The sequence below is a fragment of the Fibrobacter sp. UWB3 genome, from assembly GCF_002210405.1.
In the GTDB taxonomy this organism is placed as follows: Bacteria; Fibrobacterota; Fibrobacteria; order Fibrobacterales; family Fibrobacteraceae; genus Fibrobacter.
This window is the reverse complement of the sequence record NZ_MWQJ01000001.1, coordinates 576,713-622,390: the sequence shown is the minus strand read 5'-3', so window position 1 is coordinate 622,390 and position 45,678 is coordinate 576,713. Positions and strand designations below refer to the sequence as shown.

42 protein-coding genes and 1 tRNA gene (1 of these 43 running past the window's edge) are annotated in these 45,678 nt (G+C 50.2%); 36 read left to right on the top strand and 7 right to left on the bottom strand.

Annotated features, from left to right (window positions below; all coding sequences use genetic code 11):
• Positions 1–208 (bottom strand): hypothetical protein (locus B7991_RS14955; protein ID WP_217898031.1); only part of this gene is annotated, 208 nt, incomplete at its 3' end.
• On the opposite strand from B7991_RS14955, the gene B7991_RS14620 reads away from it, so the two are divergent.
• The 18 genes from B7991_RS14620 to B7991_RS02480 all read left to right on the top strand — a co-directional run bounded on the left by B7991_RS14620 (position 195) and on the right by B7991_RS02480 (position 17,037).
• Positions 195–389 carry a hypothetical protein gene (locus B7991_RS14620; RefSeq protein WP_141099829.1) on the top strand — a complete coding sequence of 65 codons (195 nt, stop codon included), beginning with the start codon at positions 195–197 and terminating at the stop codon, positions 387–389. The genes B7991_RS14955 and B7991_RS14620 overlap by 14 nt on opposite strands.
• 320 nt (positions 390–709) lie before the next feature.
• Positions 710–1,579 (top strand): TIGR02147 family protein, encoded by an 870-nt coding sequence (locus tag B7991_RS02550; RefSeq protein WP_088629439.1) that lies wholly within the window; start codon positions 710–712, stop codon positions 1,577–1,579.
• Positions 1,566–2,972, top strand: coding sequence for a hypothetical protein (locus B7991_RS02545; RefSeq protein ID WP_088629438.1), 1,407 nt, complete (start codon positions 1,566–1,568; stop codon positions 2,970–2,972). The genes B7991_RS02550 and B7991_RS02545 overlap by 14 nt, the downstream gene beginning before the upstream one ends.
• 56 nt (positions 2,973–3,028) lie before the next feature.
• Positions 3,029–3,099: transfer RNA gene (locus B7991_RS02540), tRNA-Gln, on the top strand.
• A gap of 364 nt (positions 3,100–3,463) precedes the next feature.
• Positions 3,464–4,222: an RNA methyltransferase gene (locus tag B7991_RS02535; RefSeq protein ID WP_088629437.1), complete on the top strand. Its 759-nt coding sequence runs from the start codon at positions 3,464–3,466 to the stop codon at positions 4,220–4,222.
• 78 nt (positions 4,223–4,300) lie between these two features.
• Positions 4,301–4,624: a thioredoxin gene (trxA, locus tag B7991_RS02530; protein ID WP_088629436.1), complete on the top strand. Its 324-nt coding sequence runs from the start codon at positions 4,301–4,303 to the stop codon at positions 4,622–4,624.
• Positions 4,625–4,714: 90 nt separating this feature from the next.
• Entirely contained in the window at positions 4,715–5,506 is a 792-nt protein-coding gene (gene hisF / locus B7991_RS02525; RefSeq protein ID WP_088629435.1) for an imidazole glycerol phosphate synthase subunit HisF, read from the top strand.
• Position 5,507: 1 nt separating this feature from the next.
• Positions 5,508–6,908 (top strand): TldD/PmbA family protein, encoded by a 1,401-nt coding sequence (locus tag B7991_RS02520; protein ID WP_088629434.1) that lies wholly within the window; start codon positions 5,508–5,510, stop codon positions 6,906–6,908.
• A complete protein-coding gene (locus B7991_RS15060; protein WP_254917818.1) occupies positions 6,898–7,026 on the top strand; it encodes a hypothetical protein in 129 nt (42 codons plus the stop codon). Before B7991_RS02520 ends, B7991_RS15060 begins: the two co-directional genes overlap by 11 nt.
• 456 nt (positions 7,027–7,482) lie before the next feature.
• Entirely contained in the window at positions 7,483–8,616 is a 1,134-nt protein-coding gene (locus tag B7991_RS02515; protein WP_088629433.1) for a nucleotidyltransferase family protein, read from the top strand.
• A 156-nt stretch (positions 8,617–8,772) separates the two neighbouring features.
• The gene (locus tag B7991_RS02510; protein WP_141099828.1) at positions 8,773–9,609 is read left to right on the top strand and encodes a hypothetical protein; all 837 of its coding nucleotides are present in this window, start codon (positions 8,773–8,775) and stop codon (positions 9,607–9,609) included.
• 17 nt (positions 9,610–9,626) lie between these two features.
• Positions 9,627–9,782 carry a hypothetical protein gene (locus B7991_RS14760; RefSeq protein ID WP_176421742.1) on the top strand — a complete coding sequence of 52 codons (156 nt, stop codon included), beginning with the start codon at positions 9,627–9,629 and terminating at the stop codon, positions 9,780–9,782.
• Positions 9,783–9,785: 3 nt separating this feature from the next.
• Complete coding sequence (locus tag B7991_RS02505; RefSeq protein WP_141099827.1) at positions 9,786–10,886, top strand: nucleotidyltransferase family protein; 1,101 nt, start codon at positions 9,786–9,788, stop codon at positions 10,884–10,886.
• A 48-nt stretch (positions 10,887–10,934) separates the two neighbouring features.
• Positions 10,935–11,843, top strand: coding sequence for a hypothetical protein (locus B7991_RS02500; protein WP_088629430.1), 909 nt, complete (start codon positions 10,935–10,937; stop codon positions 11,841–11,843).
• Positions 11,840–12,319 carry a S24/S26 family peptidase gene (locus B7991_RS02495; protein WP_217898030.1) on the top strand — a complete coding sequence of 160 codons (480 nt, stop codon included), beginning with the start codon at positions 11,840–11,842 and terminating at the stop codon, positions 12,317–12,319. The genes B7991_RS02500 and B7991_RS02495 overlap by 4 nt, the downstream gene beginning before the upstream one ends.
• Entirely contained in the window at positions 12,316–12,585 is a 270-nt protein-coding gene (locus B7991_RS02490) for a PqqD family protein (RefSeq protein ID WP_088629428.1), read from the top strand. Before B7991_RS02495 ends, B7991_RS02490 begins: the two co-directional genes overlap by 4 nt.
• Entirely contained in the window at positions 12,558–14,228 is a 1,671-nt protein-coding gene (locus B7991_RS02485; protein WP_088629427.1) for an ABC transporter ATP-binding protein, read from the top strand. Before B7991_RS02490 ends, B7991_RS02485 begins: the two co-directional genes overlap by 28 nt.
• Before the next feature lie 241 nt (positions 14,229–14,469).
• Positions 14,470–17,037 carry an ATP-dependent Clp protease ATP-binding subunit gene (locus B7991_RS02480; RefSeq protein WP_088629426.1) on the top strand — a complete coding sequence of 856 codons (2,568 nt, stop codon included), beginning with the start codon at positions 14,470–14,472 and terminating at the stop codon, positions 17,035–17,037.
• A gap of 143 nt (positions 17,038–17,180) precedes the next feature.
• Here the strand turns inward: B7991_RS02480 and B7991_RS02475 are convergent, their stop codons facing one another.
• Positions 17,181–17,879 carry a hypothetical protein gene (locus B7991_RS02475; RefSeq protein ID WP_141099826.1) on the bottom strand — a complete coding sequence of 233 codons (699 nt, stop codon included), beginning with the start codon at positions 17,877–17,879 and terminating at the stop codon, positions 17,181–17,183.
• Between the two features lie 66 nt (positions 17,880–17,945).
• Between B7991_RS02475 and hisC the strand changes: the two genes are divergently transcribed.
• Together hisC and hisN are read left to right on the top strand one after the other, a co-directional pair.
• Entirely contained in the window at positions 17,946–19,031 is a 1,086-nt protein-coding gene (hisC, locus tag B7991_RS02470; protein ID WP_088629424.1) for a histidinol-phosphate transaminase, read from the top strand.
• 9 nt (positions 19,032–19,040) lie between these two features.
• On the top strand, positions 19,041–19,877 hold the full coding sequence (gene hisN / locus B7991_RS02465) for a histidinol-phosphatase (RefSeq protein ID WP_088629423.1): 837 nt from the start codon (positions 19,041–19,043) through the stop codon (positions 19,875–19,877).
• A 195-nt stretch (positions 19,878–20,072) separates the two neighbouring features.
• Here the strand turns inward: hisN and B7991_RS02460 are convergent, their stop codons facing one another.
• Positions 20,073–22,040, bottom strand: coding sequence for a DNA internalization-related competence protein ComEC/Rec2 (locus B7991_RS02460; protein ID WP_254917817.1), 1,968 nt, complete (start codon positions 22,038–22,040; stop codon positions 20,073–20,075).
• A gap of 713 nt (positions 22,041–22,753) precedes the next feature.
• Here B7991_RS02460 and B7991_RS02455 point away from each other — a divergent pair.
• The 4 genes from B7991_RS02455 (at position 22,754) to B7991_RS02440 (ending at position 27,013) form a co-directional block, all read left to right on the top strand.
• On the top strand, positions 22,754–23,854 hold the full coding sequence (locus B7991_RS02455) for a zinc-dependent metalloprotease family protein (protein ID WP_254917816.1): 1,101 nt from the start codon (positions 22,754–22,756) through the stop codon (positions 23,852–23,854).
• A 3-nt stretch (positions 23,855–23,857) separates the two neighbouring features.
• Positions 23,858–24,394: a DUF4416 family protein gene (locus B7991_RS02450; RefSeq protein WP_088629420.1), complete on the top strand. Its 537-nt coding sequence runs from the start codon at positions 23,858–23,860 to the stop codon at positions 24,392–24,394.
• A 283-nt stretch (positions 24,395–24,677) separates the two neighbouring features.
• The gene (locus tag B7991_RS02445) at positions 24,678–25,883 is read left to right on the top strand and encodes a hypothetical protein (protein WP_235002909.1); all 1,206 of its coding nucleotides are present in this window, start codon (positions 24,678–24,680) and stop codon (positions 25,881–25,883) included.
• Positions 25,884–25,891: 8 nt separating this feature from the next.
• Positions 25,892–27,013: a hypothetical protein gene (locus B7991_RS02440; RefSeq protein WP_088629418.1), complete on the top strand. Its 1,122-nt coding sequence runs from the start codon at positions 25,892–25,894 to the stop codon at positions 27,011–27,013.
• A gap of 5 nt (positions 27,014–27,018) precedes the next feature.
• Here B7991_RS02440 and B7991_RS02435 read toward each other — a convergent pair whose 3' ends face one another.
• Complete coding sequence (locus tag B7991_RS02435; protein ID WP_088629417.1) at positions 27,019–27,915, bottom strand: tyrosine-type recombinase/integrase; 897 nt, start codon at positions 27,913–27,915, stop codon at positions 27,019–27,021.
• 108 nt (positions 27,916–28,023) lie between these two features.
• Here B7991_RS02435 and B7991_RS02430 point away from each other — a divergent pair, with 108 nt between their 5' ends.
• The 5 genes from B7991_RS02430 to B7991_RS02410 are packed head-to-tail and all read left to right on the top strand — an operon-like array spanning position 28,024 to position 32,585.
• A complete protein-coding gene (locus B7991_RS02430) occupies positions 28,024–29,232 on the top strand; it encodes a hypothetical protein (RefSeq protein WP_088629416.1) in 1,209 nt (402 codons plus the stop codon).
• Between the two features lie 8 nt (positions 29,233–29,240).
• On the top strand, positions 29,241–29,813 hold the full coding sequence (locus tag B7991_RS02425; RefSeq protein WP_254917815.1) for an STAS domain-containing protein: 573 nt from the start codon (positions 29,241–29,243) through the stop codon (positions 29,811–29,813).
• A gap of 3 nt (positions 29,814–29,816) precedes the next feature.
• Positions 29,817–30,731 carry a peptidase M23 gene (locus B7991_RS02420; protein WP_088629415.1) on the top strand — a complete coding sequence of 305 codons (915 nt, stop codon included), beginning with the start codon at positions 29,817–29,819 and terminating at the stop codon, positions 30,729–30,731.
• A 10-nt stretch (positions 30,732–30,741) separates the two neighbouring features.
• A complete protein-coding gene (locus B7991_RS02415) occupies positions 30,742–31,866 on the top strand; it encodes a hypothetical protein (RefSeq protein WP_088629414.1) in 1,125 nt (374 codons plus the stop codon).
• Entirely contained in the window at positions 31,863–32,585 is a 723-nt protein-coding gene (locus B7991_RS02410) for an NUDIX domain-containing protein (protein WP_088629413.1), read from the top strand. The genes B7991_RS02415 and B7991_RS02410 overlap by 4 nt, the downstream gene beginning before the upstream one ends.
• 14 nt (positions 32,586–32,599) lie before the next feature.
• Here the strand turns inward: B7991_RS02410 and B7991_RS02405 are convergent, their stop codons facing one another.
• Positions 32,600–32,809, bottom strand: coding sequence for a hypothetical protein (locus B7991_RS02405; RefSeq protein WP_088629412.1), 210 nt, complete (start codon positions 32,807–32,809; stop codon positions 32,600–32,602).
• A gap of 94 nt (positions 32,810–32,903) precedes the next feature.
• On the opposite strand from B7991_RS02405, the gene B7991_RS02400 reads away from it, so the two are divergent.
• The 7 genes from B7991_RS02400 (at position 32,904) to ribF (ending at position 42,405) form a co-directional block, all read left to right on the top strand.
• Positions 32,904–34,958 carry a fibro-slime domain-containing protein gene (locus tag B7991_RS02400; RefSeq protein ID WP_088629411.1) on the top strand — a complete coding sequence of 685 codons (2,055 nt, stop codon included), beginning with the start codon at positions 32,904–32,906 and terminating at the stop codon, positions 34,956–34,958.
• Positions 34,959–35,183: 225 nt separating this feature from the next.
• A complete protein-coding gene (gene rimP / locus B7991_RS02395) occupies positions 35,184–35,636 on the top strand; it encodes a ribosome maturation factor RimP (protein ID WP_014546932.1) in 453 nt (150 codons plus the stop codon).
• A gap of 13 nt (positions 35,637–35,649) precedes the next feature.
• Positions 35,650–36,873 carry a transcription termination factor NusA gene (gene nusA / locus B7991_RS02390; protein ID WP_088629410.1) on the top strand — a complete coding sequence of 408 codons (1,224 nt, stop codon included), beginning with the start codon at positions 35,650–35,652 and terminating at the stop codon, positions 36,871–36,873.
• 81 nt (positions 36,874–36,954) lie between these two features.
• Positions 36,955–40,053 carry a translation initiation factor IF-2 gene (gene infB / locus B7991_RS02385; RefSeq protein WP_254917814.1) on the top strand — a complete coding sequence of 1,033 codons (3,099 nt, stop codon included), beginning with the start codon at positions 36,955–36,957 and terminating at the stop codon, positions 40,051–40,053.
• Positions 40,053–40,406, top strand: a complete 354-nt coding sequence (gene rbfA, locus B7991_RS02380; RefSeq protein ID WP_014546935.1) for a 30S ribosome-binding factor RbfA — start codon at positions 40,053–40,055, stop codon at positions 40,404–40,406. Before infB ends, rbfA begins: the two co-directional genes overlap by 1 nt.
• Positions 40,407–41,462 carry a pseudouridine synthase gene (locus tag B7991_RS02375; protein WP_088629408.1) on the top strand — a complete coding sequence of 352 codons (1,056 nt, stop codon included), beginning with the start codon at positions 40,407–40,409 and terminating at the stop codon, positions 41,460–41,462. It begins immediately after the preceding gene.
• A gap of 49 nt (positions 41,463–41,511) precedes the next feature.
• The gene (gene ribF / locus B7991_RS02370) at positions 41,512–42,405 is read left to right on the top strand and encodes a riboflavin biosynthesis protein RibF (protein WP_088629407.1); all 894 of its coding nucleotides are present in this window, start codon (positions 41,512–41,514) and stop codon (positions 42,403–42,405) included.
• Between the two features lie 48 nt (positions 42,406–42,453).
• On the opposite strand, the gene B7991_RS02365 is transcribed toward ribF, so the two are convergent.
• Complete coding sequence (locus B7991_RS02365) at positions 42,454–43,002, bottom strand: pyridoxamine 5'-phosphate oxidase family protein (protein ID WP_088629406.1); 549 nt, start codon at positions 43,000–43,002, stop codon at positions 42,454–42,456.
• 58 nt (positions 43,003–43,060) lie between these two features.
• Positions 43,061–45,678 carry the 3' portion of an SNF2-related protein gene (locus tag B7991_RS02360; protein WP_088629405.1) on the bottom strand. 1,447 nt of this gene lie beyond the right edge of the window, so only the last 2,618 of its 4,065 coding nucleotides appear in the window; its start codon lies beyond the right edge, outside the window; it ends in the stop codon at positions 43,061–43,063.

The following is a 45,678-nucleotide window of genomic DNA, read 5'->3' as shown; positions in this document are numbered from 1 at the left end:
GCTCGTCATCCTCGACTTTGTCATCCTGACGCTGAAAGCGGAAGGATCCAGTAAAGTCTAGTTCTTGAAATATAACTGGATGCTTTGACTGCGCCTCAGCATGACGGGAATCAAGATTGCATGACGTTTTACCGTCATCCTGATGCTCGTCATCCTCGACTTTGTCATCCTGACGCTGAAAGCGGAAGGATCCAGTGATTGTTTGCATCACCGTCATCCTGACGCTGAAAGCGGAAGGATCCAGTGAAGTCTTGGTTATGAAAAATAACTGGATGCTTCGCTGCGCTCAGCATGACGAGAATCGAGAACGCATGACGTTTTGCCGTCATCCTGATGCTCGTCATCCTCGACTTTGTCATCCTGACGCTGAAAGCGGAAGGATCCAGTAAAGTCATGTATATGAAATATAACTGGATGCTTTGGCTGCGCCTCAGCATGACGAGATCCGAGCCGAAGCATTTGGCGTTATACGGCCGTAGGCCTATAACGCAAAAGGACTTCCGGTGGAGTACAACCGGAAGTCCGAGGGATGGGATTGGGTGTTCCTTTAAATTAAGCAATTTTTTTTGAAAGCGTATCACCTAAAAAACAAAAAGTGTTCTCGAAGTGTTCTTTTTTGTCGAATTTAGAATGGAATAGGGCTTTTTTTCGGTACGTTTTCAAAAATAGGTGTTCCCAAAAAATTCAAAAAAAATTAGATTTCTTATTGATGAACGTATATGCCTACTACAATTATCGAAAGTACCTCCAGGACTACTACGAGTACCGTAAGTCCGTGCAGAGGTATTTCTCGTACCGGTCTTTTGCAAAGAAGGCTGGGTATTCCTCGTCCGGTCTCTACCTGGACTTGATCCGCGGCCGCAAGTCGCTCACTCCGCAGATGCTCCCGAAATTTATCGCAGCACTCGGGCTTAACGAAAGGGAAGGTCGTTACTTCACCTTGATGGTGGACTTCACTCATGCGACGACCGCTTCTTCGAAGCAGCAGATCTTCGACCAGATGTCTGCGCTCCTCCCGCGTACGATCAAGAACTTGACCAAGAACCAGCAGGAATACTATAGCAAGTGGTATTACGTGGTTGCGCGCGAAGCTCTTGCCGTGTTGAAAATCAACGACAAGAACATTCAGGAACTCGCACTCTTCTTGAATCCGAAAATTTCTCTCCCGCAGGCAAAACAGACCATCCAGCTTCTTCTGAATTTGGGACTTATAGAGCTTGGCGATGATGGATTCTACCATTCCGTAAACAAGGCAATTACGAATGGCAGTGAAATCGCCCCGCTTTTCGTTCATCAGTTCCAAAAGCAGATGATTGATTTGGGTAAGGATGCGCTAGATCACTACAGTACGGAACGTAGAAATGTATCTTGTATGACGATGAGTGTGTCGGCGCAGGGATTGGAACGAATCATTAGCAAGATTGATCTGTTCCGTAAGGAAATCGTGGATATCGTCCGTTCGGACGATGGTGAATCCATGGTTTGCGAACTGAACATCCAGTTCTTCCCGCTGAGCAAGGAAAAGTTGGCTCTTCCGCCTGAGGTCGATGATGGGGAGGGTGAAGATGAAGTTTGCTAAGTCGTATATAGGATTGCTTGTCGCAGTTTGCGCTTGCATGTTCGCTTGCACGAGCGAAAACGGTCAGTTGACCGGAACTGTTACGGACACGGGTAACACGATTGCGCTTGGTGGCGTGGTGACTCGTACCGATGGTTCTCGTGCTGTATCAGCCATGGTCCGCATTGCGCGTGAACCGTCTGTTGGCGATACTCTTGCAGAAATGGATTATATCGAAACGGTGACGAACGAGCAGGGCATGTTCTCGTTTGATTCTGTAATGTCTGATACGTTCCAGCTTGCCGTAATCGATGCCGAGTACCAAGAAATTTCGTACAAGCCGCGTGCTACCGTGACGAAGGGCAAGAATGGCACAGTGTTGGATAGCATCCAGCTTGAAAAGGCTGCCGTGTTTAGCAGTGTGCTCATGTATGAAAATGTGGTCGAACCGTCTGTGGTAGTCGGGGACCATTTCAAGGTCTACATGCCGGGCACTCCGTTCTCGCAGAGCGTGTTTGCTGGTGATTCGTTCTCGATGCTTATCCCTGCCGGTGAATGGTGGCTTGGGTTCTGCCCGGGCGATCCGCAGATCGTGGCTCGTCTTGCCGATTCCGGTGTTGCCGATACGTTAATTTATCGTACATGGAACATGGATGGCGAAGTAAAGTCTGGCGATACGATTTCTAAGGGCCCGTTCATCTGGAGTACGACGATGGAAGTCGATACTTTGATCAAGCTTGAAGAAAAGAAGAGAGAACGCGCTTACTTGTCTGGTACGGTCTTGTGCGGTGATACGGCTTGCGCAAATGTTCAGGTCCAGATGATTACCGATTTGTACGGCTTTGAATTTGTCGAAGGCGATTCCATTGGCTTTGTGATGCAGACGGTGACGGATGATTCTGGACGCTGGGTGATGCCTGCTCCGGAAAAGGTCCCGCACGACAGCTTGCGCATGGAATACCGCTTGCTCGATGAAGAGGGCGCCGTTGCTCTTGCCGGTGTGAGCCGTTATGTGCTTGCAACGGAATTCAAGAAAAAGGACACGCTCTCGATTGGCGAAACGAACCTCTTGAAGCCTTCTGTGCTGGTGAGCGGTGTCAAGCTTGCCTTTGACGGCACTGATACGACGCTGTCTGATAATTGCATGGCAAACAGTGTGGTTGTTGGTTTGAAGGGTACGAGCCATTTTGTGAGAGAGATGGTCTGCAATATGTTGAAGATTGTCGATCTCCCGGCTGGCGGACATGATATAGTTCTTTATTCTGGTGACCCGAAGGTTTTGAAGGCTCTCCAGAATGCAGGTGTTGCTTTTGACGATTACGTGAGATCGGCTCATGTGCAGCTGCCGAAAAATGATACTCTCGACCAGCAATGGATGACTTTTGAGCCAATAACTTTACAAACTGAAAAATAATTTTCAATAACCCCTTGCAAAAGTGAAAATTATTTTCTAAAATTGGTGCGCACTGATGAGCTATGGTGTAACGGTAGCACAACAGATTCTGACTCTGTTTGTCTAGGTTCGAATCCTGGTAGCTCAACTAAAAACTCTTTGCTCTTACTCCTGAGCAGAGAGTTTTTTGTTTTGTGCGGCGGCAGAATGCCTCGAGATGCCGCCGGATGTGCGAAATTTGGAAAAAGTGCGTTTTTTACGTGAAAAATTAGGGAAAAATGCGGAAATTTACGTAATTTTGTATATAAATTAAGCGAAATTGGATAAAGAGGGTGCTTTTTGCGGGTGTTTTGTAATGTTTTTACTGAAGAAAACACTTGAGTATGGGCTAAATTTGGGAAAAATCAAAAAATATTACAGATAAAGTTGAAAAGTCGGTTTTTAAAGGGCATTTTTATTGAGTTTGGAGCGTCAATGACTAAGAACTATTGACTAATGACTAAATTTGTGTCATGGAATTTTTTGACTACTTTGAAGAGGTTTATGGCGAGCGCTGGCCTGCGTTGCTGGAATCGCTGAAGGGCGAGGGCTGTGCTACAAAGCTCCAGTTTGATGACGCCTTGGAACCGTATTTCTTGGACGAGGCTTCGGTGTTCGCGGCTAAGGCGCTTGCGGTAGAGCCTGGAATGGATGTGCTTGACATGTGCGCTGCTCCGGGCGGCAAATCGCTCGTGATTGCCTCGATGCTCAAGGGCGAAGGTTCGCTCCAGTGCAATGACCGCTCGCCGGATAGGCGTCTCCGCTTGCAGCATGTGCTCGAAAATTCCTTGCCGGAGTCTTGGCGCTCGATTATCAACGTCACGGGCTACGATGGCGTGAAGTTCGGCATGCACAAGAAGGAATGCTACGACCGCATTTTGCTTGATGCGCCGTGCTCTTCGGATAGGCATGTGCTGAATTCGCCTTCACATTTGGAGGTGTGGTCGGTGAAGCGCGTGAAGCGCTTGTCGGTGGAACAGGGCTCGCTCCTTGCATCGGCGGTGGATGCGCTTAGGCCGGGTGGTGAGCTGATTTACGGAACTTGTGCGCTTTCGCCTCTCGAAAACGATGCTGTGGTCGCCAAAATCTTGAAGAAACGCAAGATGATGGAATTTGTTCGAATTGAGGACTTGCCGGAGGGCGCGGACCGCACGGAACTCGGCGTTCATATTTTGCCGGACAAGACCCGTGGCTGCGGACCCATCTATTGCGCGAAGATGAGGAAGAAATAACTGGATTCCTCGTCCTAACGGACTCGGAATGACGTTGTAGTTTGCTATATTTCCTATCGGTATATAGGAGAAATTTTTATGGCAGCTTTGAATCTTACTGCAGAATCCTTTGACAAAGTTATTTCTTCGGGTCAGCTTGTGCTTGTTGACTTCTGGGCAACCTGGTGCCGTCCGTGTATGATGATGGGCCCGGTGGTCGAAGAACTTTCCAACGAATTCGACGGTCGCGCAATCGTTGCAAAGATCAACGTCGATGACGAAGGTGTTTCGGACATTTGCGCTCGTTTTGGCATCACGAACATTCCGAACATGAAGTTGTTCAAAAACGGTGTCGAAGTGGGTAACGTCGTCGGTGCAGTGCCGAAGAATACGCTCAAGAACGCCATCGAAAAGAATCTCTAATCGCTTGGAAAAATGCGTTTGAAAGAGCTCGGTTTGATGTACCGGGCTCTTTGTTGTTGACGGCTTTTGCCAGTTTTCTACATTTGGAATATGCTCACGAAACGTTTAATTGTCTGCTTGGATGTCCGTAACCGCAAGGTCACGAAGGGTGTAAAGTTTAAAGGTAATATCGACATTGGCGACCCTGTAGAAATGGGTGCGCGTTATAGCGATGACGGTGTCGATGAACTCGTTTTTTACGATATCACGGCGAGCGCCGAAAACCGCCCGTGTGACATGGAAATGATCCGTCAGATTGCAAAGCGCGTGTTTATCCCGTTTGCAGTGGGTGGCGGTATCCGCAACTTGGACGACATGCACGAAGCGCTCCTCGCAGGGGCCGAAAAGGTGAGCGTGAACAGCCTTGCTGTGCTGCACCCGGAAATCATTGCCGAAGGCGCAAAGGCGTTTGGACGCCAGTGCATCGTGCTTGGCATGGATGCGAAGTTCGTGGGCGTTTCGGACAAGATTCCGAGCGGTTACGAAGTGTTTATTCGCGGTGGTCGCCAGGCGATGGGCATCGACGCTTTGCAGTGGGCAAAGCGCGCCGAGGAACTCGGCGTTGGCGAAATCTGCTTGAACTCCATTGACACTGATGGCGTCAAGAACGGCTACGAACTCACGATTACCGACATGATTGCAAAGGCTGTGCAAGTGCCTGTGATTGCAAGTGGTGGTGCTGGAACTCCGGCGCACATCGTGGACTTGTTCCGCAAGACGAGTGCCGATGCGGCACTGGTCGCGTCAATGGTGCATTTTGGCGATTATACGGTCCCTGGTATCAAGGGCGAAATGCTTGCTGCCGGAATCCCGGTGCGCAAGAAGATGAACGGCGAGGTGTAAGATGAATCCGGAAGTTGCCGTCAAGATTTTTGAAGCCGGCAAGAGTGCCGGGGCTGACTTTGTTGAAATTTTTGAGGAAGAGACCCGCAGTTCAAGCCTCGGCTTGAAGGATCGCCAGATTGAAACGGCGACCGCGGGTACCGAGTACGGTATCGGCGTTCGCCTTTTGTACGGGACGGAAGTCCTGTACGGGTTCACGAGCGACGACAGCGAAGAAGCTCTCGTGAAGCTTGTGAAGACGCTTGCGTTCGGGCGCATTGCCGCCGCAGCGGGGGCGGAAGGCTCGGCTGCAAGGCCTTTTGAATTTGCTCCTGAAAAGCGCATTTGCGATTTTAACACGGCCGCTTACAAGGATCCGCGCGTGCTCGGCCAGGCCATGAAGCAGGACTTCTTGTTCCGTGCAGACAAGGCGGCCCGTGCGCTCTCGCCGAAGATTGCTCAGGTGGGCGCTAGCGTAACCGACAGCTGCACTTCGATTTCTCTTTTGAATAGCGAAGGCTTGCATCTGGAAATGACTCGTGGCCGCTTGCGTGTAAACGTGAACGTGACGGCAACGGACGGCACGGAACGCTTGACGACGCACGAAGCTCCGGGCGCTCTTGGCGGTTATGAACTTTTAGCAAACTATTCTCCAGAAGCTTTGGCAACGGAATGTGGCGAGCGCGTGCTGCGCATGCTCGATGCCGGCTACATCACAGGCGGCCAGATGCCGGTCGTGATGGGCAATGGCTTTGGCGGCGTGATTTTCCACGAAGCTTGCGGTCATCCGCTGGAGACGGAATCTATCCGTCGCAATGCAAGTCCGTTCTGCGGAAAGCTTGGTGAAGCGATTGGCCAGCCTTGCTTGACTGCCATTGACGATGGTACGATGGACGGCGTGTGGGGAAGTCTCAAGTACGATGACGAAGGAACGCCGACGCAGCGCACGACGCTTATCGAAAACGGTATTTTGAAAACGTACATGAGCGACCGCGTGGGCGCCATGGAAGTAGGTGTTGAACGCACCGGAAGTGCCCGCCGTGAAAGCTACAAGTACGCGCCTGTAAGCCGCATGCGCAATACGTTTATCGCGCCGGGCAAGGATACTCTTGACTCCATGATTGCAAGCGTGGATAACGGCCTCTATGCAGCCCGCATGGCAGGCGGTTCTGTGAACCCGGCAACGGGTGAATTCAACTTTGCCGTCGATGAAGGTTACGTCATTCGTAATGGCAAGATTTGTGAACCGGTCCGTGGCGCAACGCTTATCGGTAAAGGTCACGAGATTATGCCGCGCATTAGCATGGTCGGCTCAGACTTTGAACAGGCCGCAGGCGTTTGTGGAGCCTCTTCGGGACACGTGCCGGTCACTGTCGGCCAGCCCTCCATTAAGGTGGACCAAATCCTCGTCGGTGGACGATAATACAAGACTTGACTGGGTTCTTCGCTGCGCTCAGAACGACGAAATTATAACTTTGACTGGATTCCTCACTTCATTCGGAATGACGGTGAAGCATCGTCATCCTGAACGCGAAGCGTGAAGGATCCAGTTATATCTAGTTTGTAGAACAAGATTTAACTGGGTTCTTCGCTACGCTCAGAACGACGAGATTTTGACTTCGACTGGGTTCTTCGCTGCGCTCAGAACGACGATGAAGTTGTCGGAATGACGGAGTGCATAATGGAAAAGCCCTCGCAAGAGGGCTTTGGAGTATTATGGGTTGTCAATACAAGTAAAGTACAAAACCATTTCGAATAAAACAAGAAAAGCATGTAAAAAAGAAACAACGGCATCTCGTGAGAGGTGCCGTTGTTTTGGTGTATGGGATGTTTGGTTTTGTATCCATAAAATAGTTTAAATTGGAGTATTAGTGGTGTTTTTTGGAACATTTCCGATGTAAAGGTTTACAACACTTACAACGGCCTACAACACTGATTTTTAGGCGGTTTTGGGGTAAAAAACGATGATTTTGCCATATATTTTCTAATTTGAGGCAATGAATTCATTAGAAAAAGAGGCTTTGTACGAGCTTTTGCGGATTGCCGTTGGTGCAAATGACGCTACTCACTGCTTGACGCATACGCTTGACGCGGAACAGTGGCTCGAATTGCATTCTGTGTGCCTGAAGCAGCAGATTGTTGCCGTTGTCTACCATGCGATTTGCCGTTTGCCCAAGGAACAGCAGCCCCCGCTGGATATCGCGTTTCAGTGGGCGAGCGAAGCGGAGACGGTTAGAGGGCATAACCAGCATTTGAATGCCGAAACAGCTCGCTTGACGGCGCTTTTTACCGCGCAGGGGTGTAAGACTGCTGTGCTTAAAGGCCCTGCCAATGCAAGGCTTTACCCCGAACCTGCGATGCGCCATGCCGGCGATATCGACTTGTGGGTCGAGGGCGGCCGCAAAAAGATTCTGGAGCTGTTGCCCAAGATGGGTTTTGCGATTAACCCCAAAGACCTGCTTTCGGAACACCATATCCATTTGAATTGCAAGGATCGTAGTGTCACCGTCGAAATCCACTACAAGCCTTCTTCTGGTAACTTTAATCCGTTCTCGACGAGCCGCCTCCTCCGCTTTTTGGACCGTGAAATCCAGGATGTAGAGCTGGTGCCCGAAGGTTTTTACGTGCCGTCGATGAAATTTGCGCTTACGATGCAGCTTGCGCATATTCAAAAGCATTTTTTGAAAAATGGCATCGGGTTTAAGCAGATTCTCGATTACTATATACTCCTGAAGCATTCCTCCGTGCAAGACCGGCGTGATGTGAATGCGCAGCTGTCTTCTTTAGGGCTGTTGCGGTCTGCGGGCGCCTTGATGTGGGTCTTGGAGCGCGTCTGGGGGCTGGGTGAATCGGAAATGATTTGTGCGCCAGACCGAAAGCGTGGCGAAAGGATGCTCGACGAAATATTCAATGGGGCGAACTTTGGCAAGTACCGCAAATTGGAGCGGCGCGAAGTGCAAGTCCACTTTTTGGTACGGTGGCTAAAACGTAAATCGCGTGATTTTAGTTTGTTCTGGTTTGCTCCGTCCGAAGTCGCCTGGATCTTTTTTGACTACCTGAGGTCTTTTTTACGGTCGGTACCGGTCCGCATCAAAATGCGTAAGCTTTCGCTGTGGGATGTTTTCCATTAGGCTTTTTTGAAATATGACTGGAACTTTTTGTTCCGTTTTGTGGGTTTGAAGAAAAAAAACTTACAAAAAGAATACGTAATTACGTGTTTTATATTGCAAGTAAGAATATTTTAAACTATTTTTCTTGCTAGAATTTCAAAAGAAGGACGAAAAACTATGAAAAAAATACATCTGACACGTTTTGCCGCTATGGCAACAGTCGCTTTGTTGGGTTCAACCGCAGCCTGGGCTGTAGATTGTGTCTCTGCTTCAGGTTCCACGTTGACGTTGCAGTCGAACGCATCGTGTAATAAAGTCTCGATTGCAGATGGTGTTTCCTCGGGGATAAATAAAATTGTAGTTGAACGTGGTACTGAATCCGCCCTGTATTCCACTCTTATGCTTCCGGTAACGGTCAAACCTTCTGAAAGTGAGAACATCTTAGCCGCTTATTACCCGACGGGCTATAATCCGAGCACAACTACGCTTGATATGCAAAGCACTGATGAAATTAAAGCAAACAAGCCCTATCTTGTAGAGGTTTTGGGTTCTCCAAAAACGTTTACTTTTAACAAAGCTTCGGGCTATACAGTAGAGAAAACAGGCGATGACGAGCATTCCGTTACGTTGGAAAAATCTTGCTGGGAATTCACTGGCACATACGCTTACAAACATTGGGATAGTGCAGATAACCTTTATGGTTATGACTCTGAAGACGGTGTATTTGTAAAAGCACTCAGTGCGACAATTTATCCAATGCGTGCTTACTTGACCTGTACAGGCAGTGGATATAGCAACAATAGTTTGCGCAAGTCCGCAGTAGAAGAACTTCCTGAAGTTATCAATGTCCGTTTCTTAGACAAAAATGGTGGTACATTGTCTATCGGCAAGATGAACACCAGAACCGGCGACATCCAGATGCAGGACCGTTACTATGACCTCAAGGGCCGCAAGCTGAACGGCAAGCCCCAGAACAAGATCATGTACGTCAACAAGAAAGTCATCAAGCACTAATCCAAAGGAGATTTATCATGAAAAAGCAATACGAAACTCCTAAGATGCACACCATCGATTTTGAATGCAAAACAAACCTTTTGGCTGGTTCTTGCGATCCAAGTAACGCACCAACTAGAAGCAACGTTATCTTTGGCTTGAACCTCGATGATATTACAGATCCCAAGGCTTAAGCCTTGAAACATTCGCTCGACGAAATGTTCTGTGAACTCCTGCGAGTCGCCCTCGGGCTCTCGCAGGTTTTTCCGTATATACCGACCGACAAGGAGTGGCAAGCGCTCTACACAATGGCGCATCGCCAAACGCTTTTGGGGGTCGCTTATAACGCCATAGCGCGTTTACCCAAGGAATCTCAACCGCCACGCTTATTAATGCTGCTTTGGGCGAGAGATGCCGAGGCTATCCGTGGCAAGAACCGCCTTTTCTATCAGGAATCGGCCCGTTACACGCAGCTGTTTGCTGAACGTGGGTTCCGCAGCGCCATCTTGAAAGGCCAAGCCAATGCTCGCTTGTATCCTGATCCGTTTTCAAGGCAACCCGGCGATATCGACATCTATGTTCCCGGCGGTTTCGACAAGGTCCTAGAGTTATTGCACAGTCTAGGGATTCAAAACCTTGAACATGTAACTCCAAATTATCACGACATTGAATTTGTAGACGAAAAAGGCGTGCTTGTAGAAGTCCATCACAAGCCCACGTCTGCAACATATGCCGTCCGCTTGAACAAGACTTACGACGAAATCCTGAAAGTCCTCGAACCAGAGCTTGAGAACCTGACGCTTACGCCCGAAGGCTTTTACAGCCCAAGTATCCGTTTTGCGCTACTGATGCAGCTCGTTCATTTGTACAAACACGCCTTGCTTTCTGGAGTAAGCCTTAGGCAGTACATGGATTACTATATGTTGCTGACACACTCGACCGAGGCGGACCGTCAGTACACATGGGAATTTGCCAAGAAAATCGGTATGCGGCAGGGGTGTGCTGCTATTATGGGCGTCTTGGGGCGTGTATTCAAGTTGCCTCAGGATAAAATGCTTTGCAAGCCCAGCAAATTCTTTAGCCGGATTCTGTACCGCGCGACATTTGCCGAAGGCGACTTTGGAGCTAAAAGAACATACAAACGCAATGTGCTTAAACGCTGGATCAGCGACCGTTTTAATAACTTGCGCATATTGCCCATAGCTCCTCAATATTATATTTACAAAGAATCTAAATATTGGATCAATACCATTTCGCTTATTCCCGAGCGTATCCGGCGTCGGAAAATTGCTCTTTAGTTTTCTTGATAGCTCGGAAACGATTCGGTTAAGCTGTGAAGATTACTAATGAATAAGAAATTTTTTAAAGTTGCTGACCATGTTTTTTGTGTCGAGGCTTGCGATGAATTGCTCTCGCAAATGAGCAATTACGAGCCTTTTGAGGTGGATTTTTGCGATGCGTGCTGTGAAAAGCCTGTGTTTTCGCTTGCGGTGCATGAGGCTGTAGCGCCTGAATTTACCGAGGATACCCGCCAAGAAGATGAGGGCCAGTCCATTGTATGTGGGCGTACGGCAGAAGGCTTGCCGGTATTTGACTTTTGGCTTTTGGATAAGTCGACGGGCGTGCTTGTTTGCGAAAAGGATTTTAAGCATGCGGTACTGTTTTTAGGCGAAAAATGCGATGGTGCGGCGATTACCGGAATGCGCCAGTTTGCGCTGAACAATGCGATTATGGTCTTGTATGCTCTTGCGACTGCGGGGCTTGACACTGCGTTGTTCCATGCGGCGTGCGTGAGCTATAAGGGGCTTGGCTATTTGTTCTTGGGCAAGAGCGGTACGGGCAAAAGTACGCATGCAAGGCTTTGGCTCAAGTACATTGAGGGTACGGAGCTGTTCAATGACGATAACCCTGTAGTGCGTTTGTTCGAAAAAGACGGCAAAAAGGTTGCGGTTGCCTATGGCTCGCCGTGGAGCGGAAAGACGCCTTGCTACAAGAATGTCAAATTTGAACTGGGCGGTTTTGTGCTTTTGTCGCAGGCTCCGTTCAACAAGATTTCCCCGTTGAAAGGTGTGTCTGCGTATGCGGCGATTATGCCGGGAATTTCGGGAATGCGCTGGGACAAGAAGATTGCCGATGGTTTACACCTCACGCAAAACGGGCTTGCCTCGAATGTACCGATATGGTATCTGGAATGCTTGCCCGATGAAGAGGCTGCAAAGCTTTGCTGCCAGACGATTGCTCGTGAGATTCAATGATGGATTCCGCGAAAAAAAGTGATGCGCTCATCATGGCCGAGGCGATTCGCCTAGTGGGCGAGGGCGTGAGCGTTACGTTCCCAGTGAACGGCCGTAGCATGTTGCCATTTATCGTGGGCGGTCGCGATAGCGTGATTCTGGAAAAGCCTGTGGATCTGTGCGTAGGCGATGTGGTGCTAGCGCATGCTATTCCGGATAATGTCGCGCATTTGGAAAATGCAGAAAAACATTATGTTATCCATAGAATCGTTGCGCTCTCGGGTGATGATGTGGTCCTCATGGGTGATGGAAACCTTGTGCAGCGGGAATACTGCAAGCGGTCTGAGGTCTATGCCAAGGTGGTTTGCGTGGTCAAGCCGAACGGAAAAAAATGCTTGCAGAGCGCGTGGCGTTCTCGGATTGCATCTAAAATATGGTATATTCTTTTGCCAGTGAGAAATTATTTACTTTGGATTTATAGAAAGGTGAAAAAATGAAAATTAAGAACGGTTTTGTATTGCGCGATGTGTGTGGCGAACAGGTGATTATGGGCGAAGGTATTGGCGCTCTGGATTTTGGTCGCCTTTTGTGCTTGAACGAAACGGCCGCGTGGCTCTGGAAAAAGGCTGAGGAAATGGGCGAGTTTACTGTGGAAGCGCTTGCTGTTGCTCTTTGCAACGAATATGACGTGAGCGAAGAACAGGCTCGGATCGATGTCGCTGCGATTGTCGGTGAATGGCAAAAGGTGAACGTGCTCGAATGAAGTATGTCGCTTGGCTGTGGCGCGGAACAAAAGATGTTCGCGTAAATATCGTCATCCGCATTTTGGCGGGGATCGGGCGCGTGGCGTGCGGTCTTTTGATGATATGGCTCAGCAAGCGGTTTATCGACGAGACGATTCGCACCGGGACGCAAGACGACATTTTGCAGATGATTTTGTTCTTGGTGCTTACGGTTGTGGGGACGATTGTCCTTAGGCTTCTGTATTACTACATGACGGCCGCTGCGACGGTCAAAAAGACGAATGCGCTTAGGCTGTTCTATTTTGGCACGCTGTTCAGGCGTAAGCTTTTTGATGGCCATGAACTGCATTCGGGCGATGTGTCTTCGAGGCTTTCGAAGGATATTGAAACGGTATCGACTTCTATTATCGATACGATTCCGCAGATGGCGGTGACCGGAATCCAGCTTGTGGGCGCGTTTTTGCTGATGCGCTGGTTCGATGCGCGGTTGGCGTGGGCGCTGTTGTTGCTGACCCCTGTGCTGGTCGTGGTAGGGAAGCTGATTTCTCGGCGCTTGCGTAATATGACGCTTGAAATTCGCGAAGGCGAAAGCCGCATCCAGATGCAGGTGCAGGAGGGCGTGGAATACAACGCCGTGTTGCGCTCGCTCGAAAGCGAAAACTGGGTGCTGGAACGCCTTGGTTTAAAACAAAATAAGCTTGAAGGCGATGTCCTGCGCCGGACGCGTTTTACGGCGGTGGCTCGGTTTGCGATTGGCTCTGCGTTTGGGCTGGGGTACTTGCTTGCCTTTATTTGGGGCGGGCTTGGGCTGCGCGAGGGGACCATCACTTTTGGCGTGATGACGTCTTTTTTGCAGCTGGTCGGGCAAATTCAGCATCCGATTTTGACGTTGCTTGGGATGGTGCCGCAGCTGGTGCATTCGACGGCTAGCATTGACCGCTTGGATGAACTGGAAAAAGGCGCGGACGAGACTCCGGGGGAATCGCGCGCGGAAATGCTTTTGGAATCGCCATTGGAAATGCGCGGGCGGCTCGGGTTGCGCTTGGACAACGTAAGTTTTGGGTATAAGGGTGGGGACCGCGAAGTGGTATGCGGGTTCTCGCACGATTTTAAGCCGGGCAGCAAAAATGCCATCATGGGCGAGACGGGCAAGGGCAAGACGACTTTGTTCAGGCTTTTGCTTGGGTTTATCAAGCCCGATTTTGGTAGGATTGAACTTTATACGGAACGCGAGAATGTGGCTGTTTCGGAGGCGACCCGTTCGAATTTTGTGTACGTGCCTCAGGGCAACACGCTGATGAACGGCTCCGTGCGCTACAATTTGCAGCTTGCAAAACCGGATGCGACCGATGAAGAAATGCACCGCGCTTTGCAGATTGCCTGTGCAGAGTTTGTCTTGGACTTGCCGAATGGCCTGGACTGCGAAATCGGTGAACGCGGGCATGGACTTAGCGAAGGCCAGGCACAGCGTATTGCGATTGCCCGAGGGCTTTTGCGCCCGGGCCGCATTTTGCTTTTTGATGAAATCAGCTCGTCGCTGGACGAGGCGACCGAGGCGGAACTTTACCGTCGGCTGTTCGAGGCCTTCCCGGAAAAGACGATGCTTTTTGTGACGCATAGGACTGCCGTTTGCGAAATGTGCGATGAGACCGTCAGGCTATAAGTCTGCTGTGATAAGTGTGTAAGGAGGTTCCCGCTTTCGCGGGAATGACAGAAAGGGTTGTTTCAAAAAAATCCTTTGAAACGTTGCTTTTGAAACGCTGGCGTGTTATTTTTTGAATAGGGTGGGAACTTGGAACGGCTTGAATTGCCGTTTTTTCGCTGAAAATCGCGATTTTAGGGAGCTAGGGGCGTTTTGGCACGCCATTTGCATAGGGTAAGGCGTAAAAAAAGAGGATATAATAATGTCAGATTTTACTAACGATGCAGAAAAGGTCTTGGCCAAGGCGCAAAGCTTGCGCGACCGCTGTTCGCACTCCTATTTGGGTGCGGCTCATTTGGCCGTTGGTCTTGTTGAAGGCCCCGATGCAACTCTGAAGAAACTCTATAAGTCCAAGGGCGTCAAGACGAACGAACTCCGTGGCCGTTTGGAACCGTTTGTCCAGAAAATCCCGCGCATGGAAGGCGTAAACCCGGATGTAGAACCGGATAGCGACTTGAACCGTATTTTGCGTGCCGCAGTGCAGGCTGCTCGTCAGGTCAGCCGTATGGTGACGCCGGGCGATTTGCTTGTGGCGTTGATGAAGTTCTCGGGCGACCGTGGACTTGCCAAGGTCTTTGAAGATGCTCTTGGCTCGACCGAAGTGGTGGAAACTTGGCTTTCAGATCCGTTTGCAGGGGCTGCGAATGCTGAGGAACAGTCTCCGTTAAAGCTTTATGGCCGTGAACTTGTCGAAATGGCGGCTGACGGAAAACTCTCGCCGGTGATTGGCCGTGAAGAAGAAATCCGCCGTGTGATTTTGATTTTGAGCCGTAAGACAAAGAACAATCCATGCTTGGTCGGTGAACCGGGCGTGGGTAAGACGGCTATTGTCGAAGGCCTTGCCGAACGTATTTACCGCGGCGACGTGCCGGATGCGTTGAAGGGCAAGAAGGTCTTTGCACTTGATTTGTCTGCCTTGATGGCGGGTGCCAAGTACCGTGGCGACTTTGAAGAACGTCTCAAATCTGTGATTGACGCTATTGAAGAAGATGGCAACACGCTTATGTTCATCGACGAACTCCACAACATTGTGGGGGCGGGCAAGACCGAAGGCTCCATGGACTTGGGCAATATGCTTAAGCCGAAACTTGCTCGTGGCGAACTCCATTGCATTGGTGCAACGACGACTCAGGAATACCGTAAGTACATCGAAAAGGATTCTGCTTTGGAACGTCGTTTCCAGCCGGTGCAGGTTTCGGAACCGAGTGAAGACGAAGCAATTTCCATCTTGCGTGGCATTAAGGATGGCTTTGATGCGCACCATGGCGTGCGTCTGCACGATAACGCGCTCGTGGCTGCTGTGAAGCTTTCGAACCGTTACATCAGTGACCGATTCCTCCCGGATAAGGCCATTGACTTGATCGACGAGGCGGCAAGCCTTGTGAAAACGCAGATGGATACGGTCCCGGAAGCACTCGATACCTTGCAACGTAAGGAACTCCAGATGAAAATCGAGGAGCAGGCGCTTTCGAAGGAAACGGATGAAGCGAGCGTCAAGCGCTTGAAAGAACTCCGTGAAGACTTGGCTGTGACGGATGCTGCGGTCAAGCAGATGCAGGAACGCTGGCAAGACCGCCGTGCCGCATTTGCCGAAGTTCAGGACTTGAAGAAATCCTTGAAGGCCGCAAAGGACGAGATGGAACAGGCCGAAGCCCGTTACGACTTGAACCGTGCTGCTGAACTCAAGTACAACAAGATTGTGAACATCGAAAAGGAACTGGCTCAAAAGACCGAAGCGCTCCGCAAGAGTGCCGAAGAAGGTGGCTTGAGCGAAGAAGTGACCGAAGAGACGATTGCCCTTGTGGTGAGCCGTTGGACGGGAATTCCGGTGACAAAGCTTTGCGAAGGTGAAAAGGCGAAGTTGTTGCACTTGGACGAACGTTTGCATGCCCGCGTGATTGGCCAGGACGAAGCTGTCGAAGCCGTGTCCGAAGCCATTTTGCGTAACCGTAGCGGCCTCTCCCGTGAAAATGCGCCGATTGGAAGCTTCCTCTTCTTGGGCCCGACGGGCGTGGGTAAGACGGAACTTGCAAAGGCTTTGGCTGTGGAACTTTTCGATAGCGAAAACGCACTTGTCCGTATCGACATGAGCGAATACATGGAAAAACATAGCGTTAGCCGTTTGATCGGTGCTCCTCCGGGATACGTGGGATACGAAGAGGGCGGCCAGCTGACCGAAGCCGTGCGTACGCATCCGTACTGCGTGATTTTGCTCGACGAAATCGAGAAGGCGCATCCGGACGTGTTCAATACGCTGTTGCAGGTGCTCGATGACGGTCGTTTGACGGACGGCAAGGGCCGTACGGTGAACTTCAAGAACACCTTGATTTTGATGACCTCGAACTTGGGTGCCGAGAAGTTCCGCTTGAGTGCGACTAGTGCCAAGAACGGTGAACCGCCGCAGGTTGCGCTTGCGGATGTTGAAGCTGACTTGCATGCGTTCTTCCGCCCGGAATTCTTGAACCGTTTGGACGAAGTGCTTGTGTTCCAGAGCCTCTCGAAGAAGCAGATTCGCGAAATCGTGAAACTCAAATTTGCGGATTTGGCGAACCGCGCTGCCCGTCAGGACTTGGTGCTTACACTTTCGGATGCGGCACTTGATGCCATTGCGGAAGGTGCTTACCAGCCGGAATTCGGTGCTCGCCCGATTCAGCGTTACATCGAACGCAACATAGAACGTCCGTTGAGCCACGCTATACTCTCGGGAACCGTGAGTGCGGCAAAGCCTGCCGTGGTGGACTACAAGGACGGAATGTTTGTGGTGAAATAATAGGTGGTAGACAGAGGCGTCATCCTGAGTGAAGAACCGTTAGGTTCGTATCGAAGGATCCAGTAAAATTATTCGCTAGAAATAACTGGATTCCTCGTCCTAACGGACTCGGAATGACGTTGCTGCTCACTGCGGCGAAGTTGCTATAAAGCTGTCATAACGTAAAGAGCAATGGTCTTACGATCATTGTTCTTTTCTTGCATGACGCCCACGTCGAAGTCAATACGGACGTGCGTACCGCCAAAGGTAAGTTCAATCTTCGGGATAATGTCAACCATGAAGTCGTCCTTGAGGTTACCCACGCTAGCCGATGAGGTGACTTCAAGGAACATGCGGAGAACTTGTCCGAAAACAATTGTCGGAATCATGGATGCCGAGAACTTTACGTAGCCGTCTTTGCCGGTTGCACCGTCAAGGAAACCTGCGCGGAGTTCGTAGTAGTTTGCGAAGCACTTTGCGATAAACTGTTGCGTGCCGATGGTGAATGCCAATGCGCTTTGGCTCGTTTCACTCAAGTCGAGGTAGCCGTCAAATGCGATGAAAGAGCTTGGCTTGTAGCGGTAACGGACGCCAATGTCCAAGGCGGTGTTGATTTCTTCGAGCTGACCATAAGTGTTGATGTCGAGTTTTGCACCGACGTCGAATTCTTTGTTGAGTCTAGTCGTGAAGTTGATGGGGAAAAGCACATCGGAGTTGAACGGAGAGCGGATGCCTAGACCGACGCCAATCTTTGGGGATGGGCGGCTTTCGGGGCCAAAGTTGTAGCGCATGTCCCAGAAATGGTCCACTGCAAAAGCATTTGTTACTAAAATCGCAAATAGCAGGCAAAGAATGTGTTTCATGTCCATCAAAGTTAGATAAATCGCTCGGTAAAAGCTAAATTTACACGCGTTAAAATGGAGGTATTTGTGGTCGAACCGCGTCCAGAACTTTCAAAACTTTCCGATTACGTCCCAGGCAAGTCCATCGACGAAATTCGTGAACGTTATGGTCTTAAGAATGTTGTAAAGCTTGCGTCTAACGAAAACCCGTTGGGTGCTTCTCCGAAGGCGGTGGAAGCGTTCCACGAAATTGCAAATTCGTTGCACTTGTACCCGCGCGGCGATGCTCCGAAGCTCATTGATGCGATTGCAAAGATGTATGGCGTTTCGACCAACCAGATTGTGATTGGTAACGGTTCCGATGAAATCATCGACATGGTGGGCAAGGCTTTTATCCGCCAGGGTGACAATTGCGTGGGCATTACGCCGACGTTCTCCGTCTACAAGTTTACGACGCTTTCGAACGGAGCCGATTTTATTGGCGTTGGCGAAGGTGACGAAAAGGCTTCGCTGGATAAGCTTGCGGCAGCTGTCAACGACAAGACTCGCGTGGCTTTCATTTGCAACCCGAACAACCCGACCGGTCACTATTACACTGAAGCCGAAATTCGCAGCTTCCTTGATAAGGTTCCGTCGAACGTTCTCGTGTTCTTGGATGAAGCTTATGCTGAATTTGCAACGGCTGCGGATTATCCGAAGATGGCTCCGCTGCTTTCGGAATACCCGAACTTGTTCCTCAACCGCACTTTCAGCAAAATTTACGGTTTGGCTGGGCTCCGCGTGGGTTATGCGATGGCAAGTGTTGAAGTTGTCCGCGCCATGTGGAAAATCAAGCCACCGTTTGACGTGAATCAGGCTGCTCAGGTGGCCGCCGTGGCTGCTCTTGCCGATACCGCACACGTTGAAGCAACCCGCAAGAACAACGCTGTGGGCTTTGAATACTTGAATCGCGAACTTAGTGCGCTTGGCTTCAAGGTGCTCCCGACGCAGGCAAACTTTATTTGCGTGCACATCGGTGAACGTGCTAAGGAACTCGTTTCGTTCTTGGAACAGAACGGTATGATCGTTCGTGGCCTTACGAGCTTTGGCATGCCGGAACACATCCGCATCACGGTCGGCAAGCCCGAAGAAAACGAACTCCTCGTTTCGCTTGTCAAGAAGTGGGTCGGCTAGGAGCTTGCTATGGAAAATCGCGAAATTGCAAAGGCCGGTGTCTCTCCCGAGAATCTGGAACTCTTGAAGATTGCGCTCAAGACGGCTGAACTTGCCGAAGAGAATATCCTCAAGTATTACCAGAATGATGTTGGCGTCGAATGGAAGGCGGATAAGACACCCGTGACGATTGCGGACAAGGGTACGGAAGAACTCGCCCGCAAATTCTGGGCAAAGGAAACTCCTGGCTTTGGCGTCATTGGCGAAGAATTTGGCATTGAAAGCCCGGATGCGGAATACCAGTGGGTGATTGACCCGATTGACGGCACCAAGTCGTTTATTCACGGTGTGCCTTTGTTCGGAACGCTGATTGGCCTTTATCACAAGAATGTTCCGATTGCAAGCGTGATCCGCTTACCGGCAATGAAGAGCGCTGTGTGGGCGGTGAATGGCGGTGGTGCATTCTTGGACGGTCGCGAAGTTCGAGCTTCGAAGGTTTCGCAGTTGAGCGATGCACTTGTGCTTTCGGGAACGGTCAATACGATGGAAGACAAGGGCTTTGGCGAAGGCTTTACGAAGCTCCGCCGCAGCGCCCGCTTGCATCGCGGTTGGGGCGACTGCTACGGTTATTACCTGGTGGCGGCAGGCCGCGCCGAAATCATGGTGGATCCGGTCGTTTCGCTGTGGGACATTGCTCCGTTCCCGCTCTTGATGAAGGAAGCGGGCGGCAAGTTCAGCACGATTGATGGCAAGACGGAACTCTTCGATGCAAACGGCAAGCCGACGGCTCCGATTTACGAAGGCTTCACGAGCATTGCGACGAATGGACTGTTGCATGATACTGCACTTGATTGCTTGAAGAAGTAGGCAATCACGAGAGGGAGGTGCCCGCTCGGAGGCGGGCATGACAAACTAAGCGTGTCATTCTGAAGGCTGAAAGCCTGAAGAATCCAGTTAAGTTAAGTAATTACAAGATTTTACTGGATCCTTCGCTTTGCTCAGGATGACGGTGAGTGAGGTGCTTCGGGATGACGAAGTGCAAAGCGTGTCAGTATGATGTCTTTACCACATCGTTGTATAGCTTACTGAATCCGGGACGAACGTGAACGTTATCGTCCCTTTTTTGGCGGTGTTGATGTAGGGAATTTTCAGCGAGTCCATGCGGTCGGTGACTTGCTTGTGCGGGTGGCGAAACTTGTTCTTGCGGCCACTCGGGATGATGGCGTATGTGGGGGAAACTGCTGTCACGAACGGCACGCTGCTGGATGTTTTGGAGCCGTGATGCCCAAGCTTTAGCACGTCGCTTTTCAGATAAGCGTCTGTTTTCAGAATTTCTTTTTCGCCTTTGACTGTGAGGTCACCGGTGAGGATGGCGGAATGCCCAAGCCCCTTGAGCCGAAGCGTGATGCTCCCTTCGTTGGCTTCGACGCAGATGTCGTTTCGCGGGTGGAGCGTTCGCATTTCAAAGTAGTTTTCTTTCCACAGAATGCCGCGATGGATGTTGCGGATGGGGACGTTCCTTTTGCGGGCTTCGCTGAGGACTTGTTGCCAGTCGGGTTTGCTTTCTTTCATAGAACAATCGCTTGTCCAGAGTTCCTTGACGGGGAACATTTTCAAAATAGATTTGGCACCGCCGAAATGATCCTTGTCGGGGTGCGTGATGATGAGTGCGTCAAGTTCGCTTACGCCAATGTGGTGCAAAAACGGAACGATAATGTCTTTGCCGGAATCTTGACGGCTGTTGTCGCCTGCATCGATGAGAAAATGTCTGCCAGATGGCGTTTTGACGAGGTGGCTATCGCCTTGCCCGACATCGATGGTCGTGAGCGTCCACGACGGGTGCATTACCTTGCAGTAGCTTTCAAATGCGAATAAAGCGGCGGCAATTAAAATGAAAAAAATTGCGTATTTGCGGGCGATGTAATTCTTGTAGCAAACCGGCAAAAGCAGAATTAAGAATCCGAGTGCTAGCAGAACCGCAGGCGAAAACGGTCCGACGGTCATCGATGCGGCTGCAGAATCCGAGAGTATTCGCGTCAATAGCGATGCCAATCGCAAAAAGAATCTCGCGGCAGCACAGAATGTTCCGCAAATAAAGTCGATGGGCGAGAGCTGTGCGAAAAGCCCCGCCTGCATGCCAAGCGAAATCGCAGGCACAACGATAATGTTTCCGAACCAGGCGAACGGCGAAAGCGTCTTGAAATGATGGATGAGGAATGGCGCTGTGGCGAGTGTTGCACAAAGCGTTACATATGTGGGGTCAATGGCGAACGATTGAATCTTTTGCCAAAGCTTGTTTTGCTTGAAACTGTCGGGCAAAAGCTTTGTCGGGTTGTGCGGCGTTCCGATGATGATGCCGGCGGTTGCGGCGAACGAAAGTTGAAATCCCGGATTCCAGATGACGCTTGGTTCCGGCAAGATGATGAGGAGCAACGCGACACCCAAGCTGTTGAGCGTGTTTGCGGGTTTCCCGAATAAAGTGCCAATTTGCGGGATGGCGAACATCATGACCGCACGGCGAACAGCTGGCGAACCTCCCGTAACGGGAACGTAAATCGCGAGAAGCGTCACGGCGATGATGATGACGATTTTATGCGGAAGCCCGGTCGCTTTCAAGAAAATCATGAGCATTCCCGCGAGCAAAACGACGTGAAAACCGCTAATTGCAAGCACGTGAACAAGCCCAGACCGCTGGAAATCGCTCCGCAGCATCTCTGGAATCCCCGAGCGGTCACCCGCCAATAGCCCCATCAAGAGTCCTGTTTCGGCAGGGTCGAGGAACTTTGCAAATCTCGCCTGCATAAATTGCCGGAACTTAAAAAAGCTCCGTTCAAACGTCCAATTGCCGGGATACGCTTTCCAATGCTTGAATTTGCCATAAGCGGCCAAATTTTGCGATTTTAGCCAGTTTTGCGTATCAAAAGCACCGGGCACGCTCGGTGGCGTCACCGGGTACCACGAAGCCTCAAAACAGATGGAATCGCCCGGCAAGGGGAGGTCCGGCAAGTTCCGCTTCTCGGTCAGGCGCACTTTATACTCCCCGCGCGCACTCTCGCGAGCTATTTCCTCGGCATTTGCTGAAACGTTGATAATAAACGCCGTCCCTTTGGGCCGTGGGAGCCTAGATTCGACTTTCCCGCACTCGGAACTACCGATTGCGTCGATTTTGCTAACTATCTCACTAGTAAATTGCTCGTTCGATGACCCTAAAATCCCCGGAATTCCCTCGTGAGCGATAATTCCTGCTGCCAAAGACACAAAAATCACCCATTGGATGTGCCGCCTAAAGAAATGTGTGAATAAAAGCACTATTCCAAGTAGGAATGTGGCGAAATTTGGCTTGTCTATGGAGACGATGGTTGATATGACGGTGATGGCGCTTATTAATGCGGGTTTCCCGTCAAGAGGGGCTAAAAGGTCCTTAAATGCGAAAAATATTTTTTCTTTGATATTTTTTTTCATTTTCGTATAACTTTTGTATTTTAAGTGGGTCTCTACTTTTTATACACGCATTAAAGGTGTTGTTGGGTTCGCTGTTTATGAAAATTCTTTGTAAAAAAGTGTGGATATTGGGGCTTTTGTGCATTTTATGGACAAGCTTTTTTACATCATGTTCTGAAACAGTTGAAGCAAGTGGCGAAAGTATCTTATTCCCAGCGGTAAACCAGTCGATTGATTTTAAACTTTATCCCAATGACATGGCCAAAAATGATTCTGCCGCGGCGCATCTTGCCCGTGGTGTCATGTTGATGGTTCACCCTGAAGCCGCTTATACGCTATCTTTTGATATCGATCCGACCCAACCGACGCCAGAATTGCAATTGTTCCGTACATACGAAGTGAATGGTCGCGAAGGTTACGTGAATTTCACAAAAGTCCGTACTTTGATGCCTACAGTTGTCGGAAACCGCTATGTCTATTCGTTTACTTGTCATGAAAACAAGATGTCGATATGGGCTACGACGCTTGGTGTCGATGGAAAGTATTACGAAGGAAAAGTGGAAAATGTCCGTTTAAATGGTGTCGGCACGAATAGCACTCATTTTTCGATCAACTTAATTGTCGTGGGAGCCATGGAAAAGACCAAGGACGGGTTGAGCATAGAAGAATTTTCGAGCTATTTGTTAAGCGCTTTCCGTGAGAAGTATTATGGTGTAACGATTGATACGCTCTATGTTCGCTATGCCAATACTCATCCGACTTTAGGGTATAAGTACCCGGCTGAGATTCCGTGGGTTGCTGGTGAAAGTTCGGAGGATATGTTTGTCAGCGAACTTGCTGGATGGCCTGAGGATAACCTCCGCAATGCGTTGAATATCATCATGGTGCATAGCATTAGCAAAAATGAAATTATGGGTTTTGCGCACCTGTTTTCGGGAGTGCTTGGCTCGGGCGACGAGAGTTCTGTTGTAATTGGCGAGCATGTTCGAAAGACGGGTGGCGGCCTTGAGTTGCTTTCTGCCTATACTATTGCAATGACGGCGATCCATGAATCGGGGCATTTCTTTGGGCTCAGACATACTTCTACGACAAGAAGGGATTTGAGCCATGAGATGGAAAGCGGTTTAATGGTGTTGTCTGGAGACTTGTCGAATATGGAAGATGGTCTGACGGATACGCCGTTTTGTATAGATGTCTTCCGTAGCACCCTTTATAAGACTGCGGGTGTTGGCGATGCCGTTTACAGGAGCAGTATTGGGTGCTTGGCGAAATCCGGCATTGAAACTTGCCCTGATGTGAATAATATTATGTTCCCGATAACGGTTAGCGACACGATAGATGTTATATTTACGGAACAGCAAATGGAAATAATTCGCTCTTCTTTGATGATTTTCCCGCACTAAAAAATGAAAGCTTCTCAATTTTCTGAAAATGCGCAACTGATTGCGTTTGTGTTGCAGAAAGGGTCTGAATGGAACCCGGACGTTATTGAACTTCTTGAAAAGACTTGGGGACCGATCCGCCATAAGGGTCGCCTTTTTGCTTTTGACAAGACGGATTACTACAAGCCTGAAATGGGCGATGACTTGTATCGCGGGGTTGTTTCTTTTGAAAAGGAAATCTCGCCGGAGACGATTGCCGAAGAGAAAGAACGCAGCAATGCGCTTGAACTTACGACCGCTTCGGCCGAAGCTCCTGAACTTCGCCATGTAAACATTGATATCGGCTACATGGATATGGATAAAGTCGTGCTGCCGAGCTACAAGCGTGGCCCTTTCAAGCTTTATGCGGGCAAGGGCGTATGGCTCGATATGCTTTTGACGTATGCGAAGGGCGTATTCCACCCGACCGCCTGGGCGTTTGATGACTTTGTGCGAAATCCCTATCAGCACGATCTGCAACTTATCCGCGAAAAGTTCAAGAAAGCGCGTAAGGGCGCGTAGTCGCTAGAACGTCATTACGCAATCGAATAACGTCATTCCAAGTTCAGTTGGTAAAACGTCATTCCGAGTCCGTTAGGACGAGGAATCCAGTTATTTCTAGTGAATAATTTTTACTGGATGGGGCTAAAGCCCCAACTCCTTGGCTCGGTTATGCCCATGCAAGCATGGACGCAACACTCACTTTCTGAGTAGTCTTCGACTTCGGGCAATGCCCTTCGCTTAGGATGACATTTTGATAAAGTTCTCAAATTCTCATCTCTAAATCTTTTTATATTGCTCTTTGATGAAAAAGAAGCCTTTACTCTTGGGCCTTTTGGCCTTTTCGTTTATTGCGTGCTATTCTCCTGATCCGTTCAAGGCGGATTCTTCTGACGATTCGGATTCCAGTTCGGAATCTGCTGTCGGAAAAATTTATCCTGTAGATGGAAACAAGAATGAAAGCGAGCAGGTCTGTAATCCGTCTGTCAGTAACGATACGGTGAATTTCCCGGGATCGATGCTTTGGCTTAACTTTGATGAACTTAAAGTGAAGAAGCATGATGATGGCTATTCTTTAACCGATGTGGCGGTTCATGACCGCTTGACTGTGTCTGATACGGCAAATAATGTGGTGTGGTATTTGATGCGCGATCTCTCCAAGGGAGAATGCCAGTTCCAGGATCCGGAATGGACGACTCATGCCGATTACATTGTGGCTTTGCGTGGCTATGATATTCATGGCAGTAAGGCTTGCGAAGATTTGGACTACGGTATTTTTGCGGTTCGCACGTCGGACAAGGAAAAATTCTGGTTCTACGAAAAAGGCAATGTTGTCGATGCGGCTCCGCATGTGTGGGTTGAACCATCTGCAAAAGCGGACGAAGATGGCGACGTGAAAACGGTCGAAGGTTTCTTTGGCACGAAGAATGTTCGCCTCACGTATGTTGATGGCGAAGGCGGCGCACAAGAAATCGTCTATGTCGATTATTCCAAGGGCTCCAAGTCCAAGGCCGTTCGCCTCGAAAAGCCGGAAGGCCGCGAAGACTGGAAAATTGACAGTCCTTTAATTTCGCCGGATGGCAAGTTTGTCGTTTATAACATGTACGAAGGTGTATTTAGCTGGGAAGCCTATATTCAGGAACTTCCGACATCGACGTCTTCGACTAAGGCTATTAAGATCCCGCGCACGAAGGACATGATGTCCGAGCCTGCACAGCCGCACTGGTTTGAATGGAATGGCCGTCTTTTTGTGCTGTGGGCTGAATTCCCGCAGGGTTCCCAGATGCTGAACACGAACAACTTGACGAATCCGTCTGTCCAGGATGGTTCTGTGGGCCGCACGGTCATGCGTGAAATCCGTTTGACGGCGGGCGCTCCTGCGGACCTCGCTGCAGAATGGGTTGGCGAAAATCGCGTGGTGGCGACGATTCCTATGACGGGTGGCCGTTCTCCCGATGGCGCGTTCTTGGCGACTGGTACTAACAACGCATATTTGCTTAAGCTCCCGTGAGGTTCGACATGAAAAAGAATTTTTGGATTGAAGGCTGTTCTTTAGTCGCGCTTGTTGCGGTTGCTTTTTATGCTGGCTTTAATTCTCCTGTGGAGCCTGCGACTCCGTGGCAGTCCATTGGCGGTTGCGGTGCTGGCGGTTCCGGTGGCGGTTCTGGCGATGGCATCAAGTGGATTGGCCAGGGCGTTTCGGGTGGTTACCTCGAAGCCGAAGTCTTTACGAAGTACAACGTGGGGCAGAATTTCTCGGCCCTCTCGGTGAATCCGCACTTTTCGATCAAGCCGACCTGGGATACGAAGGTGGGTGTCTCGATTCCGCTCATGAGCCATCAGGGTGAAGTGCAGTACCGCAGTAACCGTGCTCCGGTGGACCGCAGTACGGGCGGCCTTGGCGATATCTCGTTTGATTTTTCAAAGACTATCGGCAGTGGCGGTGCGGCTTCGCTTTCGGCATCGCTTACGATTCCGACGGGCCAGTACGATATCAAGCGCGGTACGGACGCTTCTCAGGAAATTTTGCCGAGCAGCTTCCAGAAGGGTAGCGGGCTATACTCGCTCACGCTTGGCTGGGACTATAGCCGTGATACGGACAAGGGCATTTGGCTCTATAGCTTGAGCTATACGCACCCGTTTGCAATGCATCTGATCTCGGGTGAAAATGAATTCAACGATAGCTACTGGAAAAACACCAAGAAGCATGGCGACCGCTTCAAGTATCGCTTTAAGCCGTATGGCGAAAATGACCTTGGCGCGTTTACGCCTCCGTCTATTGGTGGTTCCATTGCTTATGGCTATCGCGGTCGCGAAGGGATTGTGCAGTCGTTTGGCTTGAACTTCTCGGTGCCGCTTGGCGTAGCCTGGATATCCTCTGAAAAGGAGGGTGTCTACGACCCGAAGCCGGATCCGGATCACCAGGCATGGTCTGTTTCTCTCGTGTATGGCTTGGAATTCTCGAACCCGGATTTCCCGGTGTTCTTAGCGTTCTCGTTGCCGATTCATGATAAGGCGGGTGGCGCAAATGCCAAGAATGAATACGACGAAAGCCCGATGAAAAAGTGGAACGCTCCGGACTGGAAGGACTTTGGACAGCAGTGGACTATCGCTGTTGGCGTGAAGGGAAGCTTCTTCTAATTGCGTTACGCCCTTGGGTGCGTTTTCTTGAAAGCCTGCTTGAGGCGTTCGGCGTTCACGTGCGTGTAGATTTGCGTGGTGGAAATGTTCGAATGCCCGAGCATTTCCTTGACGCTCATAATCTCGGCTCCGTTCTCTAGCAAGTGCGTGGCAAAGCTGTGGCGTAGTACGTGCGGGCTTGCTTTGCCTTCCCAGCCGATTTCACGGAGCAGGTCGTGGATATCGTTTCTTAAAGTGCGGATGTCGTAGGGCTTGCCGCCTTCGCTCAAGAATACAAAGCTTGTAGCGCTTGGGGCGTGCCCGGCTTCGATTTCTGCTGCTTTGAATTTTTCAAGCCATAAGGTGAGCGCATCTGTAATGGGGACGATTCGCTCCTTGTTGCCTTTACCGATGACGCGGACTAGTTTTTCTTTTATCTGTAATTGATTCCAGCAGAGGCTTTGGCATTCCGAAATGCGGAGCCCCGAACCGTAAATGAGCTCGAGTAAGAGCCTTGCGCGGACTTGTTTCAGTGTCGGATTTTCGGGCAATTCAGGGAATTTTTCTTCGGCGAGGTCCTTTTGCCCGAGAAACTGCACAAGGCGTTTGGGGCGCTTGGGCATGGGAACTGTTTCGGCGGGATTTTTCTGCAAAATCTTGGAACGCACGAGGTACTTGCCAAAGCTTTTCAATGCGGCGAGGTGCTCGCAGATGCTTGTGGGCGCGAGTTTCTGCTTGATCTTAAGTTCCCAAACAAAATTCTTGACGCTCATTTCGGTGAATGCTTCGAGTGGAGTGTTGTCGGCAAGTGTTGCAAGGTATTTTTCAAGCGATTTTCGGTATGTATCGACAGTCCTTTCGGAATACCTGCGCTGTGTTTGCAGGTATATCAAAAAATTTTGGATGTATTCGTCTAAAAGCATTGTTCTTCGCTGTTTCCAAAAAGAAAAATAATCTATCTTAGTTGTCACCAAATGTCTTTTTTGAAAAATTTTATATCTCTGCGGACTTGTTTCCTTGCCTGTGCGTTTGTGTCATCGGCTTTTGCTGCTGACCGCGTGGTGGGCGCGAATGCGACTCTTGATATGGAGCCGGGTGCTCGCTCTGCGGCCTTGGGTTCTGCAACCCTGGCTGTCGAAGGGGATTACCTGGGCCTCGGCACGAATGCTTACCAGCTTTCGCAGGCGAAGTACATGTGGGCTTCGTTCTCGCATACGGCTTATTACGAAGATACCAAGTACGATTACGCGTCGATGGTCATTCCGCTCCCGAAAAACCAGGGTATAGGAGTTTCGTTCTCCAGGTTCGGTGCCGATGATATCCCGTATATCAGGGATGGCGAACCTGTGCCCGAGGGCTCGAACTACAATACGCTTTCTATTGCGGACTGGGGGTTTTCTGTGGCCTGGGGTCGTCGGTTTATAGACCGCCTCGACTTGGGTATTGCGTTCCATGTGCTTTACCGTGATATGGACCAAACCGGCTGGGGCTTCCGTGGCGATGCTAGTGCGCGTTACCAGATCATGGACGATTTTTACGTATCCGGTCTTTTGAAGGGCTGGACATCGTCTGCGGCGACTTGGGAATCGGGGGAGTTCGAATATTCTGCTCCTGAATTCTATTTGGCTTTGAGTTACGGCTTGCCGGTGGAATACCTCTATGGCAAGTTCAATTTCTATTGGCAGAGTGCTGGGCTTTTCCATCACGAAGCAAGAGATCTTGATTTTGACGAAGACACTCACGGTGGCGAGCGCTTTTGGGAAGACCCTCTGGACTGGCTGTCTGGTGGTCGTGGTGGTGTCGAATTTGCCTTTGACTTTGGACTCAAGCTGCGAGTCGGTCTCAGTAGCTTTACGACTTTCAAGAGTGTAACGGCAGGTGCCGGTCTTACGATTGCAAATTTCCTTGTGGTGGATTACGCGTTTGAATCGCATCCGGTGTTTTCGCCAGTGCATCGCGTGAGCATTAGCTTTAGCCCTTACCTCTTTGGCCATAAGCCGAGAGAAGAAGGTCACTTGAGCAAGACCGATGCCGCGAAGAAGCTTGTAACGGAAGAACCGGAATATTTGCCGGCAGAAGAATACGTGGAAGAAAGTATTCAGGAAACGCCAGTTTCGGTTGAACAGACGCCGAAGGCTCCCGTGAATCAGTCCGTTCCGGCTCCTGAAAAACCGGCTGTGACGGCCCCTACAGCGCCTGCAACTCCGATTGTAGAAACTGACGATGAAATATTGGAATAGAGGACTACATGATGACTGAATCAAAAAATGTGGGTTTATTCCTTTTGCTTCCGGCTCCGCTCAATCCGATTGGAGCTTTTGATGCAGAATCTTTCAAGGCAATTTTCCGTACGGCAATGGCGGAAAATGATGAAGTCAAGTTTATTGGCGTAGACCTATCAGGCATTGATTTTGTTTATAGCGATGCGTACAATGCCTTTATGCAGTTCCATCAGGAACTTTCCAAGCGGAACGGAACGTTTGCCGTGCTCGCGGATAAGGAATCGCTTGCAAAAAGTCTCAGGAAGGTTGGGCTCGAACGCTTTATCCGCATTTTCATGAGTGCAGATGAAATGGCTGCGTATGCACCTGTTTCTGAAACTCCTGTCGCACCGGCTGCTGTCGAGGCACCTGTGGCATCGCAGCCTGCTCCGGCACCTGTTCCCGAAGCTCCGGTTGTTACGCAACCGCAGCCGCCTGAACCGAAAATTCTGGATTCCAATCCGCTTGTAGATGAGGCTCCGTCTTCGAAGGGAACCCTCATTGCCGTAGTCGTCTTGTTGCTGATTGCTGCTGCAGTTGTTTCTTATCTGGTCTTGTAATCGATGGCTGTAGAATTTTCAGAATATCAGGGCAAGCGAAAGAGAAAGCGTGAACACCGTAGATTCCCGCTAATCCGAATTATCATTGTCTTTGCCTTGATCATAGCCGCCTATACGAATGGCTGGTTCCGTATGCTGGTGGATAAACTTCCACTGCCCGGAAACGAAGAACCTGTTGCTCCGGTTGTCGAAGACTGGATTGCTGGCTGTACAGCGTATGACGGAACGCCTTTTGAACTCAAGGATGGCTTTGCCCAGTGCTCGTGGATTGTAACGGATTCTCTTGCTCTCCCGAATACGTTCTTGCGCTACGTGAAGAATTTGTCGGGGGATGGCGCCAAGATTCATTGGGTTGCCTCCAAGAAGGACTTTGGCGATGCGCTCCTTGTCGTTCTTGAAGATTCGACGCGCAATGTGTTCTTGCATATGACTCGGGAAGATTCCTCGAAGGTCTGGATTTCGAGTAAGACCGGTTGCCTTTTCCCTGGGCCGTGTCCCGATGTCCCGCTTGGATGGTCGGCTCTTTCGATTGTAGACAACTTTGACTTTGAAGGCCAGGAAGCGTTAATTTCTGCTGATGTATTCAGTGGCCTTGGCGAAGCTCCTGTTTATCCTGTGCTTCCGGGGATTGTTCTTGAGGCTGGGCGCGATTCGCTTGGCATGTTCGTGGAACTGAATCACGGAAACGGAATTACGTCTCGTATGTTTGGCATTGGTTCATGGAAAATGGCGCCTGTTGTCGGCAAGACTCTTGGAGTCAAGGATGCGGTTGGTCGCCTTTCTCCGCAGGATAGTTCTTCGTTCTTCTTGACCATTCGGCAGAATGGATTGTTTGTTCGCTGGAGAGATTTCTATAAATCGACTCATCCGGTGGACTCGGCCCAAATTGCCAACTTCAAAAAGAATTTGCCGTTTTGAGTGAGTTTGTATGAATCGTAAACCTGTGGCGTTGAAATTCCCTGCTTGCTTGTTGTTCCTTTTGGTGTCTTCGATATTGGCGCTTTTTTCGTCGTGCGCGCAGGATGGCGATGGCCCTCTCGACGTGATGCCGAATGGAAAATCCGTATCTGGCGAGGGATTTTTCCTTGGTGCAACGCTTGACTCGGGCAAGACTGTTCACTTGATTTCGGATACGCTTTACATTACGCTTTCGCAAATTTGGTCTTTTTCAAATTGCTCGTTGACCTCGATTGACTTGAATTATTCTTTCGAGGATTCGGTGCTCGTCTTTTCGCCGAAGGTGAATATCAAGGTGAATACGGATGACTGCCCGTCGCCAATGTACCGCCCGGATTCGACTTTTAAAATGTTGACGGGTCGCGGCATTTCGCCGAACATTACAAACATCATCATTAAAAATCACTTGGATTCGCTTTTGGATTCCATCAAGCTCCGCCGTGGAACCATTGAACGCGATACGTTTAAAATCTTTGTGGATTCTGCTTTTGCGAAACCTTCCGAGTTGCCGCTGCGAACAAAGAAGTCTCCTTCGATTGTCCGTGTGCTGGATTCGCTTACGCCGCAAAAGTTTTACTGGAGAACGCTCCGTGCAAACTGCACCATGCGTGTAGACATATGCAATGATGTTGTTGCCGATACGGTTTACCCCACAAGCTGGAGAGAATCGGATACGGCACTTGTGCCGGTGCGTTATGCTTGTGCTTCTGAAGATTCCACGTACTGCCTGAATTCTAAATGGGAATACGATTCGACATCGCTTGGCAAGGTGAAGGAACGTCTCGATACGGTATGGCATATGAGCACGTACTACGTTGAAGACATTCCCTCATGTGCGATGGTGAATAAATTCTCGCATACGGCGCTTCTTTATAAGGGCGATATGACTTTTATTCGGGAGCTTTTTGTTCCCGATGAAAATGAACGCTCTTGCGGCCCTTCGACAAAGAAGGACTGGGTTGCATTTGACCTGACGACAGATAGCCTTGTGGTTGAATCTGAAGAAGGTCCTTCGATAGATAGTTTGTATAAAGTTTGGAAATCGGCGACTGTTGCGCGTGATACGCTTGAAGCCGAATCGACGGAGTCAAAATGATTGAATATACCTTTGCTGCTGAAATCCCTGAAGAAGATAAGCCGATAATTCTCGGAAGTAAGATTTATAAGCAGTGGCTTGAAGCTTCAGAGAAAAAGTTCAAGATTACAAAGGTGCATTTTGCTTCGGTCGATTACTTTAGCAAGCGCCATGAACCGCTGTTTATCAAGCTGAATGCGACGGCCTTTTTGCCGGATGGAAAGCCGGTTCACGGAATTGTGCTTGTGCGCGGCCATGCTGTGGGCGTGCTTGTTGTGCTCCATTGCGAAGGCAAGCGTTATTTGCTCTTGGTGCGTCAGCCGCGATTTGCAATCTCGGAAACGGATTCACTTGAAATCCCGGCGGGGATTCTTGACTGGTCGGGCGATTTCCGCAAGGTGGCTCTCTCGGAACTCGAAGAAGAAGCGCAAATCAAGGCGAAGGACTCCGAACTGATTGACTTGATGGACTTCTGGTATAAGGGGAAAAGTGAAGGCTTTGCCGGAAGCTGCGGCCTGTTGGATGAACGCATTCGCCTTTATGCGATTGAACGTAGCGTGACGCGCGAAGAACTTAATGCGATGGATGGTAGGAACCAGACCTACACGGATGAAAACGAATGGATCCGTACGGAAGTTTTGCCTTACGAAGAAGCCGCTCACCAGTTTATCGACGGAAAGAACTTTATTGCTCTGTTCCTCTACGAACGCTGGCTTGAAGCGCAGAAAGTGTACTACTAATTAGTCGCTAATTACTAAAAAATCGTATTGTTAATTGTAAGTCCTGCGAAGAACAGGATCAAGTAGCCGTACCAAAGGCCCGTTGTTACGTAATTCAGTACGCGCTTGTACTTTTTCGGCTCGTCCTTATTCTTTTCCTTGATTCGGATAATGTTCTTTTTGAGATAAAAACCGCAGAGTGCAAGTCCGCCGATGCTGATAAGGATGAGAAGTACGTAAGCCATATTTTAAATATAGCATAATGTGAGAGTCAACAAGAGGCGCGACAACAAGTTTGGCGTTTTTGACGCGTGTTTATAAAAAAGCTAATTTTTGGATATGAAACGATTACTTTTGATTTTGCCTATTTTATTGTTCTTCTATTCATGCGCTGATAACGGTGCACAAGCGGAGGATAAATCCGATAAAAAGTCACGCTTTCAGAAATATACTGACTGTGTGCCTCGTTCCCTTAAAAAGAGTTCTGCGCTTGCTAAGGAGGGCGGGTATACTGGCGCCTTGACATTGGATGTCGTTATTCGTGATTTTCAATCGAATCATCCGGACTTTGAAAACTTTTCAGAAGTGGCTGCTGAACATTTGGATGATGTTTATAATTACAAGACTTCAACTGGTACGGCGATGAACCTTAATGGTTATGATGTTACGTGGTACAGTAATGCCCCGTATCATTATACCTGTGGTAATGCTTTGCTTGGTAGTGGGGTGCAGATTGGTGCTGATGGTCTTCCGATGATGGTAAATCCTGCGTTGCCTGCGTACTTGCAGACGGTTTCTTCGGAAAAGGCCTTGGAGTATGGTGATTGTACACGACATAATCTGGGATCTTTTCAGCAAGGTTACAAGAATGCAACGGATGATGTAAGTGGTTATAAGTGTGTCGCAGGGGATATGACTTGGTCAAATCCGGTTATTTATACGCCGGGAATGGTCTCTCCGCATTTGGCTTTTGCTCCAGGTGCTAGTAGCGAAATTGATATGCTGAATGACGTGAAAATTTTAAAAGCGACGGAGGCATGTGATAACCAGTTCTTTGAACAGTGGTATGCTGATGTTCCTGGTGTAAACAAGCGTATCAACACGACAATGGATATTCCGAAGGATCCAAATTCCAGTTACTTTATTTTTGAACAAAATTACAACAATGGTGGTTTCTTTCCGCTGGATAGCATTGATCCTGTGACAAGGTCATGGATTAGTGCCAAATATCCGGACCAGTTTGACCCTCAGTCGCTTTCTATTTATTGCCCGCCTTTTGACTATCAGTATGCGCATACTCAGCAGGATGCGTGGGGACAAAATACGTATAAGCTTTGCCAGTCTTGGCTGAATTATGGTGGACCGCGTGCTGTAAATTCAGCGGGATCGGGCCTAAGTGCTGCTGCTCTGGCAGCTGCGGAAAATGGTAAGCTTGGCTTACAGCACTTGCGTAATTATGGATTTACCATGATGGGGTATGCTAAATTTAAGTACAAATTATCGAATCAGGTTCCGTTGCCAGAAACATTTGAATTTGTCGGTGATGATGATATGTGGATTTTTGTGGATGGCGTGCTCGTTGTGGACTTGGGCGGAACGCATGCGCCTGCCCCAGGTAAGGTTGATATTAAAGTCCTTGCCTATAATAACCACGGTTGCCATGCGGGTGAGCCTTTAGCCGCTTACTCCAATTGCGCTGGTGCCTCTGATGTTACTGGCTGGGCCGATGATACTTGGCATCACTTGCATATTTTCTATGCAAATCGTCAGTCCGATGGTTCTAATGTTTATATCCGTTCTTCTTTGGCCGAAGTCGCTCCGACTCGTTTTGGCTATCCCACGATAAATAATGTTGTTACGAAAGTTGATAAGAATGGTAGTGCCGTAAATTCGATGTACCTGAATACGCCATTGAGTGACGCTAGTGTAGCAAATATTATGAGTTTGGGGTCGCCGTCGTTGCTGGTGATGCGCGAGATCAATGTGAATGGCAAAATGCAGACTGTTGTGAATGGTTTTTATATCACTTCCATAAAGGATCCGATTGATAAAGGAGCCGGTGGTTTTATGTATCAGTTTACGGGAGTTTTGAAGGATGCTGTAGGTAACGTCGTTGATGGTGGACTTTTGGCAGATGACCGCATTGCTTTTAATGTGCCGTATAGCAAGGGCCTTGATGATGATGGCAATGGCGGAAACTTCTCTAATGATGTCTGGAACCAGATTATGTCCTGGAGCAAGCTCATGACTTTCGTTGTAACATCGTCGTCTGGGCAGCAAGTGGAACGTTTTGAAGAAATGGAATGGTGGGCTAATGATCTCTATTCCTCAGAACGTGTGGATAATCCAGAGAAACCTGAAGAAAATCCAGAAATTGAATACTGTGAAGATTGATAGTTTTTATTTATCCCGATGATTCTGGACCGGATCACGCAAATTCCATTCGCTGTCTTAAGGACTAGACGAAACGAAAAGACCCCCTAATTCATATAATTGCAGTTGCCTAAGGGCAAAAAAATTTCTCTATTTGGTGTGTACTGACGTTCGTGGGTTCAAATTTGGCTTGAACGAGCCGGATTCGGGTCCGAATACGAACGCCGTTTATTGTAAGAGGTTTATTTGGTCGCCCAAGAAAAACTGAATTCTCTCATTGCCGATGCATGCAAGTCCGCATCTGTTACGCTTGTGGAAGCTGATGTGTTCCGTGCTGGCAAACGCAAGACATTGCGAATCTTTATCGACAAGCCCGAAGGTGTTACTATCGATGACTGCACGAACGTGAGTCATTTCCTTTCGGATGCGCTGGACCTGGATCCCGAGTTGATCGAGGGCGCTTATACGCTTGAAGTTTCTTCTCCGGGAATAGACCGCCCCCTCAAGTCTATGGCGGACTTTGAACGCAACAAGGGGCGCCTGCTCCGTGTGACACGCTCGACGGGCAAGCCAGTGACTGGTGAACTTTTGAATGCCGACGAAGAAAATCTGACGCTCAAGCTCAAGGGCAATGCCGGCGAAATCGTCATACCGCGGTCCGAAGTGCTTTCGGCCAAGGTCGAAGTAGAAATTAAATAGGAAGGTCAACTATATGAAGAACGAACCGAAAGTAAACTTGCTCGACGTACTCAAGGAAGTCGTTGAAGACAAGAGTGTCGATGATTCCGTGATTTTGGACGCCCTCAAGAAGGCTCTTATTTCTGCGGCCCGCAAGTATCTGCACATCGAAAAGAAAATCAACGTCGATATCGACATGGAAACCAACGAAGTCCATGTGTTCTTGAACGTCGAAGTTGTCGATGACTATCCGGACTACGACCCGAACATGACTGCCGAAGAAGTTGCTGAAATGGACGAAGGCTACATGCTCGTCGATGAAGCTCGCGACTTCAACGAAGACGCTCAGGCAGGCGACAGCCTTTATATGGAACTCCCGACCTCCTCCTTTGGTCGTCAGGCTATCCAGACTGCAAAGCAGCTCTTGACCCAGCACATCCGCAGTGCCGAATGCCAGCGCATCATGGACATCTACCGTAGCCGCATCGGTACGATCATCAACGGTACGGTACTCCGTTTGGAACAACGTAATGTCATCGTTGACCTTGGCAACAAGATTGAAGCTGAACTCCCGGCTCGCGAACAGATCCCGCACGAACGCTTGACTCAGGGCGCTTCTGTGAAGGCTGTGATTGCCCGCGTGGAAGAATCTACGAAGAGCGGTGCTCAGGTTATTTTGTCTAGATCCAACGCCGACTTCCTCAAGGCTTTGCTCCGTCAGGAAGTTCCGGAAATCTACGAAGGCACTGTCGAAATCAAGGCTGTTGCCCGTGACTCCAAGAATCGCCGTGCAAAGATTGCCGTCTATTCTCGTGATGAGAAGATTGACCCGGTTGGCGCTTGCGTCGGCATGAAGGGTGCTCGCGTACAGACGATTGTCCGCGAACTCGGCAACGAACGTATTGACATCGTTCACTGGGACGAAAACTTTGACGTGTTCGTACAGCGTTCCTTGGCTCCGGCATCTGTCCTTAAGATGTTCCCGGTTCCGGATACGGACCGTATTGTAATCATCGTGGATGACGAAAACCTCGCACAGGCTATCGGTAAGGGTGGCCAGAATGTGGAACTCGCCGGCCGCTTGGTGGATCGCAAGCTTGACGTTCATGGAGAACAGGAATGGTCTCAGATGGACGAAGAAGCCAAGAACAACATCCTCGCTCCGAACTACGAGGATGAAAGAAGAATGAGAGCGAAGCGTATGGACGAAGACAGAAAGGCAAAGGCCGCAGCTGTCAAGAAGGACGTGAACGCTTAAAAACTTTTGCGCAGGGCAAATAGTTTAACGGAAGAATAAGAAAAGGAATTGAATAGGCTATTCATGACGAATGAATCTCAAATGAAACCTAAGGATTGGGCAGACGCTCATGGATTGAAGGTTGATGTGGTGATGAAGCTGCTCCGCGATGCAGGCGTTGCAGTTCGTACCCATATGTCCAAATTGGATATGGCAGACTTTGCTAAAATCGAGGATGCTGCCGCTGCCGAAAAACAGAAGCAGGATGCCCGCAACAAGAATCTCAAGAGGCCTACAGCTTCTGAATCTGATTCTTCCGCTTCCGCTCCTGCAAAGAAGAAGGAAACGTCGGTTGCGACGAACAGACTTGGCTTGAAGGTGAGCCTCAAGAAAGGCCCGGGCGCCCGCAAGGATGCTCCGAAGCCTGTCGCTAAACAGGATCCGAAGTCCCCGGTCGCAAAGCCCGCTGCTCCGGCTGCCGTAAAACCGGCCGCCCCGGCACCTGCACAAGTTGCTCCGAAGCCTGCCGCACCTGCTCCGGCTCAAGTCGCTCCTGCCGCTCCGGCACCGAAGCCGGCAGCACCTGCTCCCGCACCTGCCGCAGCACCTGCTGCTCCAGCCGCACCGGCTGTTAAGCCCGCCGCTCCTGCACCGGCCCCGGCACCTCAGACAAAGCCTGTCGCCCCGGCGCCTGCACAAGCAGCTCCGAAGCCTGCTGCTCCTGCTCCGGCTGTAAAGCCTGCCGCTCCGGCCGTCGCAAAGCCCGCTGCTCCGCAGCCGACAATGATGTCTGCTACGACGGAACTCAAGCAGCCGCCGATGAAGGCACAGGTCTTCAAGCCCGATGCAGCAATCCTTGCCCGTATCGAAAAGTCTCGCCAGCAGGCTCAGGCCGCTCGCAACAACCACCGTCCGAATGGTGGAAACCGCAATGGCGGCAATGGTCAGGGTTACACGGGTACGTTTGGCCGTCTCTCGAACAACGGCAATGGCGGTAACGATAACCGCAACAATAACAACAATAATCGTCGCCCGAACGGCGGTAACGCTAGCAGCAGTAGCCGCGGCTATACCGGTCGTAACGGTGGATTCTCCAGCGGTTCCATGCAGGAAGCTTTCAATGCTTCCAACAACAATAACCAGTCTCTCGGTCAGAACAACCAGAATGGTAAGGGCAATGGCAAGGGTCAGAACGGCCGCCATGGCAATGACAAGAACCGCCGTAGCAATACTAAGGACCGTCAGGAAATGCAGAGGGAACAGCAGCAGGAAGCCGTTCGTCAGAACGTCTCCCGCGTGATGGCATCCCTCTCCAAGAACCCGGTCAAGAAAGTTTATCACAAGGAACATTCCGAAAATAACTCGGGTGAAGAAAAGAAGATCCTCAAGACTTCTGACTTCATTACCGTTGGCGAACTTGCTGGTCTTATGGACCAGATGCCGGCACGCGTCATTGCAAAGTGCATGGAAATGGGCATGATGGTGACCATCAACGCTCGCCTTGATTTCGAAACGATCCAGATTTTGGCTGATGAATTCGGTTACGAAGCTCAGCTGATGGAAGAATACGAAGAAGAAGCTCTCGGCATCGAGGAAGAATCTCAGGAAAATCTCCAGCCGCGTCATCCGGTGGTTACCGTCATGGGCCACGTTGACCACGGTAAGACTTCTCTCCTCGACTGGATTCGTAAGACCCACGTGGTGTCCGGCGAATCGGGTGGCATTACGCAGCACATCGGTGCATACGAAGTCACCACCAAGCAGGGCAAGGTTACCTTCCTCGATACTCCGGGTCACGAAGCCTTCAGTGCTATGCGTGCTCGCGGTTCCCAGGTGACCGACGTTATCGTTCTCGTTGTGGCTGCCGACTCCATGGTCATGCCGCAGACGGTTGAATGTATTGAACTTGCAAAGCGCGAAAACGTCCCGATGGTCGTCGCCATTACGAAGATGGACCTTCCGACCGCAAACCCGGACAAGATTCGCGCCCAGCTCGCAGAACGCGGTGTGGAAGTCGAACAGTGGGGTGGTCAGACCAGCTGTATCGAAGTTTCTGCACGTACGGGTCAGGGCATGGATGTCCTCCTCGAAACGCTCGCTCTCGAAGCTGAAATTCTTGAACTCAAGGCCAATCCGGATACGCACGCCCGTGGCGCTGTCGTTGAATCCAAGCTCGACGTGGGTAAGGGTTCCATGGCTACGATCCTCGTGCAGAACGGTACGCTCCATGTGGGTGACCCGTTTGTTTGCGGTATCTACGCTGGCCGTGTCCGTGCCATGTTTAACGAACGCGGTGAACAGATGAAGGAAGCTCCTCCTTCTGCTCCGTGTCAGGTGCTCGGCTTTGACGGTACTCCGCAGGCCGGTGACGAACTTGTCGTGGTGGAAGACGAAAAGACCGCACGTGAAATTGCTTCCAAGCGCCGTATGGCCGCTCGTGAACGCGATCTCCGCGCCCGTAAGACGGTCTCTCTCGAAAACTCCTTCAACGCAAAGAAGGAAGGTACGCTCTCCGAACTCAACCTCATCGTCAAGGCCGACGTGGGTGGTTCTGCAGAAGCTTTGGCCGCTTCCCTCGAAAAGCTTACCAACAAGGAAGTCCGCGTCAACATCATCCGCAAGGGTGTGGGTACGATTACGGAATCCGATATCCTGTTTGCAACGACCGCACAGGCTATCATTATTTCCTTCCACCTTATGCCGTCTCTCGCTGTCCGCGAAATGGCTCAGAAGGAAGGCATCGAAATCCGCAACTACCGCGTGATTTACGACTGCATTGAAGATATTAAGAACGCTGTGGAAGGCCTCCTCAAGCCGATCATGCGCGAAGAACTCGTTGGCGAAGCCGAAATCCGCCAGGTGTTCAAGGTCCCGAAGGTCGGTCTCATCGCTGGCTGTATGGTTACCGACGGCGAAGTCGACCGCACGAGCCATGTCCGCGTTTACCGCAACGGTATCGAACTCGGTACGACCGTGGTCCAGTCCTTGAAGCGCATGAAGGACGACGTCAAGTCTGTTGCTCGTGGCTTTGAATGCGGTATCGGCCTCAAGGGTTACGACGATATCAAGGAAGGCGATAGCCTCATCTTCTTCAAGGAAGTCAAGGTCGCCCGTACGTTGGAAGACGTTGCCCGCGAAGAAGCTGAAGAAAAGGCAAAGAAGGCTGCTGAAGAAGCTGCCGCAGCGAAGGAAAACGCTTAATGACTCGTAGAACCGATAGATTAGGCGAGCAGTTCCGCGAAGAGATCTCCAAGCTCATCCAGAAGGGCTTGAAGGATCCGCGCGTGAGCACTCTCGCGAGCATTACCCGTGTGGACATTACCGAAGACCTGAGCTATGCAAAGGCCCTCGTCTCGGTGATGGGTTCCGATAAAGAAAAGCGCGATACGCTTGTCGGACTCAACAATTCCGCCGGCTTTATCCGTGGCGTCTTGGGCAAGGCCTTGAAGATTTTCAAGGTTCCGGAGCTCAAGTTCGTTCTTGACGAAAATCTCGAACATGCCATGCACATTGAAGAAATCCTTGCAGAACTGAAGCAGAAAGGGGAACTTTAATTGTCCTCTTCCGGCTTCGTCCTCTTGGACAAAATTGCAGGTGAAACATCTTTTAAGGCCCTTTTCCCTCTGAAAAGGGTCTTTTGTACTAAACGCGTGGGCCATGCAGGTACGCTCGATTTGCGTGCAAGCGGGCTCATTATTGCCGCTACGGGTCGTGCAACGCGCCTTTTGCCTTACATTGAGGCGAAGGACAAGTGCTATACGTTCAGGCTCCACCTTGGCTATGAAACCGATACCTTGGAATGGGACGGGGAAGTGGTTAAGGTAGACGACAAATGCGTGGGGCGAGAGTCGCAGCCATGCTTGCATGGATATGACCGAGCCCAGCATTTGGGACTTGAGCAAAGCGAAAGTCCAAAGACGAGAGACGAGAGTGGTTGTCATCCTGGAGCCGAAGGCGATAGGATCCAGTGCGGAGTGCCTTCGGTGACGCGCGCGGACCTCGAAGCTGTTCTCTCGCAGTTCATTGGCGACATTGACCAGGTTCCGCCCAATTACAGTGCTGTGAAAATCGATGGCCATCGCGCAAGCGACTTGGCGAATCGTGGTCGTGAAATTGAACTCAAGCCTCGCCGCATTCATATCGAATCGCTCAAAGTCGTGGACGAGGGCAAGGTTACGGAAGGCTGTACCGGCAAGTGCTTTGCCACGTTTGATTTGGAATGCAATTGCAGCAAGGGAACGTACATCCGTTCGCTCGGTCGTGATTTGGCTCGTGCGCTTGGTACGTGCGGCTGCGTCTCGATGATCCGTCGCCACCGCATTGGTGATGTGACTGTGGATCGCGCTGTTCGTGGGGACGCTCTCACGCCGGAACATTTGCTCCCTGTAGACCAGGTGCTTGATTTCCCGGTTGTCCGCTTGAATGACGACCAGGTGAAAGCAATTCGTTTAGGAAATTGGGTGCCGTGGCGCACTCCTGTTGAAAATTTAAGCACAACGCCTGGGGCGGAAAAGTTTGTCTTTACCGCCGATAAGGATGGCGCTGTGATTGGGCTTGGGGTTTATGACCCGGGCCGCATTTGCCCCAAGTTCTTTTTAGGTGATGATTAAAAAGGTGATTCCCGATCAAGTCGGGAATGACAGATAAGGTGATGATTAAATGAAACGCGCTGTGACAATGGGTAATTTTGATGGATGCCATTTGGGGCATCAGGCGCTTTTTCGCACGCTCAAGGCGGTTGCCGAAGTGAACCATTTGCAGCCAACGGTCATCAGCTTTGAACCCCATTCTAATTACGTCTTGCGTGGGCCGGGCGATCCGTTGCTCCTCACGACGACCGAAGAAAAACGCGAATTTGTCGAGAGCCTTGGCATTGAATTTTTGGTATTGCCGTTCACGCACGAATTGGCAAAACTCCCGTTTGATAAATTTGTCCGCACGGAACTGATTGAAAAGCGCGAAGTCGTTTCGATGTTCTTTGGACACGACCATTGCTTCGGTGCCGGCGGCAAAGGCAATTACGAGACGATTACCGCTGCGTTCCCGGAACTCTCGACGCAGATGCTTTCAATGGTTTTGCACAAGGGCGAACGCGTGAGCTCTTCTGCAGTGCGCAATGCGCTTTTGAACAGCGATGTGGACCGCGCGCAGACTTATCTGGGGCGCCCGTATCGCTTGTCTGGAACGGTTGTGGTTGGCAAACGCCTTGGTCATACGATTGGATTCCCGACGGCGAATGTGCAGATGGAACAGTTCAAGTTCTTGCCGAAAGGCGGTGTGTATGTTGCAAGTGCAAGACTCTCGGATGGTCGCATTTATCGCTCTGTCGTGAACATCGGAACGCAACCGACAACGCCCGGAACGCATAACCTTGCGGTCGAAGCGTATCTGCTTGACTTTAACGAAGACATTTACGGCCAGCATTTAGCGCTGGACTTGCTCGCCTTCTTGCGCCCCGAAAAAAAATTCGCAAGCATCGAAGATTTGGTCCGCCAGATTGGCATGGACGCCGACACCGCCAAAAATTATAACGGAAATCACTGGGCGGAGTAAGGGAACTAGCATGAGCAACTTGTAAATACTTTTTACAAGTTGACTTTTCTAGCATTTTTGAGTTTTGTCGTTTTTTGCTTTACCGGTAAAGTTGGTGCTCGTAATTTTGAAGACGGTCACGGTGGTGGCTTGTTCGGGCGTGAATTCGAACTTGTGCGGGATCGCTGATTGCGAGGAACGCGCGGAATCTGGGTGGTGCGTGGAACCTGTTGCCTGACGTTCCATTAGGAGCGAGAGTCCGCGGCATTTTTCAGTCACGTCTTCGACGATTTCGGCTTTGCCTTGCCCGACAACGCTTGCGTAAAAGCGCCCGCTTTTGCAATAGGCTTCTTCGTGAATCTCGATGCGGTTTTCAACGCACATGCTAAATGCGACATTCGGATTTTTGCGGATGCAGTCAAGTTTTTTTCCGACATGAGCACAATGGAAATACAGTTCCAGAACGCCGCTGTTTAGGCTGTATCCGAATGACAACGGAATTACGTAGGGTAGGCCTGCGTTTGTGTCATCCACCATCGCGACATGGCATGTTGTGCACTGTTCGATAATCTTTGCGATGTTTTCGTCGCCTAAAACTTCTCTATCCTTGCGTCGCATTTTACCTCAACTTTTTACTGTTTGGATTTAAATATAATATAGGCTTCGATTTAAATTTCTACACAATTGTGTTGTCCAGGCAGAAGACTTCGGCGAGTTGCTTGTCGTCCATGTCGGCGAGCCATGTTTCGCCAGCGTTCACGGTCAAGTTGGCGATGGCTTTTTTGGTTTCGAGGAGCGCATTGATTTTTTCTTCGAAGGTGCCTTTGGTGATAAAGCGGTGGACTTGGACGTTGCGCTTTTGGCCGATACGGAAGGCGCGGTCGGTGGCTTGCGCTTCGATGGCGGGGTTCCACCACAAATCGTAATGGATGACTTGCGAGGCGGCAACGAGGTTAAGGCCGGTGCCACCCGCCTTGAGCGAGAGGATGAGTACTTTGCAGTCTGGATTTTCTTGGAAATCCTGGATCATTTCGGAACGCTGCGTTTGTGTGCAACCGCCGTGGTAGAAATGTGTGCGGAGGCCAAGTTCGCTTTCGATTGTGGATTTTAGCAGGTGCCCCATTTCGGCAAATTGCGTGAAGATGAGCGTCTTTTCGCCTTGCTCTTGGATAGATTTGAGGAGGTCCAGGAGCATTTGCATCTTGCCGGATTCGAGCTTGCTGGATTTAGGAACGTTGGACAAGACTTCACTGGATCCTTCGCTCCGCTCAGGATGACGCTGGGAGGGGTCGTCAGGATGACGCTGGGACGGGGTGTTCGCGCTTTCTGTTGGGACTGCCGCGGCGTCTTGTGTTGAGGAGTCGGTGGCGCTTTTTGCGGCAAGGCCTTTCAGGAATGTGGCGGGGTGGTTGCAGATTTGCTTGAGGGCAAGAATCATCTGCAAGATTATGCCTTTGCGTTTGAACAAGGCGTGGGCATCGTTTGCCTTTTCGCTGAGGGCTTGCTCCATCTCGAGTTCTTGCATAAAGTGCTCAAGCGTTTTTTGATAAAGGGCTGCTTGTGAGTGCGTGAGTTCTGCGTATTCGTCCTGGATGATTTTATCGGGCAAGTCGCTGATGATGCTCTTGTCGGTCTTGAGACGGCGCAGCATGAACGGTGCCGTGATTTTGCGGAACGTTTCGGCGACAATCTGGTTCCCGTTCTTTTGAATCGGCGTTTCGAACTTTTCTCGGAATTCGCTTGCACTCGGGAAGAACCCGTGGTTCGCAAAATCCATGATGGTCCAGAATTCCATGAGGCGGTTTTCGACCGGGGTGCCGCTCATCGCGATTTTCATCGGGGCGCGCATGCGACGGAGCAATTTACTCTGTTCGCTATCGGCGTTTTTGATGTTTTGTGCTTCATCGATGATAATCGTTTGCCATTCGTGCTTGTCGAGTTCGGCAAAGTCCTTGCGGAACGTGGCATATGTCGTGAGCAATACGTCGGCGCTGAACTTTTGTAGGTCGCGGCGGCCTCCGTGGTACGCAAAGAATGTGAGTTCCGGCGCGAACTTCTTGATTTCGACTTGCCAGTTGCAAAGGAGGCCGGCGGGCATTACGACAATGGCTTTTTTCTCCGCGAATTTGCCCTCCTGTTTCATCTTGAGGAGGAACGTAATGACTTGTAGCGTCTTGCCGAGGCCCATGTCATCGGCGAGAATGCAACCGAATCCGATTTCCAGATTCTTGTACATCCAGGAGTAGCCGCGCATTTGGTAGGGGCGGAGTGTCGCGTTCAGATTCTCGGGCAACGGAATGTCCGTTTCGGCGCGCCAGGCGTCGAACTGTTGCTTGAAATCGCTCGCCATTTCGACCGGGATGTTGTCGCATTCGCCGGTGAAGCAAGCTTGCACGAGCTTGGCTTGCGTGATTTCTGGAACGGAATCTTCTTCGAGGATTTCGTCGGCGTTTTCCGCGGCATTTTCAGAAGACTTTCCCGCATCATCCCTAGCTGCTTTTTTGCCTTTGCCGTCTTTGACGTTCCCGCCAGACTTGCCTTCAATTTTATCGCGGATGGATTGCAAATCCTGTTCGGTAATTTGCACGTAACTGGACTTGTATTTTAAAAGTCCGTCCGCTTGCTCTGCAAGTTCCAAGAATTCCTTTGCCGAAATGTTTTCATCGCCGATGGCGATTTCCCAGTCAAAGTCGAGCAGGTCGCCGGCAGTAAATGCACCAAAGCTCATGCTTCCTTGCAAGCGCATCTTGGGTTTCGGTTTTCCGATGTTCAAAAGGTTCTTTGGAATTTCTGTCTGGATGCCAAACAGTTGTAGTTTTTTGAGGCAATCCTGCAAAAAGTCGAGGAGTTCAGCGCCTCGCATCAAAATCGGTTCGCTTGCTCGGCGTTCCAAGTATGCATCGAGCGGCTTGAAACCATCGGCAATGCCGTTCAGAACGCTCATAATCGAGAGCAATCGCGAGTCGTTGTTTTCAAAAAGTTCCGAAAGCGGCGTGCGTCTCGGGGCATTCACAGATCCCGCCGCATTCCCGCTTGCACTCGCTGCATCTTCGTCAAGTACAAAAACGTCCAGTGCCACATCTTCGTCCATTTCGCTACAGACAAAGAGAATCTGCGTGCGGCAACCGAGACAAGAATACACCGAGAGCCATTGCTGGATTTTTCCCGGAATGGCATGTGCATTGTTTGCGAGCTTCCCTGAAACGCTATCGAAAAAGAACGAGAGCAAATTGCCGTGATTCGTCTTGAGCGGCGTCTTGTATTTGCGTGCAAATTTCAAGAGCTGCGAGATGA

What these genes read in the sequence shown, in the direction of transcription:
- B7991_RS02425 (WP_254917815.1), top strand. Translation starts at nt 29,241, where the DNA reads ATGATGACTGAATCAAAAAATGTGGGTTTATTCCTTTTGCTTCCGGCT.
- B7991_RS02455 (WP_254917816.1), top strand. Translation starts at nt 22,754, where the DNA reads ATGTTGATGGTTCACCCTGAAGCCGCTTATACGCTATCTTTTGATATC.
- B7991_RS02480 (WP_088629426.1), top strand. Translation starts at nt 14,470, where the DNA reads ATGTCAGATTTTACTAACGATGCAGAAAAGGTCTTGGCCAAGGCGCAA.
- B7991_RS02490 (WP_088629428.1), top strand. Translation starts at nt 12,316, where the DNA reads ATGAAAATTAAGAACGGTTTTGTATTGCGCGATGTGTGTGGCGAACAG.
- B7991_RS02520 (WP_088629434.1), top strand. Translation starts at nt 5,508, where the DNA reads ATGAATCCGGAAGTTGCCGTCAAGATTTTTGAAGCCGGCAAGAGTGCC.
- B7991_RS02450 (WP_088629420.1), top strand. Translation starts at nt 23,858, where the DNA reads ATGAAAGCTTCTCAATTTTCTGAAAATGCGCAACTGATTGCGTTTGTG.
- hisN (WP_088629423.1), top strand. Translation starts at nt 19,041, where the DNA reads ATGGAAAATCGCGAAATTGCAAAGGCCGGTGTCTCTCCCGAGAATCTG.
- B7991_RS02550 (WP_088629439.1), top strand. Translation starts at nt 710, where the DNA reads ATGAACGTATATGCCTACTACAATTATCGAAAGTACCTCCAGGACTAC.
- hisF (WP_088629435.1), top strand. Translation starts at nt 4,715, where the DNA reads ATGCTCACGAAACGTTTAATTGTCTGCTTGGATGTCCGTAACCGCAAG.
- B7991_RS02420 (WP_088629415.1), top strand. Translation starts at nt 29,817, where the DNA reads ATGGCTGTAGAATTTTCAGAATATCAGGGCAAGCGAAAGAGAAAGCGT.
- B7991_RS02510 (WP_141099828.1), top strand. Translation starts at nt 8,773, where the DNA reads ATGAAAAAAATACATCTGACACGTTTTGCCGCTATGGCAACAGTCGCT.
- B7991_RS02365 (WP_088629406.1), bottom strand. Translation starts at nt 43,002, where the DNA reads ATGCGACGCAAGGATAGAGAAGTTTTAGGCGACGAAAACATCGCAAAG.
- B7991_RS02435 (WP_088629417.1), bottom strand. Translation starts at nt 27,915, where the DNA reads ATGCTTTTAGACGAATACATCCAAAATTTTTTGATATACCTGCAAACA.
- B7991_RS14760 (WP_176421742.1), top strand. Translation starts at nt 9,627, where the DNA reads ATGAAAAAGCAATACGAAACTCCTAAGATGCACACCATCGATTTTGAA.
- B7991_RS02415 (WP_088629414.1), top strand. Translation starts at nt 30,742, where the DNA reads ATGAATCGTAAACCTGTGGCGTTGAAATTCCCTGCTTGCTTGTTGTTC.
- B7991_RS02400 (WP_088629411.1), top strand. Translation starts at nt 32,904, where the DNA reads ATGAAACGATTACTTTTGATTTTGCCTATTTTATTGTTCTTCTATTCA.
- B7991_RS02535 (WP_088629437.1), top strand. Translation starts at nt 3,464, where the DNA reads ATGGAATTTTTTGACTACTTTGAAGAGGTTTATGGCGAGCGCTGGCCT.
- B7991_RS02515 (WP_088629433.1), top strand. Translation starts at nt 7,483, where the DNA reads ATGAATTCATTAGAAAAAGAGGCTTTGTACGAGCTTTTGCGGATTGCC.
- B7991_RS02405 (WP_088629412.1), bottom strand. Translation starts at nt 32,809, where the DNA reads ATGGCTTACGTACTTCTCATCCTTATCAGCATCGGCGGACTTGCACTC.
- B7991_RS02445 (WP_235002909.1), top strand. Translation starts at nt 24,678, where the DNA reads ATGAAAAAGAAGCCTTTACTCTTGGGCCTTTTGGCCTTTTCGTTTATT.
- B7991_RS02500 (WP_088629430.1), top strand. Translation starts at nt 10,935, where the DNA reads ATGAATAAGAAATTTTTTAAAGTTGCTGACCATGTTTTTTGTGTCGAG.
- ribF (WP_088629407.1), top strand. Translation starts at nt 41,512, where the DNA reads ATGAAACGCGCTGTGACAATGGGTAATTTTGATGGATGCCATTTGGGG.
- B7991_RS02440 (WP_088629418.1), top strand. Translation starts at nt 25,892, where the DNA reads ATGAAAAAGAATTTTTGGATTGAAGGCTGTTCTTTAGTCGCGCTTGTT.
- B7991_RS02545 (WP_088629438.1), top strand. Translation starts at nt 1,566, where the DNA reads ATGAAGTTTGCTAAGTCGTATATAGGATTGCTTGTCGCAGTTTGCGCT.
- B7991_RS02475 (WP_141099826.1), bottom strand. Translation starts at nt 17,879, where the DNA reads ATGAAACACATTCTTTGCCTGCTATTTGCGATTTTAGTAACAAATGCT.
- nusA (WP_088629410.1), top strand. Translation starts at nt 35,650, where the DNA reads ATGAAGAACGAACCGAAAGTAAACTTGCTCGACGTACTCAAGGAAGTC.
- B7991_RS02495 (WP_217898030.1), top strand. Translation starts at nt 11,840, where the DNA reads ATGATGGATTCCGCGAAAAAAAGTGATGCGCTCATCATGGCCGAGGCG.
- trxA (WP_088629436.1), top strand. Translation starts at nt 4,301, where the DNA reads ATGGCAGCTTTGAATCTTACTGCAGAATCCTTTGACAAAGTTATTTCT.
- B7991_RS02485 (WP_088629427.1), top strand. Translation starts at nt 12,558, where the DNA reads ATGGCAAAAGGTGAACGTGCTCGAATGAAGTATGTCGCTTGGCTGTGG.
- infB (WP_254917814.1), top strand. Translation starts at nt 36,955, where the DNA reads ATGAAACCTAAGGATTGGGCAGACGCTCATGGATTGAAGGTTGATGTG.
- rbfA (WP_014546935.1), top strand. Translation starts at nt 40,053, where the DNA reads ATGACTCGTAGAACCGATAGATTAGGCGAGCAGTTCCGCGAAGAGATC.
- B7991_RS02410 (WP_088629413.1), top strand. Translation starts at nt 31,863, where the DNA reads ATGATTGAATATACCTTTGCTGCTGAAATCCCTGAAGAAGATAAGCCG.